Source organism: Rhizobium sp. CCGE531 (assembly GCF_003627795.1).
Lineage (GTDB): Bacteria > Pseudomonadota > Alphaproteobacteria > Rhizobiales > Rhizobiaceae > Rhizobium.
Genome location: NZ_CP032685.1, coordinates 803,005 through 860,439 on the forward strand (window position 1 = coordinate 803,005; position 57,435 = coordinate 860,439).

Genomic DNA, 57,435 nt, shown 5'->3' on the forward strand with positions numbered 1-57,435 from the left:
AAGCGAGCGGCCCGATCAGGTCCGCATGCAGCGGACGGCCAGCGCTGAGACCGATGTTCAGTCGGCCCCGCGAGAGCACATCCACGGTCGCCAGATCCTCGGCAAGCCGATAGGGGCTTTCATAGCCGATGGGTATCACGGCAGTGCCAAGCTCGATATGGCGTGTGCGCTGCGTTGCGGCCGCGAGAAAGACGCTCGCCGAGGAAATGCCAGGTTCCAAATGCCGCTGGCGAACCCAGGCGCTGTTGAAACCCCGCTCTTCGCCATATTCGAGCAATTGCAGGGTCTCTTCCAGGCCGGCGAGCGGATCTTCATCCGGATAATTTCCCGGCGTAAGGAAGCCGATATGGCTGATCGATGGGGTTGGGCGGCTCATTCGGCTGTCTCCTCAAAATTTCGGCAGGCCCGGCGGATTGGTTTCCGACTTCGGCAGGGCTTCTTCGGCAAGGTGCCAGTGGTCGAGGATCTTGCCGTAGATGCCGTCCTTGATCAGCCCGTTTGTCGCAAGCGTCAGCGCCGCCGCAAGACCGCTGCCCTTGCGCGTGGTGATCGCGACATCCGAGCGATCCGGCCAGCCGGCGCTCAGCGTACCGACGCGCTTGATGTTCTTGTCGCGCGCGGCGATGTAGACGAGCTGGGCGTGCGGCTGCACGATGACGTCGGCGCGATTGGACTGGAGAGCCAGAAGACTTGCCGCGTCGTCGTCGTAATATTGCAGCTCGATCGGCTTCAGGCCGGCTTTGACGTCCTCGTCGCTCCATTTCAGCAGGATGCGCTCCTGGTTGGTGCCAGCGCCGACGATGATGCGCAGGCCGGCGGCATCCTTCGGCTCCTTGATCCCAGTGATCTTGCTATCGGTCTTGACGAAGAAACCGTGCAGGCCCTGTCGATAGGTGGAGAAGTCGAATTTCTCCTTGCGCTGCTCCGTGACGCCGACATTGGAGATGACGGCATCATATTTGCCCGAGGTCAGCCCGAGCGGCCAGTCAATCCAGGCGACCGGCACGAGCTCGAGCTTGAGGCCGAGGGCATCGGCAACGGCATAGGCATAATCGGGATCGGCGCCCACCACGGTCTTCGCATCCGTCGCATAGGTCGCGAGCGGCGGACCGCCTGGCGCGACCGCGACCGTGAAGGTGCCCGGAGTTACGAGCTTGAACTCCTTCGGGATGGCGGTGATCGCCGCCTCGTTCTTCGCTGCGTGAATACGGTCGGGCTGCTGAGGGCTGAGATCGAATTCGTCGGCCGCCTTCGCGGAGCCAAATCCGATCAAGGAAATCGTCGCTACTGCGGCAAATATGGTTTTGAGAGTAGGAAGGATGAACACGAACAGGTAACTCCATGGATAAGATCGGGAGCGGACCGAAGCAGGCCCCACCGGCGCCGGTCCGCTCGGCCAACATTACGAGCCGCTCTTCGGCAGGCCCGCAGGGTTGGTCTTGGATTGATCGACCCCTTCGGCGGTTAGGCTCCAGTGCTTCAGCACCTCGCCATACTTGCCGTCCTTGATGCGATCATTGATGGCGAGTGTCAGGGCATCGGCAAGGCCAGCACCCTTCTTCGTCGTGACGGCGATTTCGGCCGTCAGTGGCCAGCCGCCGGAAACGGTGCCGACGAGCTTCCTGGTGCCGTTGATGGCGGCTTTATAGGCCTGCGTCGCATTCGGATTGAATTCGACGTCGGCGCGACCGGACTGCAGCGCGAGATCGGCGGCGGCACGGTCGTCGTAATACTGTATGTCGATCGGCTTCAAACCGGCCGCCACGTTCTGCCGGTCCCATTCGAGAATGATCTTCTCCTGGTTGGTGCCGGCGCCGGTGATCACCTTGAGACCCGCGACATCCTTGGGTTCCTTGATCTCGGTGATCTTGCTGTCGGCCTTCACGTAGAAACCGAGCACATCCCTGCGATAGGTGGAGAAATCGAATTTCAGCTTGCGCTCTTCCGTGACAGTCACGTTGGAAATGACGGCGTCATACTTGCCGGAGGAGACACCGAGCGGCCAGTCCTCCCAGGCAACCGGCACCAGTTCGAGCTGCAGGCCGAGGGAGTCGGCGAGCAACTGCGCGATATCCGGATCGGCACCCACGACGGTCTTGGCGTCGGTCGCATAGGTGGCGATTGGCGGATCCCAGGGGTTGATCGCCACCGTGAACTTGCCGGGATTGACGAACTTGAAGCCCGGCGCAATCGCCTTGATCGCTGCCTCGTCCTTCTCCGCGCGGACGCGATTGGACGTGTCCGGACTGAGATTGAATTTTTCGGCCGCGCCCACTGTCGTGCAATTCATCGCGACCGCCGTCAGAACGCCGGCAACGACGTATTTTGCTCTCTCAATGAATGTCATTTCCCTTCTCCTTTTCAATTATAGGTTGCTTCGTTTGTTGTCATTGTCCGAACGCCTGTTGTGCCAAAGCGTCCAATGCCTGCCTGGGATTGCTAGAGAACCTTGGCGAGGAAGGCGCGGGTGCGCGAATGTCTCGCATCGTTGAGGATCTGCGCCGGCGAGCCGGCCTCAAGAATGTGTCCGCCTTCCATGAAGACGACGGTGTCGGCGACCTCGCGGGCAAAACCGATCTCGTGAGTGACGATCACGAGGGTCGTGCCGGTGCGTGCCAGTTCCTTGATCACATCAAGCACTTCGCCGACGAGTTCCGGATCGAGCGCCGAGGTCGGCTCATCGAACAGCAGCACCTTCGGCCGCAGCGCCAGCGCACGGGCGATGGCGACGCGCTGCTGCTGGCCGCCGGAAAGCTGGCGGGGATAGGCATCGATCTTGTCGCTGAGGCCGACGCGGGCGAGAAGCTCCTGCGCAAAAGCGATGGCGTCGTCCCGGCTCAATCCTCGCACCTGGATCGGTGCCTCGATAATGTTTTCCAGAACAGTGAGATGCGGGAAAAGGTTGAAGTTCTGGAAGACCATGCCGATGTCGGTCCGACGCTTCAGAATATCCTTCTCCTTGAGCTCATAGAGCACGTCGCCCTTCTGCGTATAGCCGACGAGGTCGCCATCGACGGAGATGAAACCGCTATCGACGCGCTCCAGATGGTTGATGGCGCGCAGCAGGGTCGATTTTCCCGAACCTGATGGGCCGATGATCGCAGTCACGCTGCCCGCCGGCAGGTTAAGCTCGATATCGTCTAGGACCTTCAGCGTGCCGAAGCTCTTCGAAATGCCGTGGATGCGCACCGCACCGCCCTTGGCACGCCAGTCGGCGGCACCCTTCTGGCCTCCAAGCGTCACACCGCTTGCCCTCACGGATATGACCGTCGGCGTACCGCGCAGGCGCTGGAAATAGGACTGGAAGGGCAAGGGCGTCGGATTGCGCACGGCACCCTTGGAGAAATAGCGCTCGATATAGTGCTGGGCGATCGACAGCACCGTCATGATGACGAGATACCAGACCGTCGCGACCATCAGCAGCGGAATGACTTCCAGATTGCGGCGATAGATGACCTGCACCGTGTAGAAAAGTTCCGGCAGCGCGAGCACATAGACCATGGACGTGCTCTTGGCGAGGCCGATGATCTCGTTGAAGCCCGTGGGAAGGATGGAACGCATCGCCTGCGGCAGGACGATGCGGAAGGCTTGGCGGCGGCGCGACAGGCCAAGGGACGCGGCCGCTTCCAACTGCCCCTGATCGACCGACAAGATACCACCGCGAACGATTTCGGCAAAGAAGGCCGACTGGTTCAGCGTCAATCCGAGAAAGGCCGCCGCAAATGGCGTCAGCAGCTGCGTGGTCGGATAATCGAACAGGACCTTGTCGGTGAAGGGAACGCCAATCATAATGGTTTCATAGAGATAGCCGAGATTGTTGAGAACCAACAACAAGACGATCATCGGGATCGAACGCAGCAGCCAGATATAGCCCCAGGAGAGGCCTGCAAGCAGCGGCGACTTCGATACGCGCGCCAGCGCCAGCGCCGTCCCGAGAATGGAGCCCGACACCGCCGCAAGCGCCGTCAGCAGCAGCGTCCTGCCGAGACCTACCAGCACCGGCTCGGCAAAGAACCATTGGGCGAAGACATCCCAGCCCCAGCGCGGATTGGTGAAGGTGGAATAGAGGACGACCGCCATGACCAGCGCGGCAAAGATCGTGCCGGCCGCACGTCCGGGGTGCCGTGCAGGCACGATGCGATAACGCGAATAATCAGTCTTCGTCTCGGTGGCTCCAGTGCCTCGATCGACACCCGCAAAATCCGTCGTCAGCGCCATGATGCTTACCCCTTATGATTGTGATTGATCCGGTTCGCCGCTATCGGCCGGCAGCGGCCAGACGCTGCGGCGAGCCGGTGGCTTCGGCGACATGGGACAAGGCCAGATGGCTGATATCCTTCTCGAAAGGCAGGCTCTTGTAGATTTCCGGATCGACCGACGTGTCGAAGAGCGCGGTGTAGCCATTGGTGAGATAAAGGCCGACCGCCTCGGGCTGGCGAAAGCCTGTCGTCAGATAGATGCGGCGATAGCCCTGCCGTCCTGCTTGCGCTTCCAACTCCACCAGCAGCGTCCGCGCCAATCCCTGACGACGCAGATCGTGCCGGGTCCAGATCCGTTTGAATTCGGCGGTCTGGTCGTCATAGTGCTTGAAGGCTCCCCCGCCGATCGTCTCGCCATCGCGCAAAAGGAGCAGGAAATTACCATCGGGCGGAGCGAAGGCTTCCGGCGGATAGCGGTTGAGTTCGGCAGCCGCCCCTTCGGCATTGAAATAGTTGCCGTAGCGGCTGTCATATTCATGGATCAGTTCGTCGATCAGCGGCTTGGCGCGTGGATCGAGCGGGGTCGTATAGAGAAACGTATCGCTCATGTCGGTCGTCACCTGTTGTCATCCGCGAGGAAGGTTTCGGCGAGCCGCACCCAGTAGCGGGCTGCGGGCGCAATGATCGCGTCGTTGAAATTGTATTGGGCGCTGTGGAGTGGCGCGCTGTCGCCATTGCCGACGAAGAGATAGCTGCCTGGCTTCGCCTCCAGCATGAAGGCGAAATCCTCGCTTGCCGTGCGCGGCCGGAAATCCGCTTCCACCGCGGCAGTCCCAAGCGTCTGCAAAGCGATATTTCGGGCGAAAGCGGTTTCATCGGCATGATTGACGAGCGCTGGAAAGCCGAGGCGGTAATTGACCTCGGCCACCGCGCCGAAGCTTTCCGCCTGAGCCCGCGCCAGTGCGGGTATCCGCTCCTGCAGCCTCGCGCGCACCTGTTCGCTAAAGGCGCGCATGGTCAGCTTCATCTCGACGCTTTCGGGAATGACGTTCGAAGCCGAGCCCGCGTGAATGGATCCCACAGTCGCAACAGCCATATCCTGCGGATCGATATTGCGGGAAACAACACTTTGAAGTGCCGTGATGAAGGAGGCCGAAGCCAGCACGGGATCGACGGCACGATGCGGCTCGGCGCCATGGCCGCCCTTTCCGACGATCCTGATCACGGCCTGGTCGACGGACGCCATTGCCGGGCCGGCAACGAAGCCGAACTGCGCCGCCGGGACACCGGGCCAATTGTGCAACCCGAAGATTGCATCCACAGGAAAGCGATCGAACAACCCTTCCGACAGCATCTTGCGCGCACCAGCGCCGATCTCTTCGGCCGGCTGGAATATCAGCCGCAAGGTGCCATTGAAATTGCCGCTTTCGGCGAGATAGCGGGCCGCAGCCAGAAGAATTGACGTATGCCCATCGTGACCGCAGGCGTGCATGACCCCGGGGTTGCTGCTCGCATAGCCGAGCCCGGTCGCCTCCTCGATCGGCAGCGCGTCCATGTCGGCACGGATGCCGAGGCTGCGGCTCCCGCCGCCCCGCTTCAGGGTCGCGACGACACCCGTGCCGGCTATGCCCGAGGCAACGTCGTAGCCCCAGTCGGCAAGAAGCGACGCAACCTTCTTGGCGGTGCGATGCTCTTGAAAGGCGAGCTCGGGATATTGGTGCAGGTCGTGCCTCAGCGCGATGATTTCATCGAGGTGGGCGGCAATCCCCGTCTCTATGTGATCGGCGACCGAAGGGGGCTTGATGATAGCGTTCATGGCGTTCGTCCGGGCTCAGGCGCCGACGGCCTTTGCGGGTTCGATGCCATCCTGCTCCGCCGCATAACGGCTTTCGCGGAATGGCAGGCCAAGGTGATCGCGCAGCGTCTCGCCTTTCAGCGCCGGATCGAAATAGCCGCGCTGCGTCAGGATCGGCAGGACATGCCTGGAGAAATCGTCGAAGCCTTCGCCGATCACCGGGAAGCCGAGGATGAAACCGTCCGCGCCTTCTTCGTCCACCCAGCGGATGATCTCGCCGGCAATATGCTCGGCGGTGCCGATGAAGGAGGTGCGCGGCGTGGCCGCATCGAGCGCAACTTCGCGCAGGGTGAGCCCCTTCTCCCGCGCGGTTTTCTTGATCCGATCGGTCGTGGCCCGGAAATTGTTGCGGCCGATGTCGCCGAGATCAGGGAACGGCTCATCGAGCGGATAGGCGCTGAAATCGTGATGATCGAAGAAGCGGCCGAGATAGGCGAGTGCCTCCTCGATGGTGACGAGGTTGCGGATCGCCCGGTACTTGGCCTCCGCCTCTTCCTGCGTCGCGCCGACGATCGGGCCGATACCGGGGAAGATGCCGACATCGACGGCGCTGCGGCCATGCGCGATCGCGCTCTGCTTGACCTGCTTGTAGAAGGTCTTGGCGTCTTCGAGCGGCCCGCCATTGGTAAAGACCGCATCGGCGTGCTTGCCGGCGAGCCGGATGCCGGAATCCGAGGCACCGGCCTGGAACACCACCGGTTGGCCCTGCTTGGAGCGGCCGATATTGAGGGGACCTTCGACGCGGAAGAACCGGCCCTTGTGGTTCAGGCGATGCAGCTTGGATTTGTCGGCATAAACGCCGGTCTCACGGTCACGGACGAAGGCATCGTCGTCCCAGGAGTCCCACAGGCCCTTGATCGCATCGAGATATTCGTCGGCGATCTCGTAGCGCAGCTCATGCTCGGGATGTTCGCGGCTATAGTTGCGGCCGGAGCCTTCGAGCGGCGAGGTTACGGCGTTCCAGCCGGCGCGGCCGCCGCTGATGACATCGAGCGAGGCGAACTGCCGGGCAATGGTGAAGGGATCGCTATAGGAGGTCGAAACCGTGCCCACCAGGCCGAGCTTCGTCGTGAAGGCGGCGAGCGCGGACAGGATGGTCAGCGGCTCGAACCGATTGAGAAAATGCGGGATCGACTGCTCGTTGATATAGAGCCCATCGGCGACGAAGGCGAAGGCAATGCCGGCATCTTCCGCCTTGCGGGCCGTCTTGACGAAGAAGTTGAGATTGGTGCTGGCGTCGGCGGGGACGCTCGGGTGCTTCCAGGCATTCATGTGGCCGCCCGGGCCCTGCAGCATGATACCGAAGGTGACGTGTTTTTGAGCCATGATGATCCTCCTGGGGATAGCGCTCAGGCGACGAGCGAAAGGCGTTCTTTGGCGAGCAATTCTATGGAGTTCAGCCGTTCGGCTGCGGTCAGTGCCGGCGTGTCGAGCACGAATTCCTCGACACCGTACTGGCGATGGAGCGCGTCGAGCTCGTCGCGGACCTGCGCCGCCGTGCCGTGCAGCACGCTCGGCACCTTCTCCTCGGTTCGGAAGTCGGAGAAGCCCGCCTGGCGTGCGAACTCCGCCGCCTGCTCTTGAGTGCCGACGTTGACGCTCTGGCCGTTGGGCAGGAAAAGCTTGACGATGCGTAGCTGGCCGACGCGTTCGCGGGCATGCGCCTCGCTTTCGGCGGCAAAGGCGGCGAGCGCCAGGATCGGCACCTTACCGCCGCTGGCATGGTCATAGGCCTCGAAAGTCTTCTGCAGGTTTTCCGGATCGCCGTTCAGATGCCCGGCAAACACCAGCCTCCAGCCCTTCTCCGCAGCAAGCTTCGCGCTTTCGACGCTTGCGCCAAGGAGGAAACGCTCGGGCGGGCGCGGCGGGAAAGGCGTCGCCAGCGCGCCATCGGAATGAGGATCGACGGCGAGATAGCTATTGATGTCGGAGAGCTGCTCCGCGAAGTCCGGCTTCTTCTCGGGATCGAAGGCGCGCTGCAATGCGCGGGTCGAGAGCGGAAACCCGCCCGGCGCCTTGCCGACGCCGAGATCGATGCGGCCGGGTGCCAGCGAGGCCAGAAGATTGAAAGCCTCGGCGACCTTGTAAGCGCTGTAATGCTGCAGCATGACACCGCCGGAGCCGATGCGGATTTTCGAGGTTCGGGCGAGAAGATAGGCAATCAGGACTTCAGGTGCCGAACTGGCGAGGTTCGCCATATTGTGGTGCTCGGCGACCCAAAAGCGATGATAGCCAAGTTCTTCGGCCCTGATGGCCAGACGCGTCGTGGCGGCAAGCGCATCAGTGGCGTTCAGTCCCTGTTCGATCGGGCTCTTGTCGAGAAGGCTAAGGAGATAAGACATGCCGTTTCATCCATGTTTACGCCCGATGCCGACCATCGAACGCTATAGTCTATAAAAAACATAGATTTTAAGTTATTTAAGAAACAGCTTTCTTTTTCTTCCGCCGGATGGGGAAAAAATCGGCGGTTGTCTAAGGGGATTTGGATGGGGCGGTAACAAATGTCACCTGGCTGGGCATTAGGCGGCAGCTTGTGCCTTTGAAAAGGCGCATCGACCCGCGGAAACCGCTCAGATCGCTCGAACTTCGGCAAGCCGCCTGACTGCGTAGTCGTCCCGCCAGCAGACGGTGGCCTCCCATGCGGCAGACGCTTGTGCGGCGATATCAAAGGCATCGTCGTCGAGATCGGCAGCGTTTTCGGGCAGCACCAGATCAAGATCAGGGACGTCGACGTGAGACTCATCCCAATCGATCAACGCGACATGATCCCCAGTCATGCGGATGTTGCCAGGATTGCTTGGGTTGCCGTGGACAACGCATGTCTGACGCCCGACGAGCCGCGCCCATGCTGCTCGACATCGAGTAACGCCCTCCGGCGGCATCGCGGCAAGGTTGACCCTCGTGCCGGTTTCGGCGTGCAGGAGATCAGTCGAGGATTTCCAACCGGGGCGCTGCGACCAGCCCTGCGTCAATCGGTGCAGTTCGCGCAGCGTATCGGCGACGCGACGCCAGTCGGATCTCGTCTCTGGCGGTCCGCCTTCGATGTATTTCATCACCACCAGACCGTCGGCAAACAGGCGCCCGTCAGCCGTCGGGATCGGCACTGGAACGGTCATACCCTCACGGTCGAGGTGTTGGAGCAGTTCAGCTTCCCATGCGAGATCAGCGTCAGTCCTGGAGCCGAGACGGGCGACTGCAATCTGCCCGTGGATGCGAACGCTCCAGACGTCGTTCGCAACGCCGCCACTGAGGGGTTCGACACGAACAGCGTCTTCACCCCATTGCCCGAGTGCTTCCCATCCCATTGGCGATACCTTGGCGGCATAGTTGGTGCTTCACTTAAATTGACCGCAGGCGTGGGAAACGTCAATTAACTTGAGCTTAGTAGGCTCCGCAAGTCGACGTTGCTATGTCCGTTTTAGGGATATCCAGCAGCCTGCCATGCGCTTCAGGCTGTGATTCCTCGCCATCGTATCCGAGCTTTGCTAACAAGGCGCCAGCGGCGCAGCTCTTCCCCGCGACGCTAAGAACCGGGAGAAGCCTGAATGCCTCACCAATTCCTCGTCAATGGTCCCGAAGACGCCAAGGTCACTATCGTTCTCGCGCATGGGGCGGGTGGCGCAATGGACACGAAATGGATGGAAGCCATGTCCGCGGAGCTTGTCCACAAAGGCTTGCGAATTATCCGGTTTGAGTTTGATTACATGTCGGCACGACGCTCTTCGGGCAAGCGGTCCCCGCCGCCTCGAGCAGAACTCCTGAATGAGGAATTCAAAACCGTGATCGATGAGGTTGATTCAAGGGGCGCACTCGTAATCGCGGGAAAATCCATGGGCGGACGTGTGGCGAGTATGATCGCAGACGACCTTCTCAATGCCGGACGGATTTCCGGACTGCTTTGTCTTGGCTATCCTTTCCATCCGATAGGAAAGCCGGAGAGCCTGCGAACCGCCCATCTCGCAGGCCTGAAGACACCTGCTCTCATCTGTCAGGGAACTCGCGACCTATTCGGATCGCGGGAAGAAGTCTCCACTTACGAGCTCTCCAAAATGATCGAACTTCTCTGGTTGGAGGATGGAGACCATGATTTCACACCACGAAAGACCGTATCCGGTCTCACATCCGCAGAGCATATCGCAACCGTTGCCGATCGCGTGGCGCGATGGGCCGCCACGCTGCGTTGATCGGTAGAAGGATCAGGCGGCCCCAAGCTAAGATTTGCAAGCATTTCGCAGGCGAGATCACACGCATAATGCAGGGCATCTCCTTCAATCTCCGCCTGATCTGTCGCAGATGCCGGCTCCAGCACGGCTCTTCGCTTTTTCCTCGGCAGAAATATGCCGTCGCTGCGGGCGTGATCAATTCAGATAAACAATTCCCCTTATAGTCTATAAAAATAGTTTGTTATTTCTGTCGATCCTCTCCCCTTCTTCGCTAGGCTTTGCGCATTGCACTCAGGGAACCGCTGGAAACCGTGATCCGGCCAAGGGGACAAACATGAAGTTCAAGACACTGCTCGCTGCCGCCGCCATCGGTCTTGCCGGCATTTCGTCGGCAACCATTGCTGCTGCGGCCGACAAAAAGGTCGTCGTTGCCTATCAGACGGACGCCTTGCCTTCGTCTGTCGCGATCGCCAACGGCGAGTTCGCCAAGGAGACGGGCTACGAGATCGACTTCCGCAAATTCAATTCCGGAGCCGAGATCTTTGCCGCCATCGCATCCGGCGATGTCCAGATCGGCTATGTCGGCTCAAGCCCGTTTGCGGCAGCCGCATCGCGCGGCCTTGAAGTGAAGGCTTTCTACCTCTCCTCCATCTCGGGCGTCGACGAAGCTCTTGTGGTGCGCAACGGTTCCGGCATCAACACGCTTGCCGATCTGAAGGGCAAGAAGCTTGCGGCGGCCCCTGTCTCCACCGACCACTATCAGCTGCTCGCCCTCATCAAGTCCCTCGGCCTCACCGAAAAGGACGTGCAGGTCTTTGCTATCCCGCAGCCGGAGATCGTCGCAAGCTATAATCGTGGCGATATCGACGGCGGCTTTGTCTGGGATCCGGCGCTGACAGAGCTGAAGAAGAGCGGCAAGGTGCTGGTGACATCCAAGGACGTCGCCGACAAGGGCGCTCCGACTTTCTCCGCCTGGGTTGCAACCTCGAAATTCGCGACCGACAACCCGCAGTTCCTGAAGGCCTACGCCTCGGTCATCAGCAAGTACTACGCCTCCTTCGCAGCCGATAAGGCCGCATGGGGACCGAACAGCGAGAACGCGAAGGCGCTCGCCAAGCTTCTCGGCGGCACGGCCGACCAGCAAGCCGCCGCTCTGAAGAACCTCACCCTCTTGACGCCCGACGTGCAGGCATCGGCTGACTGGCTCGGTGGCGGCGACAAGTCCGGGGCTGCCAAGATCCTCAAGGACACCGCGACATTCCTGAAGAGCCAGGGAAAAGTCTCCGAGGTCCTGCCGAACTACGGCGCATTCGTTACCGCTGACGCGCTCACCAGCGCGAGCAACTGATCCTCCCTGACACCGGCGCGCCTGTCACGTCGGTGTCGCATTTTTTGAGGGCCCCATGCTTCAAGTCGACCATGCCAGTGTTTTCTTTGCGGCGCGTGACGGCAGAACCGTTCACGCGCTCGACCGCGTTTCCTTCAACATTCCAGAGCGCGGTATCGTCGTGGCGCTTGGCGCATCCGGCTGCGGCAAGTCCACTCTGCTCAATGCGATCGCCGGTTTCCTGCCGCTTTCGGAGGGAAAGATCACCCTTGATGGCAGACCCGTCTCCGGTCCGGGCGCCGATCGTGGCGTCGTCTTCCAGAAGGACGCGTTGCTGCCATGGAAAACGGTGATCGATAACGTCGCCCTCGGCCTGCAATTTGCCGGACTGGGAAAACGGGAACGCCGGGATCGCGCAGCCGAGTTGCTGCGGCTCGTCGGCCTGACCGATTTTGCCAATGCCCTGCCCTATGAATTGTCGGGGGGCATGCGCCAGCGTGTCGGCATTGCCCGCGCACTCGCCACCGATCCGGACATCCTGTTGATGGACGAACCCTTCGGCGCGCTCGACAGCCTGACGCGCGAACAGATGCAGGAATTGCTGGTGTCGATCTGGGCGAGAACCGACAAGCGCATCTTCTTCATCACCCATTCGATCGAGGAAGCGCTGTTTCTCGGCACGGAGGTGCTGGTCATGTCTCCACGGCCAGGGCGGGTGGTTGCCCGCTTCGAACTTGATTTCGTGCATCGCTTTGCCGAGAGCGGCGACACGCGGGCGATCGTCACGTCGCCCGCGTTCGGCAATCTCCGCGAGGAAATTCGCGCCATTCTCCACGACGCCGACAATATCAGGAGCGCGGCATGAGCGATATTATCGAGACGCGCCCGATCGCAGCCTCCCGGAAAGAGGCGCAACCGAAGCTGGTTCGCATTCCCGGTTTCGGGGTCGGCGACAAGCCCACCATCGTCATCAGCATCGGCACGGCAATCGTCTGTCTTGCGCTGTGGTGGCTGGTCGCCAAGCTCGGCCTGGTATCGCACCTCTTCCTGCCTCGCCCGGACGAAGTTCTAACGCAGATCGGCGTCGTCTATCGCGACGGCTATGCCGGCGCTTCGCTTTTGGAGCACATACTCGCCAGCCTGTTCCGCATCGTCGTTGCGGCCGCCATCGCGATCATCGTCGGCATTCCCGTCGGCCTGCTGATGGGCTTCAACCGCTGGGCAAAGGGGATTCTCGATACGCCGATCGAATTCTACTGGCCCTTGCCTCCGCTTTCCTATCTGCCACTGATGATCATATGGCTCGGCATCGGCGAAACGTCGAAGATCACGCTCCTCGTGCTTGCGATGTTCGCGCCGATCTGCCTCTCCGCGCAGGCGGGCGTCCGTTCGCTGCCGCTCGAGCGCGTCAATGCCGCCCGTTCTCTGGGCGCGAGCCGGCTGCAGCTCTTCTTCGCCGTCGTGCTTCCATCGGCGCTGCCGGAAATTCTGACGGGCGTGCGGATCGCCTTCGGCATCGGCTGGGGAACGCTGGTGGCGGCCGAACTCATCGCCTCCACCCGCGGCATCGGCTTCATGATCATGTCGGCATCGCAGTTCCTTGCCACCGACGTCGTCTTCGTCGGCATCGGCATCATTGCGGCCTGCGCATTCGCCTTTTCCGCCGCCGTCCGCATCCTCGAGGCCGTTCTGGTTCCCTGGAAGGGCAAGCTTTAGCCGCGACGGGCCGTGAACCGATGTCGCTCGCGGCCCTCCTCACCACTCAATCACTCATTCGATTGAGACAGACCTACAGGCGCAGGCATGAGCAGCAATTGCGAATTTCTCTGGTACATCCCTAACGACGTTAACCCGGGCCATCGCGGCGACACCGCCGTCGAAAACCACAACAGCCTGGAGACGCTGACTAGCCACGCCAAGGCGCTGGAGGACCACGGCTGGAAGGGCGCGCTCATCGGCACCGGATGGGGCCGCCCCGACACATTCACCGTCGCGGCTGCCCTTGTCGTTCGCACCACCACGTTCGAGCCGCTGATCGCGATCCGCCCCGGCTATTGGCGACCGGCACATTTCGCCTCCGCCGCCGCGACGCTGGATCAACTCAGCGGCGGCCGCGTGCGCGTCAACATCGTATCAGGCAGGGATAATCTTGCCGCCTATGGCGATAGCGAGGGCGACCAGGCGCATCGCTATGGTCGCACCAAGGAGTTCATGCGGCTCACCCGCAAGCTCTGGACGGAGGAGAACGTCTCCTATGAGGGCGAGCATTTTCGCGTGAACGATTCCACGGCCGCCCCACGCATCCAGCCTCGTGGTGATCGCCTGCATCCCAAACTCTATTTCGGCGGCGCCTCGAATGCGGCGGAGCGCGTTTCCGCCACGGAGGCCGATGTCCAGCTCTTCTGGGGCGAGCCGCTCGCCGACATCGGCGAACGGATCAGCCGGCTCAAGGCAATGAGCAGAGAGCTCGATCGCGATCTTCCGCCTCTGGAGTTCGGGCTGCGCATCACGACTCTGGTTCGCGACACGACGGAGCAGGCCTGGGCCGATGCCGAGGCGAAGGTTGCGGAAATGGCCGGAGGCACCGGAGCTCGCTGGAGCGATCATCGGCAATCGGTCGCCGTCGGCCAGAAGCGGCTGTTCGATCTCGCCGCGCGCGGCGACGTGCTCGATGACAATCTCTATACCGCGCCGGGCAAATTCGGCGGCGGAGGGGCGGGCACCACCTGGTTGGTCGGCTCGGCCGAAGATGTCGCCCGTTCGCTGCGCAAATATCGCGATCTGGGCATCACGCATTTCGTCCTCTCGGACACGCCCTATCTCCCGGAAATCAAACGACAGGGCGAGCAATTATTGCCGCTCCTGCGCGAGCACGTTTCGGCATGATCGAGCGGCGCCATACGACTACCGGCGCCATCATCGGTGTCGGTGTCGCCCGTCGAGCCTCGACCGTGCATTGCGGTGTTGCCGGCAACATCTGATCGCCTGGGTCGTCACGCTACCGGCCGCGGCGGTGATTTAATCCCGCAGAACCGCAAACCAAACTCTGATCTCATTTGTCGGTGATTATACCGCCGTGAGGGTTTTATTGCGCTTGCGATTTATTTATAGGCAAGGCTAAATATCTTCACCACTTTCTTAGCCTTGCGAAGGTGAGCCATCTTGACGAAACCGCCTGCCACCCCGGAAAGCCGTCTTTCTTCAACCGAAGTGGAGACGCATGTCGAGGCCTTTCAAAAAAGCCGCGACGATCGACGTACGGAATTGATGGAAGACTACGTCGAGCTCATCGCCGACCTGATAGAGCATGCCGGAGAGGCACGCCAGACCGATATTGCGCAGAGACTGGGGGTAACGCAGCCGACGGTCGCAAAGATGCTTAAGCGTCTGGCCGAGGAAAACCTGATCACGCAGCGCCCCTATCGCGGCGTCTTCCTGACCGAGGAAGGTCAGCGCCTGGCGGTTGCGACCCGGCGACGGCACGTGGTTGTTGAAGCCGTCCTCTGCCGTCTCGGCGTCGATCCCGACACCGCACGAAATGATGCCGAGGGCATCGAACACCATGTCAGCGAAAAGACCCTCGAAGCGTTTGAACGCTTTTTGAAGACGTGATGGTTGCAAATATCGCGCAAATTCGGCTGTTCATTGAGCCGAAGAGCCTTTTTGGGCACAGTTTCAACAGGAATGAATTGAAAATAAGCCGCAATTGATCGCCCGGCTTGACCCAATATCCGATATCAACGCAAGCTTTACAAATGCTCGTTAAGCAGAACTTAGCGAACCGCCGGTCTTTCTATTTGACATACTTGTTTTATTGCCGGCGCAGGGAATCATGATGAACGCCCAGGATCTTAGCAGCACCGTTTTCGACCTCGCCCCCGTCGCCATGTGGCTGGAGGATTTCAGCGGCGTCAAGGAGCAATTCGAACTCTGGCGCGCGGAAAGCGTGACGGACCTGCGCTCATATTTGCTTGCCGACGTCCAGCGCGTCGCGGCCTGCTCGCAAAGGATCAGGCTCCTTGCCGTCAATGCCAAGACGCTGGAACTCTTCGAAGCGCCGTCCTTCGAGGTGCTGGCCGGCGGGGTTTCCAGGATATTCCGGGACGAGATGCTGCAAAGCCATGTGAACGAGCTGGTGGCTCTCTGGGAAGGCAGGACCGAGTTTTCCGGCACGACGGTCAATTATTCGCTTGGTGGCAGAAGGCTCGATATCCAGCTTCGCGGCGTCATTCTGCCGGGGCATGAGACATCCTGGAACAGGTTGCTGCTGACCACGGAGGATGTGACGGCACGCGAGGAAGCAAGGCGCCTGGAGGAACGGCAGCGCCGCTATGCGGAGGCTTTATTCGAGCATTCGCCGGTGTCCCTATGGGTCGAGGACTTCAGCCGTATCAAGATCTTGCTCGACGAAATCCGTGATCGCGGCATTGTCGACTTTCAGGTATTTCTCGACGTGCATCCGGAATTCGTACAGCAATGTATGAGCGAGATCAGCGTGCTCGATGTCAACCAGGCGACGCTCGACCTCTTCTGCGCCGCCGATCGCCAGACCCTGTACCACCGGATCGGCGACGTGTTCCGCGACGATATGGAAAAGCATTTTCGCGGCCAGTTGGTGGAATTGTGGAACGGACGGCTCTTTCATCAACGCGAAGTGCTGAACTATGCGCTCGACGGATCGGATCGCCACGTTCTCCTGCAGTTTTCCGTCTTTCCCGGTTATGAGGACGACTGGTCGCTGGTGCAAGTGGCACTCACCGACATTACCGCGCGCAAAAAGGCGGAAGCCTATCTCGAATATCTCGGTAAGCACGATGTACTGACCAGGCTTTTCAACCGCGCCTTCTATATGGACGAACTCAACAGGCTGGAGCGCAAATCGCTTCGACCGGTCTCGGCCATCATCCTCGATCTCAACGCCCTCAAGGAGGCTAACGACGAGAGCGGGCACGACGCCGGCGACGCATTGCTGCGCCGGATGGGCGAGGTGCTGAACAGCGTCGTATCCTTGCCGAACCACGCCGCCCGCATCGGCGGCGACGAGTTTGCCATTCTCATGCCCGGCGCGGACGACGTCACGGCTGCCGCGATGGTTGAGACGATCAACGAACTGCTGAAGATCAACAATCAGTTCTATTCCAGCGCGCCGCTCAGCGTCTCCATCGGCGTTGCGACGAGCCAGCCCGGCGAGACCATGGAATCCATGATCAAGCGCGCGGATCTCGGCATGTACGAGCAGAAGAAGGCCCATTACGCCGCGGCCGCCACCATGGGCGCACATCAGGCAAAGCACGGCGCTTGAATCATCGGGCCTAGAAGCTGATGCCGCAATCAGTTGAAATAGCTGATTTTCATGCGCCCGGCGATCGGGAACAAAAACCGCGACACCTCATTTGGCCTTCTGGAAAAGAGGGAGCTCTGAAATGGAAGATCAAACGACCAATGTCGTCGTCGCTACCCGGACGGCGCTCGACCAGGCCTCGGCACTTGCCGTCCACTATGGCTTCTCGCTTCTCGGCGCGATCATTCTCCTGATCGGCGGCTGGATTCTCGCCGGCATTATCAGCCGCTCCGCCTATCGCGTCATCTCGCGTATTCGCGGCATCGACGAAACCCTGGCGAGTTTCTTCCAGAACCTCCTGCACTACAGCCTGCTGATACTGGTCTTCATCACCGTTCTTGGACAATTCGGCGTTCAGACCGCCTCCATCATCGCCGCTCTCGGTGCTGCCGGCCTGGCGGTCGGCCTGGCGCTGCAAGGCACGCTGCAAAACATCGCGGCCGGCATCATGCTGTTGATCCTGCGGCCATTCCGGGTCGGCGAATATATCGAGACGGTCAACGTCAAAGGCTACATCAGGGATATCGGCCTCTTCGCAACGGAGATGAAAACGGCGGACGGCCTCTATCTCATGGCACCGAACTCCACGCTCTGGAATACCCCCATAATCAACTACAGCCGCGAACCGGATCGCCGTCAGGAATTGTCCGTTGCCTTGGGCGAAAATGCCGACATCGACCTTGCCCGAAAGACCATCCTCGACGTCTTGAAGGCGGATCAGCGCATCAGGAACGCTCCCGCGTCGAAGGTCTATCTCGACGATCTGGCCATCGACCAAACCGTCTTGAACATCGAATATTGGACAATCACCGCGTCATGGACAGATGTTCGGCACGATGTCGTGTCAAGACTGAAGGCCCGGCTTGTCGGGCCTGACATCACGGTCAAGTCACCCACCGAGCCTACGGGGCCGGCCGATTGACCCTCTTCGTGCTAGAGCAATTCCAGGAAAAGTGCATAGCGGTTTTCCGTCCGGAATTGCGTAGAAACAAAAGGCTAGAGCGTTTTCGCGATTCGAAGAAAAGCGGAAACGCTCTAAGCCTGCCGCCGGCAGGGAGCTGAACCAGCGGCAGGCTTCGCGAGGCCATAATACCTCGAGCAAGATCGGTCTCTTGCCTGCCTTAAACTTGCCTGAGTGGCATTTGTTCCGCGCGTGACCGGCAGAGGCTTTACCGGCTCACCCTACCATTTGACGCGGTAATCGAGGCGCAGATTGCCGGCTGGCGTCAAAGTCTCCAGATCGGCGAAGGATGCCGAGAAATTGAGATTCGGCGCCAATGGCTGCTGAAACGAGACCGTGCTGGAAAAGGTGCTGCCCACATCCTTCAAATTACCGATTGCGGAAAACGAGGTTCCCGTCCACGGAACAGCGACGGTGACGGCCTGCGTCGCGGTGATGGAGTTTGCCGCGTTTCGCGATCCTGCGTAATTCACGTTCAACGAGCGGGACGTGCTCATATCCAGGTTTTCGGATACCGTCCAGCTCCGCGAGCGTTCGAGGCAAAGGGCTCCCATGCTGTTCAGAGTATCGACCCTCAAGGCGACTTCACGACGCCATACGGTCGAAAAACGCCTGTGATCGTCGATCGCCGTGCCCCACAAGGTCGCCAAGCTGCTGCTGGGGAGGAGCGCGCCGCTGGCTGCGCCACCGAAGCCGAGATCCATGCCCGCGCTGACGTCCCACGCCATCGGCAACCGAAAACCAAGCGTCGTCTTGTATGTTCGCGGCGCGACCTTGACCGGCGACCAGATCATCAGATCGCTGGCTTTGGACACCTGCGGCAAGCTGACACTCGCGAAAAGACCAAGAACGCCACGCAGGACGCGTTTTGACTTGAAGCCCATGTTAAAAGCCCGCATTCTCTGTGCCCGGACGCGACGATGTCCAGGGCGCACTAAGACAACAGCCAGACACGGAACAACGCCGCATTCTGGCTTCGGATTGATTTTGTTCGCTTAAGCGCCGGCAGATCGCAGCGCATCGGAGCCACATGTTGACGACATCCGATTGAAGGAAATGACGCCGCTCCAAATCAGGCAGCCCCTTCGCGCAAAAGACTCCCATCCGGCGCCGCGCTTGTAAACCCCGCGCGCCGATGTTTTTTGCTGCGTTGCACACATGTCGCACTCGCGACACGGCCGCCTTGAAACCGTAACACCGCGAGTGGCCTGAAAAACTGGCCCTTCCCCATGTTCAATGACGGATGATCACATTCCCGCGATCAAGCGCCGGCGAGGCAACGAAGCGGCAGCCCCTCGCCTCACCACCGCGCTGACAATGTGATGGATATCGGATAGTTTTCCGGTCGAAAGGAAACATCGTTGCGCATTCCGCCCATCATCATCACCGCACGCGTTCACCCTGAAGACCTCGCTCCCTTCAATCGCCTTCGCCAGGAGAACTTCCCTCCCGAAGGGAACTTTCTTGAGGCGCATGTCACGATCTTCCACCATCTTCCGGGACAGCATCTCGTACGCGTACGGGAACTGGTCGCGAAGCTCATCGAGGATCGGGACGCACCAGCGGCGGTTGTAAGCGGTGTGCGCCATCTCGGGGCGGGTGTCGCATTTGCAATCGATAGCCCCGGCCTGCTCGATCTGCGCGCCGAAATGGTTGCGCTCTTCGGATCGTGGCCGGGACCTCAGGACCTGCGGAAGTGGCGACCGCACATCACCATCCAAAATAAAGCTCCGAGAGCGAAGGCGGATGCGCTCTTCTTCCAACTGCGAGAGGGGTTTGAACGGCGGCCGATCAGGATCACCGGAATTGATCTCTCCAGCTATCTCGGCGGCCCGTGGCAGCATGAGGCCACAGTGCCATTCAAACGCGATGAGGAACCCAAGTAGGCATACGCTTTTAGAATCTGCATCAAGCTTGTCTCTGAGGCGTGACCTCGCTCAACAGCCAATCCTGGAACAATGTCGCAGTCTCGTTCGTCTGCTTCTTTTCCGGCATGACAACATAATAGCTGTTCTCGGTCGGCATCGGCAGATCGAACAGCGGCAGGAGCGTGCCCGTCTTCAACTCCTCTTCGATCAGATAGGTAGGCAGAAGCGCGACACCGAGCCCGGAAATTGCCGCGGCGATGATCATGGAAAATTGGTCGAAGCGCGCGCCGGGATAGGCGTTTTCGGCCGGCAGTTTCTGCAGGTCGAACCATTGCGCCCAGAGCTTCGGGCGTGTGGTCAGATGCAGCAGCGGCGCATGCGATAGATCCTCCGGACCGCCGAGATCGAGCCGCCCGGCCAGTTGCCGGCCGGCGACGGGAAGGACGGTCTCGCTGCAAAGAAACGTCGCGACCGCTCCGGCCCAGGCCGGCAAGCCATAGTGAATGGCGAGATCGAAATTGTCCTCATCGAAACTGAAGGGTTTGGAGCGCGATTCCACGGTGACGGCGACATCACGGTGCTCCTCGAGAAATCGGCCGAGGCGGGGTACCAGCCAGCGCGTGCCGAAGGTTGGCAAGGTCGCGACCTTCAGCGACAATTTCATCTGGCCGGCGGCAACGGCGCCGATCATCAGCCGCTCCGAACGCAGGAGCAGGTCCTTGACCTCCGGCAGCAGCCGAAGCCCGGCCTCAGAGAGCACGACACGCTGGCGGACGCGTTCGAACAGCTTTAGACCCGTCTGCTGCTCCAGATCGCTGATCTGGCGGCTGACGGCGCTTTGGGTAAGATTGAGCTCTTCGGCGGCGCGCGAAAAATTCTGATGGCGCGCGGCGCATTCGAATGCCTGCAGATTGACGATGTCAGGGATGAGGCGTCGACGCATGATCATTCCATTTTCGCATCAAGTTAGAATTCTCTCTCACAAGACCGGCTGCCAAACAAGAGATATCCTGCCAATTAGGAATGACATAGCCTTTCAGGAAGAGATCGTACATGAAGCCTGATCACGTCTCGACCAGCTATATTCGCAGCGCTTTTTCCGCCGCCATGTCGGCGATGTATCGTGAAGAAGTGCCCGCCTACGGTACGCTCATGGAACTGGTCGCCCGCGTCAACGACGAAACGCTGGCCGCGAACCCAAAGCTCAGGGAACGCCTTGAGGCGACGGACTATCTCGATCGCATCTCCGAGGAACGCCACGGCGCCATCCGGCTCGGCACCGCAGCCGAACTTGCGATGATGGCGCGCGTCTTCGCCGTCATGGGCATGTATCCCGTCGGCTATTACGACCTTTCGACTGCCGGCGTGCCCGTGCATTCGACGGCATTCCGCCCGATCGGCGATACTGAACTGAAGCGCAACCCCTTTCGCGTCTTCACTTCGCTGCTGCGGCTCGACCTGATCGCAGACGAAAACCTGCGCGAGGCATCGGCCCAAATTCTCTCGAAGCGCCGGATTTTCACCGAAAGCGCCATTGCTCTCACCGAGAAGGCCGAACGCGACGGCGGCCTCTGCAAGGAGGATGCCGAGCGTTTCGTCAGCGAAGTGCTCGAGACTTTCCGCTGGCACGACGAGGCCAACGTCGATGCCGCCATGTACAAGCGCCTCCATGACGCACATCGCCTGATCGCCGATGTCGTTTCGTTCAAGGGTCCTCATATCAACCATCTGACGCCGCGCACGCTGGATATCGACCAGGTGCAGACGCTGATGCCCGATTATGACATTGCGCCGAAGGCCATCGTCGAAGGCCCGCCGACGCGTGCCTGTCCGATCCTGCTGCGTCAGACCTCCTTCAAGGCACTGGAAGAGCCGGTATCCTTCCGCAATACCGATGGCATCTGGGAAACCGGCTCGCACACCGCCCGCTTCGGCGAGATCGAGCAGCGCGGCATTGCGCTCACGCCCAAGGGCCGCGCCCTTTACGACCGTTTGCTCGACCAATCCCGGAAGATCGTGCGGCCCGCCGCAGACGGATCGAATGCGCGGGAGTATGAGGCCGCGCTCGCGCAGAGTTTCGCCGAATTCCCCGATGATTGGGCGGCAATCCGCGCTGAAGAACTCGGCTATTTCGCCTATTCGCTGACGACCAAGGGCAAGGCTGCAGGCGTTGCAGGCAATCTTTCCCTCGAAACGCTGATCGAAGAAGGTCTCATCCAGTTCGATCCGATCGTCTACGAAGACTTCCTGCCCGTCAGCGCCGCCGGCATCTTCCAATCCAACCTCGGCGATAGCGCCCAGCAGGAATTTGTCGCCAGCCCGAACCAGAAGCGGTTCGAAACCGACCTTGGAATGAAGGTCCTGAACGAATTCGACCATTATGCCGGTATCGAGCAGGCATCGATCGACGCCTGCCTGCGGGCACTATCCCAACAAGATGCGGCCGAGTGAGATCGCGCGACCATAGAGGTCGCGCCGCAGGCCCGGATCAAAGACAAGTGGAGTTATGAGATGAACATCGCAGCAAAGACCCCTTCCGTTGCAGCCGAAGCTGCCGCCATTCTCGAAAAGCTCGGCGTCGACAAGGCGCTGTATACTGAGGGCGACATGCCCTCCTACTCTCCGGTCACTGGCGAGAAGATCGGCAGCCTCAAGACCGTTTCGGCCGATGAAGCGGCGAAGAAAATCGAGAACGCCCACGCCGCATTCCGCGCCTGGCGCCTCGTGCCGGCGCCGAAGCGCGGCGAACTGGTGCGCCTGCTCGGCGAAGAGCTGCGTGCCGCCAAGGACGATCTCGGCCGCCTGGTTTCGATCGAAGCCGGCAAGATTCGCTCCGAAGGCCTCGGCGAAGTGCAGGAAATGATCGACATCTGCGACTTCGCCGTCGGTCTTTCCCGCCAGCTCTATGGTCTCACGATCGCCACCGAACGTCCGGGCCATCGCATGATGGAAACCTGGCATCCGCTCGGCGTCGTCGGCATCATCTCTGCTTTTAATTTCCCGGTCGCGGTCTGGTCGTGGAACGCAGCGCTGGCGCTGATCTGCGGCGACGCCGTCGTCTGGAAGCCGTCGGAAAAGACGCCGCTGACCGCACTTGCCTCGCAGGCAATCCTCGATCGCGCACTTGCCCGCTTCGGCGATGCGCCGGAGGGCTTGTCGCAGGTTCTGATCGGCGATCGGGCGATCGGCGAAATCCTCGTCGACCATCCGAAGGTGCCGCTCATTTCAGCAACCGGCTCGACGCGCATGGGCCGTGAGGTTGGACCCCGGCTTGCCAAGCGCTTTGCCCGCGCCATTCTTGAGCTTGGCGGCAACAATGCCGGCATCGTCTGCCCGTCGGCCGATCTCGACATGGCGCTGCGCGCCATCGCCTTCGGCGCCATGGGCACGGCCGGCCAGCGCTGCACGACGCTGCGTCGTCTCTTCGTCCACAGAAGTGTCTATGATCAGCTCGTACCGCGGCTGAAGAAGGCCTATCAGAGCGTCTCGGTCGGCGATCCCCTGCATTCCTCCGCTCTCGTCGGCCCACTGATCGACAAGGCGGCGTTCGATGGCATGCAGAAGGCGATCGCCGAAGCCAAGGCTCACGGCGGCTCTGTCACCGGCGGCGAGCGGATCGATGTCAGCCATGCCGACAGCTATTACGCAAAGCCGGCGCTGGTGGAAATGCCGAAGCAGGCAGGCCCGGTCTTCGAAGAGACCTTCGCGCCCATCCTCTACGTCATGCCCTATGACGATTTCGACGCGGTCATCGATAAGCACAACGCGGTTGCCGCCGGCCTGTCGTCCTCGATCTTCACCCGCGACATGCAGGAATCCGAACGCTTCCTCGCGGCTGACGGATCGGATTGCGGCATCGCCAACGTCAATATCGGCACCTCGGGTGCTGAAATCGGCGGCGCATTCGGCGGCGAAAAGGAAACCGGCGGCGGCCGCGAATCCGGCTCCGACGCCTGGAGGGCCTATATGCGCAGGGCAACCAATACCGTGAACTACTCCAAGGCCCTGCCGCTGGCGCAGGGTGTCTCCTTCGACATCGAGTAAGCTCCATGACGGTCGCCACGAAAATCGAAGAGGCCGGCTTTTAGCCCGCTTCGCGCATCGCCTCCATCGGCGTCTCCACCATTCTTCAGATCGGCGCGCGCGCCAATGCGATGAAGCGGGAAGGCCTGCCCGTCATCATTCTCGGCGCCGGCGAGCCGGATTTCGACACGCCCGACAATGTCAAGGAAGCTGCCAAGGCAGCGATTTATCGCGGCGAAACGAAATATACCGCGCTCGACGGTACGCCGGAGCTGAAGAAGGCGATCGCCGGAAAATTCCAGCGCGAGAACGGCATCGACTAAGCACTCGACGAAATCACCGTGGCGACGGGCGCAAAGCAGATCCTGTTCAACGCCTTCATGGCCTTGCTCAATCCGGGCGGTGGAAGCAGGGAGTGGCAAAGGTCCTTCAGATTCCAGCATACCACTCGTAACCGCGATCTTCCCAGAAGCCGCCATTGCCGCCCCAGAGGTCGTCGAACTTGTCGCGGATCTCGATCCGCATAAGGTATTTTGCATTTTTGTAACCGAGGTGACGCTCGACACGCAGGCGCAACGGCGCGCCATGCTCGACTTCCAGATCCTTGCCGTTCAGTGAGTAGGCCAGGATCGATTGCGGATGAAACGCATCGATCAGGTCGATGCTCTCATAATAGCGGCCACTGCCATCAAGCGTTTGCTCCAGTTCATCAGCGCAATAGAAGACCGCATAGCGAGCACCGGGCTTCAGGCCGGCAGTCTGCAGGATCAGACCCAACGGCACGCCCTGCCATTTGCCGATGGCGCTCCAACCCTCGACGCAGTCGTGACGGGTGATCTGGGTGCGCGAGGGCAGTTTCTTCAAGTCCGCCAGCGACAATTCCATTGGCCTGTTGACCATGCCGTCGATCTTTAGGCGCCAGTTAGCAAACTTTGTTTCGACCATTTCGACGTATGCCGGACTGCTGGGCGCTGTCGATCCGTTCGGGTGAAAGCTCGGCGAAATATCGGCCTCGGTATATTCGCGGGCAAGCGCCTGCGGCGAGACGATCAGCCGCTGCGTGCCCATGGTCAACCGTTCCGCCAGAGCCAGCACATGCTGGACGTGCTGGTTCTGGCTAACATCATCGCAACCCGTCAGGCCCAACGCGCCGAAGCCGGCGGCCGAGCCGATGAGAAAGCGGCGGCGGCTGAGGAAAGAGGTCATCGGTTGGTCTCCTCATTGGTGATGGCATAGCGGCCGGTCACCATCGAACGCATGTTGTTCCAAAGGCCGGAGAGGATCACCATCGCCACATGAACGATGACGAACAGCACCAGGCTCCAGGCGGTGATAAAATGGATGCCGCGCGCGGACTGACGGCCGCCGAAAATGTCGAGCAGGAATGGATAGCCGGCATCTATCGCGGGCGACATGGTCAATCCCGAGCCGATCATCAGGGGCAGCAGGATGAAAATCACGATGAGGTAGGTCAGCTTCTGCAGCGCATTGTAGCGGCGCGCATTGTCGCCCTTTGGAAAACGCAGCCGGGCATGGTCCTTGATTTCATGCCAGATGTTGCGAGGCGCGATATCCTGAGCGGTCGGGGCCAGGTCACGGCGGAAATGACCGCCGATCAGGCTATAAGCAAAATAGACGAACCCGTTGATGACGAACAGCCAAGCAAAAAAGAAATGCCATCGCCGGCCGGCCGCAAGATCCTGGAAACTGGGGATCGTGGCCCAGGCGGGGAACGCACGCGGCGTTATTTCGCCATCGACCATGGAAGCGCCAAGCAAACCGGTTGTCGTGATCGACAGGCGGCCGATCCGTACTGTCCCGATAACGTTGTCGCCGTCCTGACTGCTGGCGATTTCGAACCAGGATGGGTCTTCGACCGCACCGTAGTTCCCCCAATGCAGCTGAGGATCGGCATTGAAGATCTGCATGCCGCTCATCAGCAGCAACGTCAGGCAGAGGACGTTGATCCAGTGCGTGATCCGCGTGACAGCCGAATGCCGGCGAATGAAGATCTTGGTTGGAGGAGGTGGCGGCGCAGTGCCAATTTGCTCGATGCTTGCCATGGACGGTTCTCCTGGTGGTGCCACCGGATAGCGGTTAGCTGAAACTCTATGAGGGTGGTCGTCGCCACCCATTGAAATTGCCCGGATGCCATCGGCAGCCGGGCAATCCGCGATTTCGCCGCAGTCGTCTCACATCGGCGGAATAACGCCGTTGATGCCGACGAGCACACGGTCGGATTCAACCATGTTGTCTCCAGTCGTCGTGCCGTTGATAATAACACCGGCACCCGGTTTGATGTCGTCCTTCGTCGCGTTGCCAATAGTAACGACGGGTGTGCCCGGCGGGATCGAGATCTTCTTCTCGCCGCCCTTATAGGTGAGCGACAGCGTCGGGCCGTTGACCGAGGTCACCGCACTTGCAACCGTCGCATTGGTCATCGAGCTTTTCGGCTTCAGGTCCCAGCCGTAATCACCCTCGCCGGTGCCCTTCATGGCCGCCGGGAAGATCAGCACTTCCAGCGCGCCGTTGACGCCGCTATCGGTCGGTACTGACGCGATGCCGACGAAATCCCCCGGTTTGATGTCCGTCACGGCGGCATTGACGATGCCGTTGACAGCCCATCCGGACTTCAACATGATCCTGACGTCCTTGCCTTCACGGGATTTGACCATCAGCGTATCGCCGTTGAGGCTTTCCACAACGCCGCGAACGCGAGCCTTGTCGGCCGCATGTGCGGAGACTATGGTCAATGTGCCGAGGGCCAGTGCAGCACCCACGATTTTCAACTTTGATAGCGACATTCTGCTCTCCATATCTTTCATCTCCTGATACGTGATCCCCACACGGCCATCGGACACGGTGCGTAGGCGATCGTTTGGAAGATCGAATACCTTGCAATGGCACCTGAGCGGCAACAGCAATTGTTCCTCAATTCCGCCTTCTCATTCGGCGGGTTCGGGAATGCGTTACACAGATCACGGGGATGTGATCACGGCGCCGGGAATAAAAATTTGGCTGAACATGTAACAAGTCGCGGCCAAGAACGAATGACGGCCCATGGATGACTAAATCGGTATCGGAAGAGATTCTGAAGGGTTTGATGCTTCTATCGCTTGACGGCGATGAAGCGGCATACAGGCGCTTGCTCACAATCCTGCGTGATCTGCTTCTGACTTATTATCGGAAGCGTTTGGGATCGCGTGTTGAATGGGACGTCGAAGACCTTGTCCAGGAAGTGCTTCTGGCTTTGCACAACCGTCGGATAACCTACGATCGAGATCGACCGTTTACGGCGTGGTTTTTCCAGATCGCCAGATACAAGCTGGTCGACCACCTGCGTGTCGCCAAGCGCAAAAGCGAGAGTAACGTAGAACTGGACGATGAGTTGGCAGGCGATTTTCGAGAGGAAGCACTATTTGCGCATCTCGACGTCGATCGCCTGCTTGATCAGCTGCCTCTTAAACAGAGAGAGCTTCTCCGACAGGTCAAGTTATTCGGGAATACGACCGCTGAAGCGGCCGTCAATACGGGTCAGTCAGAAGTCATGGTTCGCGTGAGTATCCACCGAGGCATACGTGAGATCGGTCGCAGATTGGGCTTTGCCAATGACAAATAGTGATGAATTGATCGAGAAGCTGGTAACAGGCCTCGCTCCGGTACCTCCGCAGGCCCTGAAAAAGCGGCTGGCCCGCGTCGTGGGAATTGGAGTGCTGGGGGCAACAGTTGCGCTCTTGGCATCGTTCGCTATTCGCTCAAATAGCCATACCGTTTCCGTGGTCGCGTTTTTCGTAAAGTTTGCATATTCGGTTGGCCTGATGGCTATGCTGATCGTTGCGCTCGAGCAGATAGCCCGGCCGGGGGGGCGGATTGATGGTCCGTTACGCATCATCGGCGCGATATTCGCCATCATGGTGATATTGGCGATGACGCAGCTTGTCCTCTCTCCGTCGGCCTCCTATCGCGGTATCGTTCTTGGGTACTCCTCGCTGGTGTGCCCATTTCTGATCGCGGCGTTCGGTATTCCGGCGTTTGGCGCCAACATATGGTTTCTCCGCCAAGCGGCTCCGACGCAACCTAGACTCGCCGGATTCATTGCTGGTGCGTGTGCCGGCGCTACTGGTGCGTGGGTGTATTCCTGGGCCTGCATCGAGAACGGTATTCCGTTCATCACGATCTGGTACACGCTCGGGATCCTGTTGAGCGGGCTGTTAGGATGCCTCTTTGGTAGGATCCTTTTGCGTTGGTAGTTCCCATCGCAACGCTAGCTGCCCTTCTACATAGCTTGCGCCTCTTAATGATGCCTTCTGGTCAAAAATGACCAAATTTGCCGGCGCGGATAGTCACAAGCCTGTGAGGTTTGTAACGCCTGGCGATCAGCACCGAATGTATCAGGGCAAGCCACATCGTGGCTCCCCTTCTGAGCGGAACCCCCCGGACCAGTCCTCGGGGGAGCTCAGTCGTCCATTCGTGAAAGGAGAACTATATGAATCACCTGATTTCCGCTTTCGCCGCTCTTGCCGGCTTCGCCTTATCTTCCGCACCGGTCTACAGCGCTGAGCCTGTTAAAAATATCGTGTTGGTTCACGGCGCTTATGCTGATGGTTCCGGCTGGCGACAAGTTTCCGATATTCTCACGCACGAAGGATATAAGGTCACGGTCGTGCAAGAGCCCGAAACGTCACTTGCAGACGATGTCGCCGCCACGACCCGGGCTATCGATCTGGCTGGCGGATCGGTTGTTCTCGTCGGACATAGTTACGGCGGGATTGTAATCACGCAGGCAGGAAACGCACCAAGTGTGAAGGCGCTGGTATATGTCGCTGCGCTCGCACCGGATGCACACGAAGATCTGGCTGAGGTCCGCGGCAAATTTCCGGCTGCAACGAACAACGTGATCAAGAGCTCGGATCGGTTTCTCACGTTGGACCCCAAGACGTTCCATGAGGACTTCGCTGCAGACCTGCCTGAAGCTGACGCGGATTTCATGGCGCGATCTCAGGTTCCGGTGAGCGAAATGGCACTGAGCACAAAAGTCACCGAAGCCGCTTGGCGCTCCAAACCGAGCTGGTATGCCGTTGCGACTGACGATCACAAAATTAATCCCGACTTCGAACGGTTTATGGCCAAACGGGCCGGCAGTTCCACGATTGAGATCAAGGGAAGTCACGCCGTATACGTGTCGCATCCCCAGGCAGTCGCCGACCTTATCAAAGATGCGGCTGAAGGTGCCGCTTCGAACTAATTCAATTAGCGTTGACGCGCGGCCAGCACCCTCCCTGTCGTCTGCCCGATAAGCAGACAACTGCAGAGTTCTGTCATTCAACTCCTCGCTGATCGACACACGACGGTCACGCGTCATCCGCCCCTTCAAGCGATCAGCGACCTGCCGCGCTTGCGGCGCGCCTTCGCGGGCAGCCTGCGCGTAAAGCCCGCACCGATCAGCTGCTCAGTTCAATCCTTCCGTTATTGCCAGAACACTACTTGGCAAACTCAGGATACGCTTCCGTCAAAACTTGAAACGCTCCAGCCTCTGCAAAGCAATCTCCAAAGGCTAAACACATGTGGCGCCCGAAGGCGCCACATCTCAAAAACAACAAGACGGATAGCCGCTTAGACGACTTCTCTCATCCTGATCTTTTCCACGCTGTAAACCTGCCCGAAGCGATTGGCGAGGAAATCGCCGAGATCGATTTCTTCCTGGCAGACGAAGCCCTTGGCGGGCAGCTTGCCCTGGGCGAGCAGATCGAGCACGGTGGTAATGCCGGCGGCGGTGGTAATCTGGATCGCGCTCATCTTCTTGCCGGCGACGATGCCCGCATAGACCTTGTTGGCATAGGTCTCCTGCATGTAGCGGCCCTCGCGCCAGCCGCAGACGGTAACGAAGACGACGACCACGTCCTGCATGGTGGCAGGCAGTGCGTTCTCAAACAGATCCTTCAGCACATCGCGGCGGTTCCTGAGGTTCAGGTCGTTGAGCAGCGCCTTGATGATGGCCTGGTGGCCGGGATAGCGGATGGTGCGGTAGTTCATCGTGCGCACGCGGCCGGCCAAAGTCTTGGCCAGGGTTCCAAGGCCGCCCGAGGTGTTGAAGGCCTCATAGGTAACGCCGTCGAGCGAGAATTCTTCGCGCTCTTCCATGGCCGGCACCGTGACGAGCTTGCCTTCGACGATCGCTTCGCAAGGCTCGATATATTCGTTGATGAGACCGTCCGTGCTCCAGGTCAGATTGTAGTTCAGGGCGTTGGATGGATATTGCGGCAGCGCGCCAACGCGCATGCGCACGCTGTCGAGGCTGTCGAAATGCTTGGTAAGATCATTGGCGACGATCGAGATGAAGCCCGGCGCCAGGCCGCATTGCGGGATGAATGCCGTATTGGCACCCTGGGCTAGCTCTTCCACCTTTTTCGTCGTTGTGACATCTTCGGTGAGGTCGAGATAATGGACGCCGGCCTCAAGTGCCGCCTCTGCGACGAAGCCCGTGAGATGGAATGGTGCAGCCGACAAGACTGCGAACTTGCCTTTCAGCACGGCAACAAGCCCGGCGCGATCGGCAATATCGACGGCGGCGGTAGAAATCGCAGGATGGTGGTCGACCTTGTCCAGCTGCTCCTGGCTGCGGTCGGCGACGACAACCTTGTAATCGCCTGTTTCGGCCAGCATCAGAGCGATCGCCCCACCGATCTTGCCTGCGCCGATGACCACTATGTCTCTCATATGACTCCCCTGCATTTTATTGATAAGATTTTTATAAGTGTAGGCGGGAGCTGAACGATTCATAGCGACGAAAAATGTATTTCGTTGTATGAATTCATACAAAATGACGAAGTCGTTTCGCAGAATGCAGGAGCGCCATGCAGGTTACGGATAAGGATCGCGAACTGATCGCCTTGCTGGGCCAGGATGCCCGCATGCCCGTGGCGACGCTCGCCAAAAAAATGTCGCTGTCGCGCACCACCGTTCAGGCGAGGCTTGAAAGGCTGGAGCGAGAAGGCGTGATTGCCGGCTACGGCGTGCGGCTGTCGGAGACCTATCTTTCCGGCCTCATTCGGGCACATGTGCTGATCACGATCGCACCGAAGGCGCTGTCGGCGGTGACGGCATCACTGGGTGCGATCCCGGAGGTTACGACGCTTCATTCCGTCAGCGGCACATTCGACCTGATCGCCATCATCGCGGCGCCATCGATTTCCCAGCTGGACCAGCTGATCGACGAGATCGGCACGATCGACGGCGTCGAGCGTACTTTGTCGTCCATCATTCTTTCGACACGGATCTCGCGGTGAAAACGAGGATCAGCCGAGCGCTGCCGGCTCCATCTCGGGCGTGGTGGAAAGGACTGCTTCCTTCAAAGCCCGCGAATAGGGATGCTGCGGATTGTCGAGAACCGCGCGCGCGCCGCCCTGCTCGACGATCTCGCCCTTCTTCATGATAATGATGCGATCGCTGATATAGTAGGCGGTCGCCAGATCATGGGTGATGTAGATGATGGAGAGCCCGAGCTCCTTCTTCAACTGGCCGAACAGGTTGACGATCGCCATTCTAAGCGAGGCGTCGACCATCGAGACGGGTTCGTCGGCCACCAGCAACCGTGGCTGCGGAATGAGCGCCCGCGCAATGGCCGTTCGCTGCAACTGGCCGCCCGACAGCTCATGCGGAAATCGTCCCTTCACCTCGGCAAGCGTCAAGCCGATATGGGCAAGCGCCTCGTCGGCCATGCGCTCCACATCCACGCGGCTCGGCCGCGCACCGGATGGCGCGAAATTCCTCGCCGTTTCAAAAAGATACCGGTCGACCCTCTTCAGCGGATTGAATGCCTCGAACGGGTTCTGAAGTATCGGTTGAACTTCGCGCATGAAGGCGCGGCGCTCGGATCTGCCATGAATGGCAACGGGTTTGCCGCGAAAATTCAAGTTACCCGATGTCGGTGCCGTCTGGCCGAGGATCATCGAGGCAATGGTGGATTTGCCCGAGCCCGACTCGCCGACAATCGACAGGATTTCCGGCTCCTCTCCCAAACTCAGGCTGACATCGCGCACCGCCACTATCTGGCGACGGCTGAGCATGCCGCCCTGCCGGTAGACCTTGCTGACATGCGAGAGTGAAAGAAGATCGCTCATCGCCCTCCTCCCGTCACCGCGAAGCAGGCAACGCGCCGATCCGGTTCGACCGTCACCATGGGCGGCACTTCGCGGCTGCAGATGTCCATGCGCTTCGGACAGCGTGGATGGAAGCGGCATCCTTCCGGCGGCATGGCAAGGTTGGGCGGCCTTCCCTCGAGCGAGGGACGCGTCGAGATATCGCCGATCCGCGGCAGGCTTGCGACCAGATGCTGCGTATAGGGATGCAAGGGCAGCTGGAAAAGCTTGCGCGTCGGCGCCTCCTCGACCAGCCGGCCGGCATAGACGATGCCGATGCGATCGGAAACGGCGGCGTGAACGCCCATATCATGGGTGACAAACAGGAAGGACGAACCCATTTCGCGCTGTATCTCGCGGATCATCTGCAGGACATCGCGCTGGACGATGACATCGAGCGCCGTCGTCGGCTCGTCGGCGATGATGAATTCCGGCGTCAGGATGGTCGCGAGCGCAATCGTCATGCGTTGGCGCATGCCGCCGGACAATTCATGCGGATAGGCATCGAGGAGATGGGCGTCGAGTTTCAGCCGCTGGAGATGGGCGCCAACCCGGTCAAAGAAGGTAGCGCGATCGACCTTCATGTGGCGGAAGGCAAAATCCGTGAACGAATACCGGATGCGCCGCACCGGATTGAGCACGTTCATCGAGCCCTGCATGATATAGGACAGATACCGCCAGCGAAGCGATGCCCGCTGCTCCGGCGTCATGGCGTAGATATCCTGCGTTCCGCCGTTGAAGTGAAATTTGACCGCACCGGAGACGACGCGAAGCGGTGGCCGGATGGCGCCCGCGATGGTCTTGATCAACGTCGTCTTGCCGCTGCTCGATTCACCCGCAACCCCATAGATCTCGCCGCGGCCGATCGACAGGCTGACATCATCCACCGCCCGCACCTCGCGATCGACGCCATAGAGGAAGGCCCGGTAATATGCCCTAAGGTTGTTGACCTCGACGACAGCCTCCATGGCTAGCCTCCCATCCGGTTCAAACGACTGCGCGGATCGTTGTATTCATTCATCGACATCGACAGCAGGAAGAGCGCCATGAACAGCACCACGATGGCGGCGACGGGTGCCGCGACCCACCACCATGTTCCGGCGATCAGTGCCGAATGCGCATTGGCCCAATAGATCATCATGCCCATGGTCGGCGTTTCGATGTCGGTGAAGCCCAGCACCGAAAGCGTGATCTCCATGCCGATCGACCAGATCATATTGTTCATCGTCGTGGCGAAAACGATCGGCAGCACATAGGGCAGATGCTCCGCGACGAGGATCTTGCGCATGCTCATGCCGGAATAGATGCTCTGCGTGGTGAAGGGCCGTGTTTTCAGGCTGATCGCCACCGAACGGATGAGACGCGCGTCATAGGACCAGCCGAGCGACGCCATGACGACGATCAGCACCGTCCACGTCATTTCGTCCTTGAGCACGAAATAGAACAGGATCAGCAGCGGAAACTGCGGAACGACCATGATGCTGTCGTTGATCGCCATCAGCACGCGATCGACGGTGCCGCCGGCATAGCCGGCCACCAGCCCCACGACCAGCGAGATGATGCGGGACAAAAAGGCAACGCCGATACCGAAATAGAGCGTGTTGCGAAGCGCGACGGCGAGTTGCCAGAAGACATCCTGGCCGCGCGATGTCGTCCCCAGCCAATATTGCCCGTCCGGCGGCATGTCGGGCGGCAGCAGATAGAGATCGGAAGGGCCGTAGGGCGAGAAATAGGACAGGATCACCATTCCGACGATCACGGCAAACAGCAGCAGGCCGCAGAGGAATTCGGCATTCTGGCGAGCGAGGTCGCGAACGATCGTCAGCATGGCCTACTCCACCTTGATGCGCGGGTCGATCAGCGGACCCAATATGTCGATGATGAATACGGCCGCCGCGACGCCGACAATCGACAAAGCGCTGAGCCCCAGAACAAGGCTGTAATCGCCGGCATGAACGGCCGAAATCAGAAGATTGCCTATACCGGGATAGCCGAAGACGATCTCGGTAATGACGGTGCCATTGAAGACGGCGCCGAGCGACATGGCAAGTCCGGTGAACTGCGGCACCATGGCATTGCGGGCGATATAGGAGCGCAAGATTCTGCGCTTCGGTACACCGCCGAGTTCGGCGAAGACGACGTAATCCTCGGTGATGATATTGGAGACCAGCGCCCGCATGCCGATGAGCCAGCCGCCGGTCCCGACAAGGATCAGGGATAGTGCCGGCAAGAGCGAGTGCCGCAAAATATCGAGCACCAGCGCAAAGGACAGCTGCAGATTGGTGTTCATCTCATAGCCGCCATTGATCGGCAGGATCGGCCAGATATAGCCGAAGAGAATGATCAGCACGAAGGCCAGGATATAATAGGGTATCGGCTGCATGGCGATGAAAACGAGACTGACCGCCTTCAGCACCATATTCTTGCGATAATAACCCGCCAAAGCGCCGATCATATTGCCGAGCAGGAATGTGATCACCGTCGAAACGGTCATCAGGCCGATCGTCCAGGGCAGCGCCCTCGCGATGATGGCGGAAACCGGCGTCGGAAATGCCGAGAGCGACGGCCCGAGATCGCCTGTCGCAAGGCGTCCCCAGAAATGCAGATATTGCTGCCAGATCGAGCCTCCGACACCGTAGAGTTCCCGCAGGGACTCGCGCATCAGCTCGACGGCGCGGGGATCCGATTGCCCCATCTGCTGAATGGCGCCGATGCTTTCCTCGACCGGGTCGATCGGCGTCAGATGCGTGATGAAGAAAGTCGCTGATATGCCGAGGAAGACGACGAGCAGAAACTGGCCAAATCGTTTCAACACGAAAACTGGATAGGACGTCATGCCGTCGTTTTCCTTACTGCTCGCACTTCATTTTCTATCGAAAAGATCGCCGGACCCGTTTCGCGCCCGGCGACAGGTGCCTGACGCGGCGCATCTGCCGCATCAGGGTCGGGAGAATTAAGGCTGCGCCGGCTTGAGCTTCACCATCATCAACCGCGAGTTCGCCCAATTGGGAACGGGGTCGGTGTAGGGATCTGCTATCGTCGGATAACCCTTCCAGTAGGTCGTATCCATCGACGTGAAGACGTTATAGGACATCAGGGGGATGGTCGGCATTTCACGGGTGACCAGCTTCAGATAGTCCTTGCCGAGCTCGATGCCCTTCTGATCATCGGCGCTGATGCGACGGATGTTCTCGATGATCTTGTCGAGTTCGGGATTGGACCAGCGCTGCCAGTTGCGCGGCGCCTGGTTCTCACCCTTCTTGGCGACGAACTCGGAATGCCAGCTATCGAGGAAGAAGGACAGGTCGGGATCGCCGCCCCAGGTCTCGACGCTCCAGGCGATGGCAACCTGGTAACTGCCGGGCTGCAGTCCCACCTGCCAGAGGCTTGTGGTGGGCGCGGCCTTGGAGTCGATCCCGAAAGCCGCCCATTGCTGGGCAATCAGCGTGCCGGCGCGGGTGAAGACCGAGCGGGTATCGCCCTCGACCGTCAGGCGGATCTTGAAGGGCTGGCCGTCGGGCGTCATCCATTTGCCACCCACCTTCTTGAAGCCCGCCTTTTCCAACAGCTCGGCGGCAGCCTGCGGATCGGGCTTCCACCAGCCGTAACCGAAGGCCGTGCTGATGGCGGCCGGATCCGTCGGGATCTGGTCCTTGTATTTCGGCTGCTTGCGCAGGATATCGGCCATCTGCTGGCCGACCGTCGGATCATAAGGCTTGATCTTGCGCTTGCCGGTGTCGATCTCGAAGTTCTTCAGCCAATCCTGCAGCGGCGCCTGATAATCCGTCATGGCGATCGCTGTCGGCGGAACGCCGAGCGCGGAAAGCGTCGCCGCGCCACGGTAGCTCGCCATATCGACGGCCTTGATATCGATCAGCAATGCCAGGGCCCAGCGCACATCGGGATTCTGGAACAGCGGATCCTGATTGTTGAAGATCACGGCAGGCAGGGTCGGATCCGGATGGGCGAAGGGGAAGCCGGGGAACCAGCTGTCGACCGTCTTCGACTTCTCCTTCAGCGTGAACATGCCTTCTGGCGTGTTGTCGTGGATGATATCCAGATTGTGCTCGAGCTGCGCGATGGTGCGCTTATCCGGCGGGCCCGGATCCACATAGCTGACGTATTTCGGAGCCGGCTCGCCAAAGCGCGCCAGCGAGGTGCGCTGCCAGTCGTCACGCTTCTCCCAGGTATACCATTTGCCCTGCGGATCGTAGGCCTTCAATTTGTAGGCGCCGAGCGAGACGGGATTGGCATTATCATAGCGAACGGGATCGGCGACCTTCTCGAAAACATGCTTCGGCATGATCCAGGCCCCGTTCCAGCGAACGGTGAAGATGGCGTGAAAGCGCGAATTCGGCTTTTTCAGCTTGAAGACGACGGTATAGGGATCAGTCGCCTCGACGCTGGCGACCTGGACCGAAAAGGCAGCACTCCAATTCATGCCCGGCTGATCCATCTGGGTCTTGACGGTGTAGACTACGTCGTCGGCGGTGAATTCGACGCCGTCGCTCCAATAGATGCCCTTGCGCAGTTTCACCGTCATCTGGGTGAAATCGTCATTGTATTGCGGCTTGTCCGCTGCGAGGGAATTGTCCCAGGTCGAACCGCCCAGGCCTTTTTCCGGATCGATGTACCAGAGCGTATCCATGGTCAGCTGCTGAAGGCCGGTCGAAACGCCGCCTCCGCCATTGACCCAGATATTGAACCAGCCCGGATTCTTGATCGTTCCCTCAGGGTTTTCGACGATCAAGGTCTCCTTGCGAGGCAAAGAGGTATAGTCCTGAGCCTTGGCTGCCGCAACGAGGCCGAACGTGGCCAGTGCGACACCGAAGGCAAGCTTCTTCCACTGCTGCATGATCTCCTCCCATTTTTATCGACTGTGCGGCGTACCCAAACGATGGGAAACGTGCCGCGACGTTCACCCCTTTTTCCCCCGTGGGCCGCGCAAGCTGCGCGGCGACGGGGCCTGCTAAAGGCCTCGATCGCCTCCTCGCGACCTTCGACCGTTTTCTGTGCCGGGACATCGCCCCGGCGGCCGGCCGTCACACAGCCAGCCGGATCACCGTATAGGATAACGGTTTCAACGTGGCACGAAGCCGGCCATCCTCGATTTTGGCGTCTCCGGTGTTGGTCGGGACAACTGCGTTCGGCTGCGCCGCCGTGTTGACCGCCTGCAGATTGTTGTGAACCATCTCATGCTGTTCGACAACGCGGGCTCCGGCAAAGCCTTCGAGACGGGTGTCGAGATCGAGTGCGCTGTCGGGATGACGGTTGACGGCGAATAGCGTCACCATTTTACCCAGCTCATCGTGGACGGCCGACACGTCGAGATAGGGCACGTCGTCCGCCTCGTCGCTGTCATAGGTCGGGCCATCGGTGATGAGGCGCAGCGCATAACCGCGACCATATTTCGAGGCGAAATAGAGCGGGTAATAGATGGTCTGCCGCCAGGCCGGACCGCCGTCTTCCGTCATGATCGGAGCGATGACGTTGACGAGCTGGGCTATGCAAGCAATGCGCACGCGATCGGAACGGCGAATGAACGTGTTGAGAATGCCGCCGACCTGCAGCACGTCTTCGAAATTATAGACATCCTCGAGCAGATGCGGCGCATCCGGCCATTCGTCACGGGCAAGGATTTCCTTGTCCTGCTGATTGGAATGGTACCAGACATTCCATTCGTCAAAGGAAATGCCGATCGTCTTCTTCGACCGCTTCTTCGCCTTGATATAGTCGATGACACCGCCGATGGTGACGATATAGCGGTCGAGCTTTTCGGCCTTGGCCAGATAGTTGAGCGTGTTCTTCTCGCGATTGGCGAAATACATATGCAGCGAGATATGATCGGCGCTGTCGTAGCACTGCTCCAGAACCTGCGCTTCCCAATCGGGATAGGTCTTCATGTCGGAATTCGACGAGCCGCAGACGACCAGCTCCAGCGACTTGTCGAAGCCGCGCATGGCCTTGGCGGTTTCATCGGCGAGACGACCATATTCAAAGGCCGACTTGTGGCCGACCTGCCAGGGGCCGTCCATCTCGTTGCCAAGGCACCAGAGCTTCACGCCGTGCGGATCGGACCAACCATGCTTGCGGCGCAGGTCCGACCAATAGGTGCCGCCGGGATGATTGCAATATTCAAGGAAGTTGCGAGCATCGTCGAGACCACGTGAGCCAAGGTTGACGGCGAGCATCGGCTTAGTATTGGCCTTCTTGCACCAATCGACGAATTCGTTGACGCCGACCTGGTTACTCTCGCGGGTTCGCCAGGCAAGATCGAGGCGCACGGGGCGCTCGGATCGTGGCCCGACACCGTCTTCCCAGTTATAGGCGGAAACGAAATTGCCACCGGGATAGCGGCAATAGGGCGAATTCAGCTCGCGGACCAGCTCGATGACGTCCTTGCGAAAACCATGCTCATCGGCAGTCAGGTGACCGGGCTCGTAGATGCCACCATAAATCGCCCTGCCCAGATGCTCCAGAAAAGAGCTGTAAAGCCGATCGTCAATGTCGGCAATTCGGAAATCACGATGGACGGTCACATGCGCCTTCACGGCCTTCCTCCCATATATATCAAATATCTCGTTCTTATACCTTGATCTTGATATACTTTTGGAAGGTCGTCAACACTCCCTCGGTGGAAAACAGCCTGGAGATTGCAATGATGTCCACCCTTCAGTAGGGGAATGATATGCAAAAACAAAAGCTTATAAAAAATACGACTTATCTGAAATTTATCTCGATCTTACGCTATATATCATAATTTATGATACACAACTATGCCAGGTCGACGCGCATCAGAATATCGCGGCCATAATTGCCGAAGCCGCGACCGAAAATATTGACGCCGCCCGTGTTGCGTGCGTCATCGGCAATCCCCACTCGCAACCGGATTGAGGAATGCTGGCTGATGGCGAGATCGTCGATGGTCACATCGGAAGCGGCAACGCCGTCGATGAACGTGCCCTTCTTCGAGATTCGCCAGGTCTTGAGCTTGCCGTATTGAGAGCCTTCCAGCTTCCACCAGCCCGGCGTGAAGGCCCCGCGCTTGTCGCCGTAATCGCCGGGCGACGTCCATGTGCCGACGGCGACGCCATTGATCCAAACGGTGATGTCGGACGGCCAGTCTGGATTGGTGCCGGGCACTTCGGACGACAGCTCCATCGAGAATTCGATGGCATTGACATTCCGGTTCAAGATCTTGGCATTGTTCGGGAATTTATACTCGACATGGCCGCGGCCGAACCATAAAAGACCGGCCTGCATGCGCTGTGGATCGAGGAAATAGTCTGGAACGTCGAGGAGGCCGATCACGCCTTCGGTCGAACATAGACCACAAGGCGCGTGCGTCTCGCAGCTCGTATAGAGGCCGATCGGCATGGCGACCTCGATCACGTCCTCATCGTGCTTGAAGGCCTGATCCTCGAAACTCAGCAGGATTTCATCGTAAAGCGCGGTGCAGATCTTCTGGTAGCCCTTGCGCGCTTTCGCAGCCTTGGTCTCGACAAGACCAGCCTCTTCGAGAATCATGATCGCCGTTGCGACGGTGGATTGCGGCAGATCGAGTTCCCGGGCGATTTCGTTGACGTTCATCGAGCCTTTGACGCAGAGAAGTTTCAGCATCTCGACGCGGGCCGGCGCTGAAAGTGCCCTGAAGACCGCGGCGTTCTCACCCGCATAAATTGTTAGAAAGCCGCGCTGCATCGAATCCTGAATACCCCATCAATGGATATCATTTATATCAGGATTTTTGATTTCACAAGAGATATCAGCCTTTGGCGTCTTCCGATGCGAACAGGAAGACGCCATCAGGTCATTCCCGCCATACAACTCCCGGCGATGGGAGCGTCGCCCGTGCCTCGGACGCCGGCGGTGTCATTTGCACGTCTCTATTCGTTTCAACGCGGCCGTGATGCCTGATAGTGAGTAGGAATAGCTTGTGGCGGTGCCGCGTTTGGACGTTGCCTGCAGTTCCAATTGCGCGCCGTCCTTCATGGCCCCGATCATGGAAGGTTCCTGCGTTTCATCCCTCACCCAGCCGTGCCGGTCTTTCGTGAACATCGGAAAGGTCTTGTCGCCAACCGCGGCGGTCATTTGCGCGCCGTCTTTCAGATCATAGCCCATCGCGGCTTCGGGAACCAATTTGTCGCCGGGAGACAGGCGCGAGACGATGAAGAAGTTGTCGCCATGGTCGACATTGGCGGGTTGCCGCGCGACCGGCCTCGACAGCACGTAGCAACTGACACTATCGCCGGATTTATAAGAATATGCGCCCCAATGATCGAATTGATCGATACGGACGGGCACTTCCGCATGCGCAATACCGGCGCCGAATGCGACGAAGACCAGAGCGGGGGCGAATTTTCTAGCAAACATAGTTTCCTGCCATTTCTTGTTTCAAGGACGTTGAAAGCGAGAGATGTACTCACACGCACGGCAGTTTCGGTGCGGTGCGTTATCCGATTGTTAATGTCTTCGTTAAAATTTGTTCATGTTAGGTGACACGCAGGAAACCATGACGGAGGAGAATTCAATCATGCCGGAGGTGATCATCTCCGTCCGGAACGATCCATCGGATGCGCACCGCCGCGCGATTCTCACCTCACTTCGGCACCCTCGAAAACTATCCGGAAGAGATGCCACGCTTCTTCTATCGCAAGAGCTTCAGACATTCCGCGCCGCGACGGAGATACCTATGCGTGAGAAGAACAAGCGAGGACATAAAGTCGTCAGGCGTCAGCCGTCTCCCGAGCCTCCGCCGACATTGACAATCAGTTCACCGATTGCACTGTTCCATCCATCCAGGTCTATGCGCATATACCTGTCTGTACTCACGGGCTTTGCAAGCCATTGCGTAAAAACGCGCCGACGGACGTCTCACATACGTTCCGCTTGTTCGCGTCGACACGCGGTGGCATGAAATCGAGCCGAGCAAACCGGAATAACAGGATGGTATCATGAAGAAGATCGGTTTCCTTTCATTCGGCCACTGGACGCCGTCACCGCAATCGCAGACACGATCGGCAGGCGACACGCTGCTGCAATCGATCGATCTCGCCGTCGCGGCTGAGCAATTGGGCGCGGACGGCGCCTATTTTCGCGTGCACCATTTCGCGCGTCAGCTTGCTTCGCCCTTCCCCCTGCTGGCAGCCGTCGGCGCCAGGACCAGCCGCATCGAAATCGGCACGGCTGTTATCGACATGCGCTACGAGAACCCGTTCTATATGGCGGAGGATGCCAGCGCTGCCGATCTGATCGCCGGCGGCCGGCTGCAGCTCGGCATCAGCCGCGGCTCCCCGGAACAGGTGGTCGATGGATGGCGCCACTTCGGCTATACGCCGATGGATGGCGAGAGCGACGCCGATATGGGACGCAGGCATACGGAAGTGCTGCTCGATCTCCTGCGCGGTGAAGGGTTTGCTCAGCCCAATCCGCGTCCGATGTTCCCCAATCCCCCCGGCCTCCTGCGCCTCGAGCCGCATTCCGAAGGTCTGCGCGAGCGGATCTGGTGGGGTGCGGGCTCCAATGCCACGGCCGAATGGGCGGCAAAGCTCGGCATGAACCTGCAGAGCTCGACGCTCAAGGACGACGAAAGCGGCCAGCCCTTCCACGTCCAGCAGGCCGACCAGATCAAGCTCTACCGCGAGGCTTGGAAAGAGGCAGGACACAAGCGCGAACCACGCGTTTCAGTGAGCCGCAGCATTTTCGCTCTGGTGAACGATCTCGACCGCGCCTATTTCGGCAGCAGCGGCAAGGACGCCGACAAGGTCGGCTTCATCGACGAAAAGACGCGCGCCATCTTCGGACGCAGCTATGCGGCCGAGCCCGACGTGCTCATCGAGGAATTGGCGAAAGATGAGGCGATCGCGGCAGCCGATACCCTGCTCCTGACCGTGCCCAACCAGCTCGGCGTCGAATACAACGCCCATGTCATCGAAACCATTCTGACCCATGTCGCTCCGGCGCTGGGATGGCGATAAGGCAATTCCCAGCGTCAACGTTGGCGCCCGGATTGTATAAACCTGCCGCGACTGCCCGCGAAATTCGACTTTCGCGGGCAGTGCTTTCAAACATTCCCCGCCGAAAGGCCGGGCTTGCGGATCATGCTACGGCATCTTGGCGTCGCAAGACATGAAGCGCTGCTAGCACCAGCAACGCCATGAGCGTGGCAAAGCCCATCAGCGGCCATGCGCTGTCGCCGCCCAATGCGGTCACCGCCAGCGTTCCGACGACGCTCACGATCAGGCTCTGGATGCAGAAGTAGAACGCCACCGCCGATCCTGCGATATCGCCGAATTCCGCAAGCGCTCCGTTCGCCGTCACCGATGCCGTGAAGACGATCCCAAGGGCCATGATCCACATTGGCAACACGAAGCTTGTAAAGGACGGCGAGCCGTAGACCTGACCGAGCGCCAGACCAGCCGCGCCGACAAGAAGCAGTGCCATGCCCCGCGCGACACAGCCTGCAACGCCCCATTTCTCGACAAATAATCCGGCAAAGCGCGCCGCCGCGATCATCACGACCGCGACCGTTGCGAATGCCATGCTGAAGCCGAGTTCCGAATAGCCGGCCCTGCTGATCAGCACGCGGGGCGCCGTCGAGAAGAACACGAAGAACGTGCCCATGCCCGCACTGAAGGCCAGCGTGTAGGTCCAGAACGGCAGGCTTTTGAAGATCGGCCAGATGGAGCGACGTTGCCCGCTCGAACCTGTAGGCCGCGTTTCATGCCACCTTGCCATGGCGTTGGCGGTCGCAGCCAGGGCCAGAAGCGCCAGCACCATGAAAATGGCACGCCATCCGAAGCGATCGGCGATTATCGCACCTGCTATCGGGCCGAGTGCGGGCACGAAGGACAGGATCGAGCCGAAGGCGGCATAGATGATGGCCTGTTCCGGTCGATTGCCATAGACATCCCGGACGGTGGCAAAGGTTGCAACCAATGCCGCCGAGGCACCCATGGCCTGCAACAGCCGGCAAAGGACGAAGGCAGCCGCCGTCGATGAGCCAGCCGCTCCGAGGGAGGCTGCAGCGAACAGGATCGCCCCGGCAAGCAGCGCGGGACGGCGGCCGATGCGATCCGAAAGCGGGCCGAACAGGGCCTGCCCGAGGCCAAGCATGATCATATAGAGGCTCAGCGTCAGCTGAATAATCGAAGGCGTCGTGTTCAGAGTGCCGGGCATCGCTGGAACGACGGGAAGATAGATATCCATCGCCAGCGAGGCGAGAATGTCAAAGGGCGCCATCAGCAGCAGCGCCGCCGGCAGCGAGTAAGCCCAGGACGGGCGTATGTCAGACATGAGAAAATTCCGCTCGAAAGAGAAATCGGGCGGCGTCTGCCACTGGGGTCCAGTTGGAATGAGTTCAACAGCGCGCCGCAACAACAAGAAGCTGTTGCGGCTTATCTATCTGCTGACTTTAGGGTCCCCATGCCAATGGCTCCGTGGCGAGATAGGTGATGATGGCCAGCCTTTAGCAGATGCCGTCAATTCGAACAATGATGTTGCAAGGTGCATGCGACCGCAACCTACGAATGAAGATGCGACAATCACGCCGCATGCCCTAACTGCTTGCACAGGCGCCTCGAAGGCTGCCGATGAAATGGTCGCGAACGCAGGCCTGGGGCATTTTCGCCGGCGCACACTATCCCGGCATCTCCTCGATTTCCGCCAGCAACCACTGGCGAAACACCTTCATCGATGCCGTTTCCGCCCGCGATTTCAATCTCGTCAGCCAGTAGCTGCCGGTCATCGCCGTAATCTGGAACGGCTGCATGATGCGCCCGGCCTGGATGTCATGGGAGAACATCGCAACGGGCACGAGCGCAACGCCGACGCCGCGTGCAGCCGCCTCCACCAGCGTCAGTGACGAATCGAACATCCAGCCGCGAAGATGCGGCGGCGGCAGGCCCGCAACCCTGAACCAGAGCGACCATTCGTCGATCCGGTAGGAGCGCAAAAGCTCGACCTCGGCAAGATCGGCCGGCGTGCGCAATCGCTCGCCGATATCAGGCGTGCAGACCGGGGACAGTGGCGCGTCCATCAGATGGATCGCCTCGGTTCCGTGCCACGCACCATCGCCAAAGCGCAGGAAGAAATCCAACCCGTCAAGCACCATGTCGGCGCGGTTGTTGTTGGTCTTCAGGCGCAGGTCGACATGCGGATGCTGCGCCTTGAAGCTGCCGAGGCGCGGCAAAAGCCAGCCGATGGCAAATGTGCCGACGACGCCGATCGTCAGGATTTCGGCAAAGTTCCCTTCCTCCAGCTGGCTGAGCGTGGCGCTCATGCGGCGAAAGGCATCGGTCAGCACGGGCAGCAGCGCGTGCCCCTCGTCGGTCAGGGCAAGACCGCGCGGCAAACGCTTGAAAAGGGTTACCCCCAGCACGTCCTCCAGTGCCTTGACCTGATGGCTGATGGCCGTCTGCGTCACGCGTAGCTCCAGGCCCGCCCGCGTGAAGCTGCAATGACGCGCCGAGGCTTCGAAAACGCGCAGCGCATTCAGCGGCAGCTGTGAGATGTCCATTTGTGTCCTAAGACCAAGTTTTTCTCATGTCTAAGCCCATAATTGATCGTTTGTCTAGGGCAGGAAGCAGCGCCATAGTCCGCTTCGCAAGGTGATTTGCAGGGTTCCAATGACGTCCACGGGGCCTGAGACGCAGCTTTTTGCTCAATATCAATCGAAGTGGAAACGAGATGACGATCTTATTGTCACGCCGGCAAAGCCTTGCCGGCGGTTTGCTTGCGCTGCCTGTTCTGGCAGGGCTAAGCGCGGTTGGACGCACTGCAGACGATAATTCGGGTGACGCGCAGCTTGCAGTGCTCGAGAGCAAGCACCCGGGCCGCATTTGTGTCGGCATTCTTGATATGGCGAGCGGCAAGCGCATCGAGCACCGTGCCGGCGAACGCATCCTGATGTGCAGCACCTTCAAGGCGCTGGCGGCGGCCCTAGTGCTGACACGCGTCGACAAAGGCGAGGAAAAGCTCGACCGGCGCATTCGTTACTCGGAAGGCGACATCATCGGCGGCTCGCCAGCAACCAAGTTGCACGTAGGCGACGGCATGACGGTGGCAGAACTTTGCGCTGCAGCCGTCACGCTCAGCGACAACACGGCAGCGAATCTGCTGCTTGCGAGCTTCGGCGGCCCCAAGGCGCTCACCGCCTTCTGCCGAAGCCTCGGCGACGAGATGACCCGCCTCGATCGCATAGAGCCGGCATTGAATTACCACGACACGCCGGACGACCAGCGCGACACGACCACGGCCATCGCAATGCTGGAAAACCTGCGGCGGCTTCTGTTTACCGATGTGCTTTCGGCGGCCTCGCGATCGCAATTGGCCGCATGGCTGATCACCAACAAGACGGGGGACGCCCGCCTGCGCGCCGGCGTCCCGAAGGATTGGCTGGTGGGCGACAAGACCGGCACAAACGGTGACAGGGCCGGCAATGCCAACGACATTGCGGTATTGTGGCCGTCGAACCGCGCGCCGATCCTCGTGACGGCCTATTGCGAAATACCGTCGATCGCAGCGAACGAACGCAACGCAATCATCGCCGAAATCGGTCGCATCGCCGCGGCGATCTGAGATCGCCCTTCATCCATCAACTTGGGGATATCATCTTGAATATACGTGCCATTTCGCTGCCGAAACTCGGAATAATCAGCTCCTGCCTCCTCTATGGCGCAGGCGCCCATGCCGAAGACATTGACCAAGCTCGCCTGGAGCGGGCCGTCAACGAGACCGTCCGCCCGCTCATGAAGGAAAACGACGTGCCGGGCATGGCAATCGCCGTCACCGTCAAGGGCAAGCGCTACGTCTTCAACTACGGTGTCGCCTCGAAGGAAAGCGGCCAGAAGGTGACGAACGATACGATCTTCGAGCTCGGCTCCATCAGCAAGACCTTTGCGGCGACGCTTGGCTCCTACGCCGAAGTCAGCGGGAAGCTGTCTTTCTCCGACAAGGCGACGAAATACATGCCCGAGCTGGCAGGCACGGCTTTCGACAAGATCAGCCTTCTCGATCTCGGTACATACGCGGCCGGCGGCCTGCCCCTGCAATTTCCCGACAGCGTCAGCAATGAGGGGATGGTTGACTATTATCGCAACTGGCATCCGTCCTTTGCGCCCGGCGCGTACCGGCAGTATTCCAACCCCAGCATCGGCCTGTTCGGCTACCTGGCCGCGCGCGCTATGGGCCAGCCGTTCGATACGCTGATGCAGGACAAGATTCTTGCCGGCTTCGGGCTCAAGCACACCTATGTCCACGTTCCAGCCGCCGAGATGGGCAACTATGCCTATGGCTATTCGAAAAAGGGCAAGCCGGTCCGCGTGGGACCCGGCGTTCTGGATACGCCCGCCTATGGCATCAAGACCACGGCGTCCGATATGCTTGCCGTTCTCGAGGCCAATATGGATGCCTCGAAGCTCGACGGAACATTTCAGCGGGCAGTCGAAGCGACGCATGTCGGCTATTACACCGTCGGCAACATGACGCAGGGGCTTGGTTGGGAAATCTATGCCTATCCGACGACGCTTGCCCGCTTGCTTGCCGGCAACTCGTCCGACTTGGCGCTCGACCCGCATAAGGTCACCCGGCTCGATCCGCCGCAACCGCCACGCAAGGATGTGCTGGTCAACAAGACGGGCTCGACGAACGGCTTTGGCGCCTATGCGGCCTTCATTCCCGCCCGGCAGGTCGGCATCGTCCTCTTGGCAAACAGGAATTTTCCGATCCCGGCCCGCATTTCCGCGGCCTACAAGATCTTGACCGCGGTCGAAAGCCTGTCGGGATCGAACGCGGCACAGTAGAAAGCGGCTGAAGGATTAGTCTGCTTCGACAAACGGCCGGCCCTCGGAAAAGCATCAAGGCCGGCCTGATCATTTTATGGATTGCCAGAAGACCGTCGCGAGACAGCATCTGCCTTGGAGGCCTCTGCCCCGTTGAAGAATTCCTGCAGGAGGCGGGTAATGCGCTCTGGCGATGTACCCTTTACATATTCTTCCTGCATCCGGCGTCTGACCAACATTTCTAAGACTGACATGTCTTTCACCTCATATATCCGGCGCAAGCAAAATATCCCTCTCAGCGGCGTGGGAGGCAAGTTACAGTTTTTTCATGATTTTATCGGCTCCCCGGCAAAGCGCCCACCTTCCGCTACCGCTCCCTGACCGGCGGCAGGTTTGACCGAAGCGTGACCGATCTGCCACTTGCCAAATGTCGGCGCATCGTAGAATTGAAAGCGGCCAATCGGTCGGTTGTTTGCGCTTCCTTAACTTCCGTGCTTTAGCGGGCCACACCCCGACCTTTGGATGATGTCGCCTGCAAGGAATGAATAATGCCCATAAAGAAAAGCTCTGCCTCTGACGTTTTCCAGCGCAAGATTTCGGATTTCTGCGATATGCGGCTCAAGCCGCTGCTTCAGCCGCGTAGCTTCGAGAATATCAAAGGCTTCATGATTGGCCTGATCGTTTTCCAGTCGCGCCCTCCTCTTCGGGCAGGCCGCGTCGACTGGCAGGAAATCGCCTCTCTCTGCGGCATGGACGAGGAAATGAGCCCAGAACTGAAGCGCGCGGCCCAACCCGGCTTCGACGCTATTCTTCGCTGGCTTGGGGCAGCGAAAACCAGCACGGCACGGAAGTTGCCCGTCGCCGCGAAGCGCCCTCTGCGGGTTCCCGCCAAGCCTATTTCCGCTCAGCCTTTGCGTCGTCTGGCCTCCTAAAGTGAACTGCGTACCGGCCGCCCATGGCCGGTACGTCCTTTATCTGCCTCGGCAGAACGCAAAACCCACACAGCATCGAATGCCGATCCAATCGGCAAGGCCGGCTGCTAGGACGCGGCGCTATCCTCGTCCGTGACCGGCTTTTGTTGCGGCGCGACAACTGATCGACGCCGGCCGGATGCTGTGAAGATCGGCGAACCGGGCATCGATAGCTGGGTGAGACCATGGATGCTTATCAATGCGGATACAGCTTCAGGCAGCAATTGACCATTAATTCTATAGAGAAAGGAATGAAGACGCGACGGCATCCTTAAAAACGAAATGGCTTTTCTCGAACCCCCGCTTCGAATGCGGCATCGTGGCGCCGAATGAAATCGGAGCCTGCCCATGAACGCGCAATTGCACCATATCAACGCCAAGCACCCCGAGGCCGCCTTGCTGGAGACTGAGCAACAGGCGCTGGCCGTCGCGCAGGAACTGGCTCAACGTTTTGCCGCCACAGCCTCGGAGCGCGACAGCGAGAGGTTGCTCCCCTTTGCGGAAATGGACGCACTGGCACTATCCGGCCTGCTGGCGATCACCGTCCCCGAGGAATATGGCGGCCTTGACGTTTCGAATGCCACGCTCGCGGAGATCACCGCGATCCTCGCTCAAGCCGACGGCTCGATCGGGCAGATACCGCAGAATCATTTCTACATCCTCGAAGCCCTGCGCATCGACGGCTCTGAAGATCAGAAGCGCTATTTCTTCGGTCGCGCATTAGCCGGCGATCGCTTCGGCAACGCCCTCTCCGAGCGCGGCACGAAAACGGTTGGGCACTATGAGACCCGCATCACCCGGGATGGTCCCGGCTATCGCATCAACGGCCGCAAGTTCTATTCAACCGGCGTTCTCTTTGCCGATTGGGTCACCGTCTTCGCGCTGGATGAAGCCGACAAGCTGGTCATGGCTTTCGTGCCGAAGGGCACGGAAGGCATCGAAATCATCGACGATTGGGATGGCTTTGGGCAGCGCACCACAGGCAGCGGCACCACGGTTCTGGACAATGTCTATGTGAATGCCGATCATGTGGTCCTTCATCACAAGGGTTTCGAACGGCCAACGACGATCGGGGCGGTCGGACAGATCATCCATGCCGGCGTCGATCTCGGCATTGCCCGGGCCGCCTTTGCCGAAACGCTTGACTTCGTGCAGACCAGATCGCGCCCCTGGACGGATAGCGGCGTCGAGCGCGCAAGCGACGATCCGCTGACGATCGCCAAGGTCGGCCAGATCGCCATCCGGCTCGAAGCTGCAACCGCGACCATCGAGCGCGCCGGCCGCAAGGTCGATGCCGCGCAGGTCGAGACGACCGAAAAGAGAGTGGTCGAGGCGACGCTGGCCGTCGCTGCCGCCAAGGTACTGACGACGGAAATCGCCATCGAGGCGACGAATACGCTGTTCGAGCTTGCTGGAACGGCATCGGTCAAGCTCGACCTCAATCTTGACCGGCACTGGCGCAATGCCCGTACGCATACGCTCCATGATCCCGTTCGCTGGAAATATCACGTCGTCGGCAACTACCATCTCAACGACGTCATTCCGCCGAAGAACGGCGCGCTCTGATAAAAGCACAAGCAAAAGCCCCGTTGCAGATGTTAGGACGGGGCTTTTTCCGTTCGATGACATCGGATCAGCTGTAAAGGCTGACCTCGGGAATCCGATCGTTCAGCACGAATTCACCGACTTCCTTGGCCTTGTAGAAGACCGGATCGTGCAAGGTATGGGTCCGAACATTGCGCCAGTAACGGTCGAAACGATATTTCTCCGCGGTCGAACGCGCGCCGGTCAACTCGAAGACGCGTGAGGTGATATCAAGCGAAACGTGGGTCGCATGCACCTTCGCCGCATAGGCTTCGGCCGCCGCCTCGCCGCGCTCCCGCGCCGTCGCCTTATACCCCTTGGCTAGAGCTTCCTGGACCGCTGCCGCGGCACTGTCGGCCAACGCTGCGGAGGCCTTGAGCGCAGCGGTGAATTCGCCGACACGCTCGAGAATATAGGGATCGTCCGATGCACGCTCAACGCCGGAGGTGATCCAGGGCCGCGTCGTGGTGCGGACATAATCGACCGCCTCGCGCAATGCGCCCTCGGCCGTGCCGAGATAGAAATTCACGAAAACAAGCTGAATGAGCGGGGTGTTGAATGTCGCCAGCACCGGGGCTTCGCCGCCCAACGATGCCGCCCTGTCCAGATCCTCCTCGTACACGGGAAAATCGTGGAATTCGACGCTGCCGCTGTCGGAGAGACGCTGGCCGAAATTGTCCCAGTCATCATTGGCCTTGTAACCGGCCCGGTTGGTCGGAACGGCAAAGCCGACGATCCTGTCATCGAGCGCGGCGTTGGCATTGATATAGTCGGACACGCGAGCGGCCGTGGAGAAGGACTTGCGGCCGTTCAGGACATAGCCGTTGCCGCGGCGCGTCAGCACAAGGCCCGGATCGCGCGGATTGACGGCGGCACCCCAATAGAGGCTGTTGGCAACCGTCTTTCCACCGAGCTCCTGCGCACGCGCCTCGTCGAAGGCCCAGTAGACATATTGGCTGTTGACGTAGTGATAGCCGAGAAGCTGACCGATGGAGCTTTCACCGCGCGCAAGAATGCGCACCAGCCGCAATCCATCCACCCAGTCGAGACCACCGCCGCCGATCTGCTGCGCGTACAGGGCGTTCAGCAGCCCCGCATTCTTCAGCTTGACGATTTCGCCGAGCGGCGGCCGTCCCTCACGGTCTAGTTCTGCGGCACGCTTCGAAAGATCGGCGGCAATCTCTTCCGCTCGGGCAAAGAGGTCCTCGCGCGTGGCGTTCCGATTGCTCGCAAAGACGACGTTGGACTGGCTCATGATGTGAACTCCGGTTCAGTGACGTAAACCGGTGGGATCACAAGATCCCGCCGGCAGATCGAAGTCGGCAGCTTAGAAAAGCTTGTCCGGTATCCAGCTCGCGGTCACCGCGTCGCTTGTGCTGAAGGCGGGAACTTTCTGCGCCAGTTCCTCGATCGTCCTGACGCCGGCCGCGCGAAGCCCTTCCTGAGTCAGCAGCGTCGGCTTGACGGTGATCTGATGCGGAACCTCCTGCCCCGCCACCTGCAAAGCCGCGGCACGGATGGAGATGGCGCCGACCACGGCCGGATTGGTCGCCACCGTTGCGACCCATGGGCTGCCAGGCTCGGTGATCTCCTGAATGTCGGCGGTCGACACATCAGCCGAATAGATCTTCAGCTTGTCCGTGATGCCGAGATCCGTGGCGGCAAGCTTCACGCCGCGTGCGAATTCGTCATAAGGAGCGAAGACAACGGTGATATCGGGATTGGCCGTCAGCACCGCCTTTGCCTGATCGGCGGTCGAGGTCGCCGTCGTATCGCTGACATTGCCGAAGCGGGCCTTTTCGACGACACCCGCATTCTGTTTCTTGAACGTGTCCCAGACCTCGTTGCGGCGATCGAGCGGTGCGAAGCCGGCAACATAGACATAGCCTGCCTTGAAGCTGGCGCCATTATCCTTGACGACCTGCTTCAGAGCGAGATCGGCAAGTTCGTGGTCGCTCTGTTCGACCTGCGGGATCTTCGGATTGTTGAGATTGACATCGAAGGCGACGACCTTGATGCCCTTGTCGAGCGCCTGCTGCACGACATCACCGAGCGATTCCGGCAAGCCATGGTCGATGACGATAGCGGAGACGCCGAGATTGATCGCCTGGAGGATCTGCTCGCGCTGGGCAGCGGCATCCTGACGGCCCGGAAAAACGCGCAGGTCGATATCGAGCGCCTTCGCCTGTGCTTCAGCACCGGCTTGATAGGCCTGGAAGAAGTCGCCGGCGGAGATATAGCTGACCAGAGCAACCTTCACGCCGCCTTTGTCGAAGGGCGCGGGCGCGCCATTAACCCCGGCGGCCAGTGCCGCCTGCGTCAGAAGAAGAGGGGCAACGGCCGACAGGGTAAGCCGTGTGATAAATTTCATCGTCGCGATCCTCACGATCAACCGAAAGCGTCGTCTGACGGAACGATGACCCTGCGACGCGTGCAATTATTAGATATAATATCTATCTTTTTAGTAGATTAAATCGTCCGATTTTGCCTGCCTTCGGAGATTCTTTGTTCGTCGAGAGAAGGCTTGACGGCAAGGGCTTGCCTGGGAGATCGAGCGAACCCGCCGCACAATCCGAGATATGAGGTGGCAGTGGTTGCCATAAACCGCCACCTCGAAATACGAGCATAACGCCGTCGGTCGTCGCAGGCTTGGCGGAAACCCGATCTGTACATTGGAAAGGCGGATCACGGAAATTTCCCTAGCCGCTCCAGTTTTGGAAAAACGTTTCTCCCCTAAGTCATTTAAATCTACCTATTTTATATTCTATTGGCATTTATTGAATTGCTGGAGAGGTGCTTTCATGACCAAGGGACAAACGACCGGCCTCGGACGTCGGGATATTTTGAAATGGACGGCAGTTGCCGGGACCGCGCTCGCGGCTTCGAGCATCCTGTCGAAAACTGCTGCCGCCGACGACGCATTGTCGTTGAAAGGCAAGCGCATCGCCATCAGCGCGACCGGTACCGACCACTATTTCGACCTGCAGGCCTACAACGCGCAAATCGACGAGGTGAAGCGGCTCGGCGGCACGCCGATCGCCGTCGATGCCGGCCGCAATGACGGCAAGCTGGTGTCCCAACTGCAGACGCTGATCGCGCAGAAGCCGGACGCGATCGTCCAGATCCTCGGCACATTGAGCGTCATCGATCCCTGGCTGAAAAAGGCCCGCGACGCCGGAATTCCCGTTTTGACCGTCGACGTCGGCTCGACCAACTCGCTGAATAACACCACGTCGGACAATTGGGGCATCGGCAAGGACCTGGCGCTGCAGCTCGTCTCTGACATCGGCGGCGAAGGCAATATCGTCGTCTTCAACGGCTTTTACGGCGTGACGCCCTGCGCGATCCGCTATGACCAGCTCGTCAACGTCGTCAAATACTTCCCGAAGGTGAAGATCATTCAGCCGGAGCTTCGAGACGTCATCCCGAACACGGTTCAGGACGCCTTTACCCAGATCACCGCGATCCTCAACAAATATCCGGAGAAGGGTTCGATCAAGGCGATCTGGTCGGCCTGGGACATTCCGCAGCTGGGGGCCACGCAGGCTCTCGCCGCCGCCGGCCGCACCGAGATCCGCACATACGGCGTCGACGGTAGCCCGGAAGTGCTGCAGCTTGTTGCCGACCCCAATTCGCCCGCAGGCGCCGATGCAGCCCAGCAGCCGGCGGAAATCGGCCGCACCGCAATCCGCAATGTCGCCAAGCTGCTGTCGGGACAGACGCTGCCGCGCGAGACCTACGTGCCCGCGCTGCTCGCAAACAAGCGCAATGTCGCCGACGTGATCAAGACGCTCGGTATCGGTTGATCTGCAAACAGGCGATGCGGATCGCGCCGCATCGCCCACACGGCAAAAGGGCCTCTTTCATGACCACAGCCGAGCAGGCGACCACGGTAGACAATACACAGCATATCCTGCGTTTCGATAGCATCGTTAAGCGCTTCGGCGGCGCGCAGGCGCTGGCCGGCGCATCGCTTGTCATCAGGCGCGGCACCGTGCACGGACTTGTCGGGCAGAACGGCGCCGGCAAATCCACGCTGATCAAGCTCCTGGCCGGCCTGCACACCCAGGACGAGGGCCGCATCGAGATCGAGGGCCGGGTCTATGATCGCCTGACGCCGCATCTGTGCGAAGGACTCGGCATTCACTTCATCCACCAGGATCGGCTGCTGGTCCCGACCTTTACCGTCGGAGAATCGCTTTTTCTCGGGCGGGAAATTCGGCTCGGCAAGACGCCTTTCCTGGATCGCAGCACCATGCAACGCCGCGCCGACGAGCTGCTCGCCAATTATTTCGGCGTCGACCTGCCGAAGAATGCGCTCATCAGCGAGCTTTCGACCGCGGAGCGGCAAATCGTCCAGATCACTCGCGCGCTGCTGCATAAGCCGAAAATCCTCGTCTTTGACGAGCCGACTGCGGCGCTGGTGCGGCAGGAGGCAGAGATCCTGTTCCGCCTCATCCGACGTCTGCGCAGCGAAGGCGTGACCATTGTCTACATCTCGCATTATCTCAACGAAATCGAGGCCTTGTGCGACGATGTTACCGTTCTGCGCAACGGTGTCGACGTCGCTTGTCTGACAAAGGGCGGAATCTCGGCCGGTCGGATCGCCAGTCTGATGATCGAGCGCGATATTGCCGACATGTTTCCCAAACGGAAAATCGAACTGGGCAAGGAAATCGTCAAGGTCAAAAACCTCTCGGCAACGGGCCGGTTCCATGACGTCAGCCTCTCGCTGCATCGCGGCGAAATCCTCGGCATTACGGGGCTGCTCGGCTCGGGAGCAAAGGATCTCGTGCGGACCCTGTTCGGGCTGCAGACGGCGACGAGCGGAACGATCGATATCGATGCGCGCGGCTTGAAGCCACGCAATCCGGTTGAAGCCGTCGATCGCCAGATAGCGCTGGTGCCGGAGGATCGGCGCGGCCATGGCGTGGGGCTGGAGCTCAGCGTCCGCGAAAACATCACACTGTCGAGCCTTGGCCGCTACACGCGCTTCGGCTTTCTCAATCGCAAGCGGGAAAACGACGATACCGACGAGCTGATCAAGCGGCTGCAGATCAAGACGGCCGGGCGCGAGGCGCTGGTCGGCACGCTCTCGGGCGGCAACCAGCAGAAGGTGGCGATCGCCAAATGGCTGAGCCGCCGGTCGGAGATCTATCTGCTTGATGAGCCGACCGTCGGCGTCGACATCGGCTCGAAAGTCGAAATCTATTCGCTCATCGGCGAGCTTGCCGCGCGAGGTGCCGGTGTGATCGTGCTGTCTTCGGACCTGCAGGAGCTTGTGGGCATTACCGACAGGATTCTCGTATTGTTTCGCGGCCGCGTCACGCGCGAACTGATCTCCTCTCAGACCACAACGGACGAAGTGCTGTCGGCATCGACCGGCGCCCTGGAAGGATTGCGCCATGTCGGCTGATGTTCAGTTTGCCTCCCTCCCCGAGCGTCCGACAGCGCATACTCTGCCAACAGGCGGCAAGCTTGCGGCTGCGGCCTTGCGGTTCGGTTCGCTGCTTGCCTTCGCAGCTATCCTGGTGATTTTCGCGCTGACCGCGCCCTATTTCCTGACGGTCGGCAATATCGGCAACGTGCTTGGACAATCGGCCATTTCGGGCGTCCTCGCCATCGGCCTGACGATCGTGCTCATCGCCGGCGGCTCCAATGTCGTCACGGGCGGCATAGACCTCTCGCTTGCCGCTAATATGGGGCTGAGCGCCGCGGTCTACGCAACCCTTATCCAACTCGGCTTCAGCGATGCGGTCGCTGCAGTGGGTGCGCTGGCCACCGGTCTGGCGATCGGCGCCGTCAATGCGCTGGCGATCGTTTTTGCCGGTATCGTGCCGTTGCTGGCGACCCTTGCCGTGATGAATGTCGTCGCCGGGCTGGAGCTGGTGCTGACGCAGAACACGGTGCTTCCCGCCTCGACTGACCTCCTGACCGTTCTGTCATCTTCGGACGGCTTCGGCATCCCGATCCTCGCCTATGTGCTGATCGGCTTTACCATCATCGTCACGGCGATCGTGCAATTCACCCCACTCGGCCTCAGGCTCTATGCCGTCGGCGAATTTCCGGAGGCCGCACGCGCTGCCGGCTTGCCGTTGAAGAGCCTGGTCGCGGGAGCCTTCGTTGCCAGCGGCTTCTGCGGTGGCGTCGCCGGCATCCTGTCCGTCGCCTATCTCAGCGGCAGCACCACCGGCTCCGGCGAAATGCTGCTTCCCGTCGTCGTCACCGCATTGCTCGGCTCGGTCTTCTCCCGCCGGCTCGTGCCGACCATCGGCGGCACGCTGATCTCGACACTGTTCGTCGGCTTCCTGATCAACGGTTTCCAGCTCCTCAACCTGCCGAGCACGCTGGTCAGCGGCGTTCAGGGCCTGCTGATCCTCATCGTGGTCTCCGCCACGACACTGCTGCGCAAACGGGAGGTCTAAGCCATGACCGCTGCCATTGCCCCGACACGATCATTCGCCGGCCTCGCCCGTTATGGGCTCATTATCGCTCTTGTCCTCGTCTTCTCATTGTTTTCGACCGTGGCGCCGACATTCCTGAGCGTCGGCAATCTGCAGAGCATTCTCGTCAACAATTTCACGCTGCTGGCCATCGTCTCGGTCGCCATGACCTTCGCCGTTGCCGCCGGCGGCATCGATCTTTCTGTAGGAACGGCGGTCGATTTCGCAAGCTTCGCCTTCGTTTCCGGTATCCTTGCGGGCCTGCCCGTGCCGCTGGCGGCCCTGGCAGGCCTTGGCGCGGGAGCCCTGGTCGGCGTCGTCAATGCCATCCTGATTTCGGCAATCGGCGTATCACCATTCCTGGCAACGCTCGGAACGCTGTTCATTGGCCGCAGCATTCAGCAGCTGCTCACGGATGGCGGAAATCCGGTCTATCTGCCTCCATCAGGCGTGCCCGCAGCTTTCCGCTTTATCGGGCATGGGACAGTTGCCGGCCTGCCGGTGCCGCCTCTGATCGCCGCGGTGATCATCGCGGGTGCGGCACTGCTGTTTGCACGCATGCGCTTCGGCCGCGTCGTGCTTGCCATCGGCATCCAGCCGCGCACGGTGCGCTATTCGGGCATCGGACTGGCAAAGCATGTGGCCGTGACCTTCATTCTTGCGAGCACGATTGCCGCCTTTGCCGGGCTGATCCTGACGGCGACGGTCACCGTCTATATCCCCTCCTCCGGCAACGGCTTCATGCTGAACGCCATCGGCGCCACCTTCATCGGCACGACGTTTTCGCCACTGGGGCGCCCGAATGTCGCCGGCACGGTGCTTGGCGTTCTGCTCTTGAGCATCGTCGCCAACGGCCTGCTGCTGACGGGCCTTAACTTCTATTGGCAGCAGGTCGGCACCGGCCTTCTGATCTTCGTCGTGCTCGCCTTCAGCTTCGTCAACAAGAAAGCCGTCGGCGCCTGAGCGCCGGCCGAACGATACAATCGCAGGAAAATAGCAAGATGACACGCCAAATCAGGCTCAATGCCTTCGACATGAACTGCGTCGGACACCAGTCACCGGGCCTGTGGCGCCATCCGCGCGACAAATCCTGGACCTATAAGGATCTCGATTATTGGGTTCATCTGGCAAAGACGCTGGAGCGCGGCAAGTTCGACGGCCTCTTCATTGCCGACGTGCTCGGGGTCTATGATGTGCTGAACGGCAATGTCGATGCCGCATTGCGCCATTCGGCGCAGGTGCCGGTCAACGATCCGCTGCAGCTCATCCCGACAATGGCCTATGAGACCGAACATCTCGGCTTCGGGCTCACCGCTTCGCTCTCCTTCGAGCATCCCTATACGTTTGCCCGGCGCATCTCCACACTCGATCACCTGACGAAGGGGCGCGTCGGCTGGAACATCGTCACCTCCTATTTGAACAGCGGCGCGCTGAATATCGGCCAGTCGACCCAAACGCAGCATGACGACCGCTATGCGCTGGCCGAGGAATATCTCGAAGTCTGCTACAAGCTCTGGGAAGGCAGCTGGGAAGATGACGCCGTCGTTCGCGATCGCGAAGCGGGCATTTTCACGCGGCCGGAAAAGGTGCACCCGATCCGCCATTCCGGCAAGCATTTCAACGTTCCCGGCATTCATCTGTGCGAGCCGTCGCCGCAGCGCACCCCGGTGCTTTACCAGGCGGGTGCTTCCAGCCGCGGCAAGGATTTCGCCGGTGCCCATGCCGAATGCATTTTCGTGGCAGCACCTTCGAAGGCGGTCCTGAAGCGTTATGTCGCCAATG

Annotated in this window: 52 protein-coding genes and 2 pseudogenes (2 of these 54 cut by a window edge); 27 read left to right on the forward strand and 27 right to left on the reverse strand. The window is 60.0% G+C overall.

What is annotated here, in order from left to right; all coding sequences use genetic code 11:
- From CCGE531_RS23165 to CCGE531_RS23205, 9 genes are all read right to left on the reverse strand, one after another.
- On the reverse strand, positions 1-376 hold the 5' portion of the coding sequence (locus tag CCGE531_RS23165; RefSeq protein ID WP_120668154.1) for an LLM class flavin-dependent oxidoreductase. The gene continues 665 nt to the left of window position 1, outside the view; only the first 376 of its 1,041 coding nucleotides appear in the window; the start codon lies at positions 374-376; its stop codon lies off the left edge, out of view.
- Positions 377-388: 12 nt separating this feature from the next.
- Positions 389-1,327, reverse strand: a complete 939-nt coding sequence (locus tag CCGE531_RS23170) for an ABC transporter substrate-binding protein (protein WP_120668156.1) — start codon at positions 1,325-1,327, stop codon at positions 389-391.
- A 75-nt stretch (positions 1,328-1,402) separates the two neighbouring features.
- Positions 1,403-2,347, reverse strand: a complete 945-nt coding sequence (locus tag CCGE531_RS23175) for an ABC transporter substrate-binding protein (RefSeq protein ID WP_120668158.1) — start codon at positions 2,345-2,347, stop codon at positions 1,403-1,405.
- A gap of 92 nt (positions 2,348-2,439) precedes the next feature.
- On the reverse strand, positions 2,440-4,218 hold the full coding sequence (locus CCGE531_RS35235) for an amino acid ABC transporter permease/ATP-binding protein (protein WP_120668160.1): 1,779 nt from the start codon (positions 4,216-4,218) through the stop codon (positions 2,440-2,442).
- Between the two features lie 40 nt (positions 4,219-4,258).
- Positions 4,259-4,819, reverse strand: coding sequence for a GNAT family N-acetyltransferase (locus tag CCGE531_RS23185; protein WP_120668162.1), 561 nt, complete (start codon positions 4,817-4,819; stop codon positions 4,259-4,261).
- Positions 4,816-6,015 (reverse strand): M20 aminoacylase family protein, encoded by a 1,200-nt coding sequence (locus tag CCGE531_RS23190; RefSeq protein ID WP_120668163.1) that lies wholly within the window; start codon positions 6,013-6,015, stop codon positions 4,816-4,818. Before CCGE531_RS23190 ends, CCGE531_RS23185 begins: the two co-directional genes overlap by 4 nt.
- 15 nt (positions 6,016-6,030) lie before the next feature.
- Positions 6,031-7,380, reverse strand: coding sequence for an LLM class flavin-dependent oxidoreductase (locus tag CCGE531_RS23195; RefSeq protein ID WP_120668165.1), 1,350 nt, complete (start codon positions 7,378-7,380; stop codon positions 6,031-6,033).
- A 23-nt stretch (positions 7,381-7,403) separates the two neighbouring features.
- Entirely contained in the window at positions 7,404-8,396 is a 993-nt protein-coding gene (locus CCGE531_RS23200) for an MsnO8 family LLM class oxidoreductase (protein WP_120668167.1), read from the reverse strand.
- 228 nt (positions 8,397-8,624) lie between these two features.
- Positions 8,625-9,359 (reverse strand): phosphotransferase, encoded by a 735-nt coding sequence (locus CCGE531_RS23205; RefSeq protein WP_120668169.1) that lies wholly within the window; start codon positions 9,357-9,359, stop codon positions 8,625-8,627.
- 240 nt (positions 9,360-9,599) lie between these two features.
- On the opposite strand from CCGE531_RS23205, the gene CCGE531_RS23210 reads away from it, so the two are divergent.
- The 9 genes and pseudogenes from CCGE531_RS23210 to CCGE531_RS23250 all read left to right on the forward strand — a co-directional run bounded on the left by CCGE531_RS23210 (position 9,600) and on the right by CCGE531_RS23250 (position 17,807).
- Complete coding sequence (locus CCGE531_RS23210; RefSeq protein ID WP_120668171.1) at positions 9,600-10,238, forward strand: alpha/beta family hydrolase; 639 nt, start codon at positions 9,600-9,602, stop codon at positions 10,236-10,238.
- 313 nt (positions 10,239-10,551) lie between these two features.
- Positions 10,552-11,565, forward strand: a complete 1,014-nt coding sequence (gene tauA, locus CCGE531_RS23215; RefSeq protein WP_120668172.1) for a taurine ABC transporter substrate-binding protein — start codon at positions 10,552-10,554, stop codon at positions 11,563-11,565.
- A 55-nt stretch (positions 11,566-11,620) separates the two neighbouring features.
- The gene (locus CCGE531_RS23220; protein WP_120668174.1) at positions 11,621-12,409 is read left to right on the forward strand and encodes an ABC transporter ATP-binding protein; all 789 of its coding nucleotides are present in this window, start codon (positions 11,621-11,623) and stop codon (positions 12,407-12,409) included.
- On the forward strand, positions 12,406-13,260 hold the full coding sequence (locus CCGE531_RS23225; protein WP_120668176.1) for an ABC transporter permease subunit: 855 nt from the start codon (positions 12,406-12,408) through the stop codon (positions 13,258-13,260). The genes CCGE531_RS23220 and CCGE531_RS23225 overlap by 4 nt, the downstream gene beginning before the upstream one ends.
- An 87-nt stretch (positions 13,261-13,347) precedes the next feature.
- Entirely contained in the window at positions 13,348-14,430 is a 1,083-nt protein-coding gene (locus CCGE531_RS23230) for an LLM class flavin-dependent oxidoreductase (RefSeq protein ID WP_120668178.1), read from the forward strand.
- An 11-nt stretch (positions 14,431-14,441) separates the two neighbouring features.
- Positions 14,442-14,566, forward strand: a pseudogene (locus CCGE531_RS23235) (inorganic phosphate transporter); the annotation flags it as partial.
- Between the two features lie 140 nt (positions 14,567-14,706).
- Positions 14,707-15,156, forward strand: a complete 450-nt coding sequence (gene mntR, locus CCGE531_RS23240; RefSeq protein WP_120668180.1) for a manganese-binding transcriptional regulator MntR — start codon at positions 14,707-14,709, stop codon at positions 15,154-15,156.
- A 223-nt stretch (positions 15,157-15,379) separates the two neighbouring features.
- Positions 15,380-16,846 carry a sensor domain-containing diguanylate cyclase gene (locus CCGE531_RS23245; RefSeq protein ID WP_120669349.1) on the forward strand — a complete coding sequence of 489 codons (1,467 nt, stop codon included), beginning with the start codon at positions 15,380-15,382 and terminating at the stop codon, positions 16,844-16,846.
- 121 nt (positions 16,847-16,967) lie between these two features.
- Positions 16,968-17,807: a mechanosensitive ion channel domain-containing protein gene (locus tag CCGE531_RS23250; RefSeq protein ID WP_120668182.1), complete on the forward strand. Its 840-nt coding sequence runs from the start codon at positions 16,968-16,970 to the stop codon at positions 17,805-17,807.
- Between the two features lie 260 nt (positions 17,808-18,067).
- Here CCGE531_RS23250 and CCGE531_RS23255 read toward each other — a convergent pair whose 3' ends face one another.
- Entirely contained in the window at positions 18,068-18,730 is a 663-nt protein-coding gene (locus CCGE531_RS23255) for a hypothetical protein (RefSeq protein WP_120668184.1), read from the reverse strand.
- Positions 18,731-19,207: 477 nt separating this feature from the next.
- Here CCGE531_RS23255 and CCGE531_RS23260 point away from each other — a divergent pair, with 477 nt between their 5' ends.
- The gene (locus CCGE531_RS23260) at positions 19,208-19,732 is read left to right on the forward strand and encodes a 2'-5' RNA ligase family protein (RefSeq protein WP_245459253.1); all 525 of its coding nucleotides are present in this window, start codon (positions 19,208-19,210) and stop codon (positions 19,730-19,732) included.
- 22 nt (positions 19,733-19,754) lie between these two features.
- Here CCGE531_RS23260 and CCGE531_RS23265 read toward each other — a convergent pair whose 3' ends face one another.
- On the reverse strand, positions 19,755-20,663 hold the full coding sequence (locus CCGE531_RS23265) for a LysR family transcriptional regulator (protein WP_120668186.1): 909 nt from the start codon (positions 20,661-20,663) through the stop codon (positions 19,755-19,757).
- 104 nt (positions 20,664-20,767) lie between these two features.
- Between CCGE531_RS23265 and CCGE531_RS23270 the strand changes: the two genes are divergently transcribed.
- From CCGE531_RS23270 to CCGE531_RS23280, 3 genes and pseudogenes are all read left to right on the forward strand, one after another.
- Complete coding sequence (locus CCGE531_RS23270) at positions 20,768-22,165, forward strand: VOC family protein (protein ID WP_120668188.1); 1,398 nt, start codon at positions 20,768-20,770, stop codon at positions 22,163-22,165.
- 60 nt (positions 22,166-22,225) lie between these two features.
- Positions 22,226-23,758, forward strand: coding sequence for an aldehyde dehydrogenase family protein (locus tag CCGE531_RS23275; protein WP_120668190.1), 1,533 nt, complete (start codon positions 22,226-22,228; stop codon positions 23,756-23,758).
- Between the two features lie 56 nt (positions 23,759-23,814).
- Positions 23,815-24,138: pseudogene (locus tag CCGE531_RS23280) on the forward strand (aminotransferase class I/II-fold pyridoxal phosphate-dependent enzyme); the annotation flags it as partial.
- A gap of 28 nt (positions 24,139-24,166) precedes the next feature.
- Here CCGE531_RS23280 and CCGE531_RS23285 read toward each other — a convergent pair.
- From CCGE531_RS23285 to CCGE531_RS23295, 3 genes are all read right to left on the reverse strand, one after another.
- Complete coding sequence (locus CCGE531_RS23285; protein WP_120668191.1) at positions 24,167-24,943, reverse strand: molybdopterin-dependent oxidoreductase; 777 nt, start codon at positions 24,941-24,943, stop codon at positions 24,167-24,169.
- Positions 24,940-25,800, reverse strand: coding sequence for a cytochrome b/b6 domain-containing protein (locus CCGE531_RS23290; protein ID WP_120668193.1), 861 nt, complete (start codon positions 25,798-25,800; stop codon positions 24,940-24,942). The genes CCGE531_RS23285 and CCGE531_RS23290 overlap by 4 nt, the downstream gene beginning before the upstream one ends.
- A 129-nt stretch (positions 25,801-25,929) precedes the next feature.
- The gene (locus CCGE531_RS23295; protein ID WP_120668195.1) at positions 25,930-26,541 is read right to left on the reverse strand and encodes a hypothetical protein; all 612 of its coding nucleotides are present in this window, start codon (positions 26,539-26,541) and stop codon (positions 25,930-25,932) included.
- 260 nt (positions 26,542-26,801) lie between these two features.
- Here CCGE531_RS23295 and CCGE531_RS23300 point away from each other — a divergent pair, with 260 nt between their 5' ends.
- From CCGE531_RS23300 to CCGE531_RS23310, 3 genes are all read left to right on the forward strand, one after another.
- Positions 26,802-27,356: a sigma-70 family RNA polymerase sigma factor gene (locus CCGE531_RS23300; protein WP_120668197.1), complete on the forward strand. Its 555-nt coding sequence runs from the start codon at positions 26,802-26,804 to the stop codon at positions 27,354-27,356.
- The gene (locus tag CCGE531_RS23305) at positions 27,346-27,987 is read left to right on the forward strand and encodes a DUF1109 domain-containing protein (protein ID WP_120668199.1); all 642 of its coding nucleotides are present in this window, start codon (positions 27,346-27,348) and stop codon (positions 27,985-27,987) included. The genes CCGE531_RS23300 and CCGE531_RS23305 overlap by 11 nt, the downstream gene beginning before the upstream one ends.
- A 236-nt stretch (positions 27,988-28,223) precedes the next feature.
- Positions 28,224-28,982, forward strand: a complete 759-nt coding sequence (locus CCGE531_RS23310; protein WP_120668201.1) for an alpha/beta hydrolase — start codon at positions 28,224-28,226, stop codon at positions 28,980-28,982.
- Positions 28,983-29,350: 368 nt separating this feature from the next.
- Here the strand turns inward: CCGE531_RS23310 and CCGE531_RS23315 are convergent, their stop codons facing one another.
- Positions 29,351-30,454: a saccharopine dehydrogenase family protein gene (locus tag CCGE531_RS23315; RefSeq protein WP_120668203.1), complete on the reverse strand. Its 1,104-nt coding sequence runs from the start codon at positions 30,452-30,454 to the stop codon at positions 29,351-29,353.
- A 137-nt stretch (positions 30,455-30,591) separates the two neighbouring features.
- On the opposite strand from CCGE531_RS23315, the gene CCGE531_RS23320 reads away from it, so the two are divergent.
- A complete protein-coding gene (locus tag CCGE531_RS23320) occupies positions 30,592-31,023 on the forward strand; it encodes an Lrp/AsnC family transcriptional regulator (RefSeq protein WP_120668205.1) in 432 nt (143 codons plus the stop codon).
- Positions 31,024-31,032: 9 nt separating this feature from the next.
- On the opposite strand, the gene CCGE531_RS23325 is transcribed toward CCGE531_RS23320, so the two are convergent.
- The 8 genes from CCGE531_RS23325 to CCGE531_RS23360 form a co-directional block, all read right to left on the reverse strand.
- Positions 31,033-31,857, reverse strand: coding sequence for an ABC transporter ATP-binding protein (locus CCGE531_RS23325; RefSeq protein WP_120668207.1), 825 nt, complete (start codon positions 31,855-31,857; stop codon positions 31,033-31,035).
- Positions 31,854-32,843, reverse strand: coding sequence for an ABC transporter ATP-binding protein (locus CCGE531_RS23330; RefSeq protein ID WP_120668209.1), 990 nt, complete (start codon positions 32,841-32,843; stop codon positions 31,854-31,856). The genes CCGE531_RS23325 and CCGE531_RS23330 overlap by 4 nt, the downstream gene beginning before the upstream one ends.
- A 2-nt stretch (positions 32,844-32,845) precedes the next feature.
- A complete protein-coding gene (locus CCGE531_RS23335; protein ID WP_120668211.1) occupies positions 32,846-33,703 on the reverse strand; it encodes an ABC transporter permease in 858 nt (285 codons plus the stop codon).
- 3 nt (positions 33,704-33,706) lie between these two features.
- Positions 33,707-34,711 (reverse strand): ABC transporter permease, encoded by a 1,005-nt coding sequence (locus CCGE531_RS23340; RefSeq protein ID WP_120668213.1) that lies wholly within the window; start codon positions 34,709-34,711, stop codon positions 33,707-33,709.
- A gap of 117 nt (positions 34,712-34,828) precedes the next feature.
- Positions 34,829-36,730, reverse strand: coding sequence for an ABC transporter substrate-binding protein (locus CCGE531_RS23345; RefSeq protein WP_120668214.1), 1,902 nt, complete (start codon positions 36,728-36,730; stop codon positions 34,829-34,831).
- 187 nt (positions 36,731-36,917) lie between these two features.
- Positions 36,918-38,426, reverse strand: a complete 1,509-nt coding sequence (locus CCGE531_RS23350; protein WP_120668216.1) for an alpha-N-arabinofuranosidase — start codon at positions 38,424-38,426, stop codon at positions 36,918-36,920.
- Between the two features lie 223 nt (positions 38,427-38,649).
- On the reverse strand, positions 38,650-39,576 hold the full coding sequence (locus CCGE531_RS23355) for an ArsR family transcriptional regulator (protein WP_120668218.1): 927 nt from the start codon (positions 39,574-39,576) through the stop codon (positions 38,650-38,652).
- Between the two features lie 171 nt (positions 39,577-39,747).
- The gene (locus CCGE531_RS23360; protein ID WP_120668219.1) at positions 39,748-40,248 is read right to left on the reverse strand and encodes an invasion associated locus B family protein; all 501 of its coding nucleotides are present in this window, start codon (positions 40,246-40,248) and stop codon (positions 39,748-39,750) included.
- A 581-nt stretch (positions 40,249-40,829) separates the two neighbouring features.
- On the opposite strand from CCGE531_RS23360, the gene CCGE531_RS23365 reads away from it, so the two are divergent.
- Entirely contained in the window at positions 40,830-41,852 is a 1,023-nt protein-coding gene (locus CCGE531_RS23365; protein WP_120668221.1) for an LLM class flavin-dependent oxidoreductase, read from the forward strand.
- Between the two features lie 121 nt (positions 41,853-41,973).
- On the opposite strand, the gene cml is transcribed toward CCGE531_RS23365, so the two are convergent.
- Positions 41,974-43,170 carry a CmlA/FloR family chloramphenicol efflux MFS transporter gene (gene cml / locus CCGE531_RS23370; protein ID WP_120668223.1) on the reverse strand — a complete coding sequence of 399 codons (1,197 nt, stop codon included), beginning with the start codon at positions 43,168-43,170 and terminating at the stop codon, positions 41,974-41,976.
- Between the two features lie 343 nt (positions 43,171-43,513).
- Entirely contained in the window at positions 43,514-44,392 is an 879-nt protein-coding gene (locus CCGE531_RS23375) for a LysR family transcriptional regulator (RefSeq protein ID WP_120668225.1), read from the reverse strand.
- A gap of 170 nt (positions 44,393-44,562) precedes the next feature.
- Between CCGE531_RS23375 and bla the strand changes: the two genes are divergently transcribed.
- The 4 genes from bla (at position 44,563) to CCGE531_RS23400 (ending at position 49,192) form a co-directional block, all read left to right on the forward strand.
- The gene (bla, locus tag CCGE531_RS23380; RefSeq protein ID WP_120668227.1) at positions 44,563-45,453 is read left to right on the forward strand and encodes a class A beta-lactamase; all 891 of its coding nucleotides are present in this window, start codon (positions 44,563-44,565) and stop codon (positions 45,451-45,453) included.
- 41 nt (positions 45,454-45,494) lie between these two features.
- Positions 45,495-46,676 carry a class C beta-lactamase gene (ampC, locus tag CCGE531_RS23385; protein WP_162944023.1) on the forward strand — a complete coding sequence of 394 codons (1,182 nt, stop codon included), beginning with the start codon at positions 45,495-45,497 and terminating at the stop codon, positions 46,674-46,676.
- A 590-nt stretch (positions 46,677-47,266) separates the two neighbouring features.
- On the forward strand, positions 47,267-47,587 hold the full coding sequence (locus CCGE531_RS23395; protein WP_245459255.1) for a hypothetical protein: 321 nt from the start codon (positions 47,267-47,269) through the stop codon (positions 47,585-47,587).
- Positions 47,588-47,974: 387 nt separating this feature from the next.
- The gene (locus CCGE531_RS23400) at positions 47,975-49,192 is read left to right on the forward strand and encodes an SfnB family sulfur acquisition oxidoreductase (protein WP_120668234.1); all 1,218 of its coding nucleotides are present in this window, start codon (positions 47,975-47,977) and stop codon (positions 49,190-49,192) included.
- Between the two features lie 67 nt (positions 49,193-49,259).
- On the opposite strand, the gene CCGE531_RS23405 is transcribed toward CCGE531_RS23400, so the two are convergent.
- Together CCGE531_RS23405 and CCGE531_RS23410 are read right to left on the reverse strand one after the other, a co-directional pair.
- The gene (locus CCGE531_RS23405) at positions 49,260-50,465 is read right to left on the reverse strand and encodes an acyl-CoA dehydrogenase family protein (protein WP_120668236.1); all 1,206 of its coding nucleotides are present in this window, start codon (positions 50,463-50,465) and stop codon (positions 49,260-49,262) included.
- A 72-nt stretch (positions 50,466-50,537) separates the two neighbouring features.
- Positions 50,538-51,581: a substrate-binding domain-containing protein gene (locus CCGE531_RS23410; RefSeq protein ID WP_120668238.1), complete on the reverse strand. Its 1,044-nt coding sequence runs from the start codon at positions 51,579-51,581 to the stop codon at positions 50,538-50,540.
- A 430-nt stretch (positions 51,582-52,011) separates the two neighbouring features.
- On the opposite strand from CCGE531_RS23410, the gene CCGE531_RS23415 reads away from it, so the two are divergent.
- The 5 genes in view from CCGE531_RS23415 to CCGE531_RS23435 are tightly spaced (at most 59 nt apart) and all read left to right on the forward strand, a layout consistent with a single transcriptional unit that may run on beyond the window.
- Complete coding sequence (locus CCGE531_RS23415; protein WP_120668240.1) at positions 52,012-53,016, forward strand: sugar ABC transporter substrate-binding protein; 1,005 nt, start codon at positions 52,012-52,014, stop codon at positions 53,014-53,016.
- Between the two features lie 59 nt (positions 53,017-53,075).
- Positions 53,076-54,626: a sugar ABC transporter ATP-binding protein gene (locus CCGE531_RS23420; protein ID WP_120669353.1), complete on the forward strand. Its 1,551-nt coding sequence runs from the start codon at positions 53,076-53,078 to the stop codon at positions 54,624-54,626.
- Positions 54,616-55,635 carry an ABC transporter permease gene (locus tag CCGE531_RS23425; RefSeq protein WP_120668242.1) on the forward strand — a complete coding sequence of 340 codons (1,020 nt, stop codon included), beginning with the start codon at positions 54,616-54,618 and terminating at the stop codon, positions 55,633-55,635. Before CCGE531_RS23420 ends, CCGE531_RS23425 begins: the two co-directional genes overlap by 11 nt.
- Positions 55,636-55,638: 3 nt before the next feature.
- Positions 55,639-56,616 carry an ABC transporter permease gene (locus tag CCGE531_RS23430; RefSeq protein WP_120668244.1) on the forward strand — a complete coding sequence of 326 codons (978 nt, stop codon included), beginning with the start codon at positions 55,639-55,641 and terminating at the stop codon, positions 56,614-56,616.
- Positions 56,617-56,654: 38 nt separating this feature from the next.
- On the forward strand, positions 56,655-57,435 hold the 5' portion of the coding sequence (locus tag CCGE531_RS23435) for an LLM class flavin-dependent oxidoreductase (protein WP_120668246.1). It continues 617 nt past the right edge of the window; only the first 781 of its 1,398 coding nucleotides appear in the window; it begins with the start codon at positions 56,655-56,657; the stop codon falls past the right edge of the window.

Bases quoted from the DNA above. Each gene is read 5' to 3' on its own strand.
- CCGE531_RS23375 (WP_120668225.1), bottom strand. From the start codon at position 44,392: ATGGACATCTCACAGCTGCCGCTGAATGCGCTGCGCGTTTTCGAAGCC.
- CCGE531_RS23225 (WP_120668176.1), top strand. From the start codon at position 12,406: ATGAGCGATATTATCGAGACGCGCCCGATCGCAGCCTCCCGGAAAGAG.
- CCGE531_RS23335 (WP_120668211.1), bottom strand. From the start codon at position 33,703: ATGCTGACGATCGTTCGCGACCTCGCTCGCCAGAATGCCGAATTCCTC.
- CCGE531_RS23230 (WP_120668178.1), top strand. From the start codon at position 13,348: ATGAGCAGCAATTGCGAATTTCTCTGGTACATCCCTAACGACGTTAAC.
- CCGE531_RS23425 (WP_120668242.1), top strand. From the start codon at position 54,616: ATGTCGGCTGATGTTCAGTTTGCCTCCCTCCCCGAGCGTCCGACAGCG.
- CCGE531_RS23265 (WP_120668186.1), bottom strand. From the start codon at position 20,663: ATGATCATGCGTCGACGCCTCATCCCTGACATCGTCAATCTGCAGGCA.
- CCGE531_RS23420 (WP_120669353.1), top strand. From the start codon at position 53,076: ATGACCACAGCCGAGCAGGCGACCACGGTAGACAATACACAGCATATC.
- tauA (WP_120668172.1), top strand. From the start codon at position 10,552: ATGAAGTTCAAGACACTGCTCGCTGCCGCCGCCATCGGTCTTGCCGGC.
- CCGE531_RS23305 (WP_120668199.1), top strand. From the start codon at position 27,346: ATGACAAATAGTGATGAATTGATCGAGAAGCTGGTAACAGGCCTCGCT.
- CCGE531_RS23310 (WP_120668201.1), top strand. From the start codon at position 28,224: ATGAATCACCTGATTTCCGCTTTCGCCGCTCTTGCCGGCTTCGCCTTA.
- CCGE531_RS23300 (WP_120668197.1), top strand. From the start codon at position 26,802: ATGACTAAATCGGTATCGGAAGAGATTCTGAAGGGTTTGATGCTTCTA.
- CCGE531_RS23345 (WP_120668214.1), bottom strand. From the start codon at position 36,730: ATGCAGCAGTGGAAGAAGCTTGCCTTCGGTGTCGCACTGGCCACGTTC.
- CCGE531_RS23295 (WP_120668195.1), bottom strand. From the start codon at position 26,541: ATGTCGCTATCAAAGTTGAAAATCGTGGGTGCTGCACTGGCCCTCGGC.
- CCGE531_RS23400 (WP_120668234.1), top strand. From the start codon at position 47,975: ATGAACGCGCAATTGCACCATATCAACGCCAAGCACCCCGAGGCCGCC.
- CCGE531_RS23430 (WP_120668244.1), top strand. From the start codon at position 55,639: ATGACCGCTGCCATTGCCCCGACACGATCATTCGCCGGCCTCGCCCGT.
- CCGE531_RS23245 (WP_120669349.1), top strand. From the start codon at position 15,380: ATGAACGCCCAGGATCTTAGCAGCACCGTTTTCGACCTCGCCCCCGTC.
- CCGE531_RS23190 (WP_120668163.1), bottom strand. From the start codon at position 6,015: ATGAACGCTATCATCAAGCCCCCTTCGGTCGCCGATCACATAGAGACG.
- CCGE531_RS23270 (WP_120668188.1), top strand. From the start codon at position 20,768: ATGAAGCCTGATCACGTCTCGACCAGCTATATTCGCAGCGCTTTTTCC.
- CCGE531_RS23195 (WP_120668165.1), bottom strand. From the start codon at position 7,380: ATGGCTCAAAAACACGTCACCTTCGGTATCATGCTGCAGGGCCCGGGC.
- cml (WP_120668223.1), bottom strand. From the start codon at position 43,170: ATGTCTGACATACGCCCGTCCTGGGCTTACTCGCTGCCGGCGGCGCTG.
- CCGE531_RS23325 (WP_120668207.1), bottom strand. From the start codon at position 31,857: ATGAGCGATCTTCTTTCACTCTCGCATGTCAGCAAGGTCTACCGGCAG.
- CCGE531_RS23405 (WP_120668236.1), bottom strand. From the start codon at position 50,465: ATGAGCCAGTCCAACGTCGTCTTTGCGAGCAATCGGAACGCCACGCGC.
- CCGE531_RS35235 (WP_120668160.1), bottom strand. From the start codon at position 4,218: ATGGCGCTGACGACGGATTTTGCGGGTGTCGATCGAGGCACTGGAGCC.
- CCGE531_RS23250 (WP_120668182.1), top strand. From the start codon at position 16,968: ATGGAAGATCAAACGACCAATGTCGTCGTCGCTACCCGGACGGCGCTC.
- CCGE531_RS23275 (WP_120668190.1), top strand. From the start codon at position 22,226: ATGAACATCGCAGCAAAGACCCCTTCCGTTGCAGCCGAAGCTGCCGCC.
- CCGE531_RS23255 (WP_120668184.1), bottom strand. From the start codon at position 18,730: ATGGGCTTCAAGTCAAAACGCGTCCTGCGTGGCGTTCTTGGTCTTTTC.
- CCGE531_RS23330 (WP_120668209.1), bottom strand. From the start codon at position 32,843: ATGGAGGCTGTCGTCGAGGTCAACAACCTTAGGGCATATTACCGGGCC.
- CCGE531_RS23395 (WP_245459255.1), top strand. From the start codon at position 47,267: ATGCGGCTCAAGCCGCTGCTTCAGCCGCGTAGCTTCGAGAATATCAAA.
- CCGE531_RS23290 (WP_120668193.1), bottom strand. From the start codon at position 25,800: ATGGCAAGCATCGAGCAAATTGGCACTGCGCCGCCACCTCCTCCAACC.
- CCGE531_RS23360 (WP_120668219.1), bottom strand. From the start codon at position 40,248: ATGTTTGCTAGAAAATTCGCCCCCGCTCTGGTCTTCGTCGCATTCGGC.
- bla (WP_120668227.1), top strand. From the start codon at position 44,563: ATGACGATCTTATTGTCACGCCGGCAAAGCCTTGCCGGCGGTTTGCTT.
- CCGE531_RS23285 (WP_120668191.1), bottom strand. From the start codon at position 24,943: ATGACCTCTTTCCTCAGCCGCCGCCGCTTTCTCATCGGCTCGGCCGCC.
- CCGE531_RS23340 (WP_120668213.1), bottom strand. From the start codon at position 34,711: ATGACGTCCTATCCAGTTTTCGTGTTGAAACGATTTGGCCAGTTTCTG.
- CCGE531_RS23175 (WP_120668158.1), bottom strand. From the start codon at position 2,347: ATGACATTCATTGAGAGAGCAAAATACGTCGTTGCCGGCGTTCTGACG.
- CCGE531_RS23315 (WP_120668203.1), bottom strand. From the start codon at position 30,454: ATGAGAGACATAGTGGTCATCGGCGCAGGCAAGATCGGTGGGGCGATC.
- CCGE531_RS23220 (WP_120668174.1), top strand. From the start codon at position 11,621: ATGCTTCAAGTCGACCATGCCAGTGTTTTCTTTGCGGCGCGTGACGGC.
- CCGE531_RS23355 (WP_120668218.1), bottom strand. From the start codon at position 39,576: ATGCAGCGCGGCTTTCTAACAATTTATGCGGGTGAGAACGCCGCGGTC.
- CCGE531_RS23210 (WP_120668171.1), top strand. From the start codon at position 9,600: ATGCCTCACCAATTCCTCGTCAATGGTCCCGAAGACGCCAAGGTCACT.
- CCGE531_RS23320 (WP_120668205.1), top strand. From the start codon at position 30,592: ATGCAGGTTACGGATAAGGATCGCGAACTGATCGCCTTGCTGGGCCAG.
- CCGE531_RS23365 (WP_120668221.1), top strand. From the start codon at position 40,830: ATGAAGAAGATCGGTTTCCTTTCATTCGGCCACTGGACGCCGTCACCG.
- CCGE531_RS23415 (WP_120668240.1), top strand. From the start codon at position 52,012: ATGACCAAGGGACAAACGACCGGCCTCGGACGTCGGGATATTTTGAAA.
- CCGE531_RS23200 (WP_120668167.1), bottom strand. From the start codon at position 8,396: ATGTCTTATCTCCTTAGCCTTCTCGACAAGAGCCCGATCGAACAGGGA.
- CCGE531_RS23205 (WP_120668169.1), bottom strand. From the start codon at position 9,359: ATGGGATGGGAAGCACTCGGGCAATGGGGTGAAGACGCTGTTCGTGTC.
- CCGE531_RS23410 (WP_120668238.1), bottom strand. From the start codon at position 51,581: ATGAAATTTATCACACGGCTTACCCTGTCGGCCGTTGCCCCTCTTCTT.